Genomic DNA, 56,091 nt, shown 5'->3' with positions numbered 1-56,091 from the left:
GGCGACCAGGCCGAGGGCCAGGGTCAGGTCGAGGTGGATGAACGTCTCCAGCTTCGCGCCCGGCGGGACGTCCGGGTCCGCGGCGATCTCGTCGAGGACGGCCAGCGCGGCGGGGCTGTCGAGGTCGTCGCCGAGCGCCCGCTCCGCCTTGCGCGCGTAGTCGCGGTCCAACGGACGGCCCGGGCCGCGCGCCCAGCCCGCGACGAGGCTGCGCCATGCGTCCAGCCGGGCGGCGGCGGTCATGAACCGGGCCGCCGTCAGTTCGAGCGGGTCCCGGTAGGGCGTCTCCAGTATCGCCAGGCGCGCCGCGAGCGGGTCCATGCTCGCGTTCGCCATGACCGGGTACCAGTCGCCGCTCTCGTACGGGACGAGCATCCAGGGCGCGTCCACGTCGACGTTCGTCGTCGAGGCGACGTAGAGGTCGGCCGCGGGCGGCGGCGCGTCCCAGTCGAGGAGCTCGAACGGGGCGATGTTGTAGTCGGTCCAGTCGCGGTCGGGGACCGACAGGTCCGGCGAGGACGCCACCGGCACCTGGCGCCCGGCGCGCTCGCCGACCCGCCGCAGCAGGTCGGCGACCACGAGCGCGCGGAGCCCGGCCCCCTCGAGGAGTTGGACGCGCAGGACCCGCCCCGGCGGGACCTCTTCGGCCCGCCCGGTGCGATGGTCGTAGAGCCGCATACCCCCAACCCTAAGCAACCCGCGCGAACCGCCCGCCTTCCGGCCCCCGGTCGGCGGGCTCGCCCGTCAGTGCGGGGACGCGTCGGGCCCGGCCGCACCGGCCGGAGCGGGCGCCGGACCAGCCGCGGGAGCAGCCCCAGGCGCGGGAGCGGGAGCCGGCGGCGGCTCGGGCGCCGCGGCGGACGACGGGGCGGGCGGGGCCTCGGGCATCGGCGGCGCGTCCGGCTTGCGGACGGCCGCGAACCGCAGCCGCACGTAGTCGGCGACCCAGCCGGACTCGCGGCGCAGCGCCGGTGCGGCGAGGTCGTTCACCCGGCTGAGCAGCGGCTCGACCAGTTCCGGCGGGACGTCGGCGAGGGCGCGCGCGGCGTAGGCGCGGACCCAGTCGGCGGCGCCGTTCGGCCCCTCGGTCATCTGGCTCGGCCGCTCGGCGTGCTCCAGCAGCCGCAGCGAGAAGCCGGCCTCCTCCAGCTTGGTCGCGTACTCGGCGGGGCTCGGGAAGTACCAGGGCAGCTCGGGCTCGCCGAGGCCGAAGACCCGCCAGGCGGTCTGCATCGCGGCGACCAGCTCGGCGCAGTTGCCCTCGCCGCCGAGCTCGCCGACGAACCGGCCGCCGGGCCGCAGTGCCGCGTGCACCTGCGCGATCACCGCGTCCGGGTCGCGGGTCATCCAGTGCAGCGCTGCGTTGGAGGCGACGGCGTCGCACGGGTCGCTGATGCTGAAGGTGTGCGCGTCGCCCAGCATGAAGGAGACGCCCGGGTTCAGCGCGCTCGCCTGGGCGACCATGTCGGGGTTCCCGTCGATGCCCAGGACCTCGGCGCCGCGGGCGGCGATCTCCGCGCTGAACGCGCCGGTTCCGCAGCCGAGATCGATGATCCGTTCACCGGGCTGCGGGTCGAGCAGGTCGACCAGGGGCGCGCCGTGCGCGGAGACGTACCCGAAGGCGGAGTCGTACGTCACGGCCCAATTCACTGTCGTAATTTATCGGACATGGCTGCGGCGGGTGCGCGGTTCCCCCCGCTCAGGCCCGCCTCGTGACCTGCGTCACCGTGGCGCGTCCCGTATCGTCCGGGCCATGAAGAAGCCCGATGTCGTGCGGATCGTCGGCACCGAGCGGCCGGACGGCCTCGCCCTGCGCACCGCCGGGCTCAACGAGCACGGGCTGCCGGAGTTGAGCGCCGACGGGTTGCCGCCCTACCTCGGCCAGGGCTGGGCGCGCGTTCTCGGCGAGGCGGCGCGCGTGTTCGCCGCGACTCACGACTACCCGATGGAACTCACCCTCGTGCCGGACGTGACCGTCCGCCTGTGGCCGGACCAGAACGGCGGGATCATGCTGCTCCCGCCCGAGGACTACGTGGGCGGCCTGGACGCATGGCGCCGCCACGTCGTGCTGCGGCTGTTCCCCGAGGCCCGCGTCTGACCCGAGCGTTGCGTCTGACCTGAGCCTCGCTTCTGACCCGAGGCCCGGGTCGGGCGCGTCCCCGCCGGACTTCCTAGAATCGGATTCGGAAATCAGCCGGCGCGAGAAGGGGACGCACGTGGCCTACGCCGAGATCGAGTACGAGGTTCAGGACGGGATCGCCACGGTCACCCTGAACCGCCCCGACAAGATGAACGCCTACACGTTCACGATGCGCAACGAGATGCTCGACGTCTTCGACCGCATCGACGCCGACGACGACGTCCGGGCCGTCGTGGTGACCGGCGCGGGCCGGGCGTTCTGCGCGGGCGCCGACCTCAGCGGGGGCGGCGGCACCTTCGACAAGGAGAGGTCGAAGGACATGTTCGCCGGCGAGGACGACGTGCTGGAGGACGGCACCCCGCGCGACGGCGGCGGCACCGTCGCGCTGCGCATCGCGCGCTGCCTCAAGCCCGTCATCGGCGCGTTCAATGGCGCGGCGGTCGGGGTCGGCGTCACGATGACGCTGCCGATGGACGTCCGGCTGGCCAGTGAGAAGGCCAAGTTCGGGTTCGTGTTCGCGCGCCGCGGCATCGTCACCGAGGCCGCGTCGAGCTGGTTCCTGCCGCGCCTGGTCGGGATCGCGCAGGCGATGGAGTGGGCCGCGACCGGCCGCGTGTTCGACGCGCAGGAGGCCCTGGCCGGCGGCCTGGTCTCCCGCGTGTACGCGCCGGACGAGCTGCTCCCCGCCGCGTACGCGCTCGCCCGCGAGATCGCCGACAACACCTCGGCGGTGTCGGTCGCGACGATCCGCCGGCTGATGTGGTCGGGCCTGTCGAAGCCGTCCCCGTGGGACGCGCACGCCGCCGACTCGCGGCTGATGGCCGAGCTGGGCGGCGCCGCCGACGCCGTCGAGGGCGTCACGTCGTTCCTGGAGAAGCGCCCGGCCGCGTTCCCGATGCGCGTCAGCGAGGACCTGCCGGCGAACATCCCGGACTGGCCCGTCCGCTAGCCGCCGCAGCCGCCCGTACCGCGCGCCGCCCTCCCCCGGGGCGGCGCGCGAAGCATGCCGCCGAAGAGCAACATTTCCCTCACTACGGGTGGCGGCGGAGCCCGGTACGGGCTACATGATGGGGGATGCGTCCCCCCGGAGCGCCCCAAGGACGATCTCTACAATTCGGACCTTGGTGACGTGTGTTGCGAGTGAGGCGCAGGGTAAGAAGCGGCCCGAGGCAACACGTTACGGGGGTGCGTGGTGCGGATCAGGAATTTCGCGCGGACCAGGCAATTCATCGTCATCGCGGCCGGTCTCCTGCTCGTCTCGGGATGCGGCCACGCGGAGAAGAAGCAGGCCCGGACGGCCGGGCACCAGCTCGCGGCGGGCAAGAAGGCGCGCACGGCGCCGCGCCCGCAGCAGCCGCCGGCGCAGCGCAAGATCAACTGTGATCAGGTCAAGTGCGTCGCGCTGACCTTCGACGATGGCCCCGGCCCGTACACCGACGGGCTGCTCGACGTGCTGAAGAAGGAGGGCGTGCGCGCCACGTTCTTCCTCATCGGGCAGAACGTCCACGGCTTCCCGGCGGCGGTGCGCCGCGAGGTGATGGAGGGCCACGAGATCGGCGACCACAGCTGGAACCATCCGCAGCTCACCGCGATGTCGCTGCCCGCCGTCAAGGCGCAGATCCAGCGCACCCAGGACGCCATCGCCAAGGCGTCCGGCGGGATCAAGCCGACCATCATGCGGCCGCCGTACGGCGCGACGAACAAGCGCGTCGGGCAGACCATCGGGATGCCGCTGATCCTGTGGAGCGTCGACACCGAGGACTGGCGCTACCTGAACACCGCCCGCGACACCCGCGTCGGGATCAAGGAGCCGCAGGCCGGCGGCATCATCCTGTTCCACGACATCCACAAGCCGAGCGTGAAGGCGATCCCGGCGGTCATCGAGGGGCTGAAGAAGCGCGGCTTCACGTTCGTCACGGTGTCGGAGCTGTTCGAGAACCGGCAGCTGAAGCCGGGCCAGACCTACTCGGAACTGATGCCGCGGAAGACCGCGTCGCCGGCGCCCGTCACCGCGAGCCCGCCGCCCTCCGGCTCGCCCGCCGGTCCGGCGCCGAGCAGGTCGGGCGCCCGGCCGCAGCAGGCCGAAGGCCACTGACCAGGCTCGACGCGCAGCACGCGACCGCCGTCCCGGCGCCGTCAGACTCCGCGGCGCTTGGGCGGCGGCATGGGCGGGACGACCTTGCCGGCCACCACGATCTCCTCCGGGACCTCGACCAGTTCGCCGTTGCGGCGGCGCACCGAGAGGATCTTGCCGGACCAGGATTCGAGTACGCCCACCACGTCGCTGTACTCTCCCGTTGGCAGACGACGGCGCAGCGAGACCCGCTGACCCACGTCCGCGCTACTGATGGACACCACCAGGCGCGCGGCAAAGCGGCCAGACATGTGAGGACCCCCATGTCGAATCGACTGCGCGGTGGTGGCCATACTATTCACAGCGAGCTTGCGGTGAGCCGTGACGTGCGGCGGGGCCGGAAACCCGAGAGGAGTCACTGACGTGACCTACGTCATTGCGCAGCCCTGCGTGGACCTGCTCGACAAGGCATGCATCGAGGAGTGCCCGGTCGACTGCATCTACGAAGGGAAGCGTCAGCTCTACATCCACCCGGACGAGTGCGTCGACTGCGGTGCGTGCGAGCCGGTTTGCCCGGTTGAGGCCATCTACTACGAGGACGACGTCCCCGACCAGTGGAAGGACTTCTACAAGGTGAACGTGGAGTTCTTCGACGACCTGGGCTCGCCCGGCGGCGCCTCCAAGGTGGGCAAGATCGACAAGGACCACCCGATCGTCGCGGCGCTGCCCCCGCAGAGCCAGGAAGACTGAGAACGGGCTGAAACCGGCCGGCACGGCGGGTCGCGACCTTTCGGGAGCGTCCGGCCGGAAGGCCATCGCGGTTCAACGCGTCCGGGCCGTGGTCTACCGCGCACTCCGCGGGGGCCACGGCCTTGTTGATCTCCGGGACGTCGCTTCCGGGACGGTGATTCCGGGACGCCCGCGCGTCCCGTCGAGGAGGGCTGGGTCTTGTTCACGCTGCCGGACTTTCCGTGGGATCGGCTGGAGCCGTACAAGAAGCGCGCGGCCGAGCATCCGGACGGCATCGTCGACCTGTCGGTCGGCACGCCCGTGGACCCGACGCCCGACGCCGTCCGCAAGGCGCTCGCCGAGGCGTCCGACGCGCCCGGCTACCCCGCCACCTACGGCACGCCGGAACTGCGCGAGTCGGTCGCGGGCTGGCTGCGCCGCCGCGCCGGCGTGACGGGCGCCGACCCCGCCGCGGTGCTGCCGGTCATCGGCACGAAGGAGCTGGTGGCGTGGCTGCCGACGCTGCTCGGCGCCGGCCCCGGCGACAAGGTCGTCTTCCCCGAGCTGGCGTACCCGACCTACGACGTGGGCGCCCGGCTGGCGGGCGCGGAGCCCGTCGCGACCGACGGGCTGCTCAAGCTCGGCCCGGTCCGTCCGAAGATCGTCTGGGTGAACTCGCCGTCCAACCCGACCGGCAAGGTGCTGCCCGCCGAGCACCTGCGCAAGGTCGTCGCGTGGGCGCGCGGCCGCGGCGCGATCGTGGTCAGCGACGAGTGCTACCTGGAGTTCGGCTGGGACGAGGAGCGCCCGCCGGTGTCGATCCTGCATCCGGACGTGTGCGGCGGCTCGCACGAGGGGCTGCTCGCGGTGAACTCGCTGTCGAAGCGCTCGAACATGGCGGGCTACCGCGCCGGGTTCGTCACCGGTGACCTCGCGATCGTCAAGCGGCTGCTGGAGGTCCGCAAGCACGCCGGGATGATCGTCCCGGCGCCGGTGCAGGCGGCGATGGTCGCGGCGTTCGACGACGACGCGCACGCCGACGAGCAGCGCGCCCGGTACGCGCGGCGCCGCGCAGCCCTGCGCGCCGCGTTCGAGAGGCACGGCTTCCGCATCGACCACTCCGAGGCGTCGCTGTACCTGTGGGCGACGCGGGACGAGCCGTGCTGGGAGACCGTCGGGCATCTGGCGTCGCTCGGCCTCCTCGTCGGGCCCGGCGAGTTCTACGGGACGGCCGGCGCCCGGCACGTGCGGATCGCGTTCACCGCCACGGACGAGCGCGTCGCCGCGGCCGCCGACCGCCTCTGACCCCGTCTCTCCGAGCCTGCGCAGGCTCGGAGAACGCGTACTTCGGGAACCCGGATCCGCCGCAGCGGATCCGGGTTTTCCGCATGAAACCGGATCTTTCTCCTTTGCGTCTGATCGCGGTATGGGCGTGGACCGCCACAATCGGTAGGATCCGCTGGTCTCCGCCCTCTTTTCGGGCGCGTCGATGGAGGGATGTCCGTGAGTGGGATCACGTTGGTGCTGGCCCTAGCGCTGATCGTTGCCGCCGTGGCGGTGGTGGGCGCGGTGGTCGCGCTCATCGTGGTGCTGACCCGGCGCCGGCCGTCGCCGCCGCCCGCGCCCGCCGCGCCCCATGACCCGTTCGCCCCCGAGCAGAGCGTCGCCGGCGACCCCCGCGCGCTGAAGGCCGGCGACATGGTCGAGTACCTCGGCACCCGCTACTTCGTGCGCGGCTCGCTGCGGCTGCGCGAGGGCGGCTTCACCTGGTCCGAGCACCTCCTGGACGCCGACACCATCGAGGGCCAGAAGGTGTGGCTGTCGGTCGAGGAGGACCCCGACCTCGAGGTCGTCTACTGGACCGAGTACGAGATCGGCGACCTGCGCCCCGGTGACAGGACCGTCACCGTCGAGGGCGTCGAGTACCGCCGCGACGAGCACGGCACCGCCGACTACACCAGCGAGGGGACGACCGGCGTCGGCAACGTGGGCCGCGTCGAGTACGTCGACTACGAGGGCCCCGGCGGGCGCTACCTGTCGTTCGAGCAGTACGGCGGCGGCCAGTGGGAGGCCGGGCTCGGCGAGCGCGTGCCCGCCGGCACGATGACCATCTACCCGGGCAGCTGATGCGCGCCGTCCTCGACACCCCCTACCAGGACGCGCGCGCCGACGGGCTGTCGTTCGCGCTCGGCCTGCCGCCGCTGGACGCGCTCGCCGTCCTGCCGGTCGAGCGCGCCGGGCTGACCGTCGAGCTGCGGCTGCTGGGCGCGTCCCACCAGGTGATCGCCGGGCCGCTCAGCGAGACCGTGGCCTGCCTGCCCGGGGACGGCGCCGGGCCGCTGCCCGGCAGCGCCGCCACCACGCTGCCCGGCTGGTCCTACGACTTCACCGCGACGACGGCGGTGCACGCCGGCGACGCGGAGTTCGGCCGGGCCGTCGACGCCGTGTGCGCGCGGCTCGCGGACCGCGGCGACGCGCTGACCGGCGCGTTCCCCGGTTCGCGGCACGCCGTCACGGCGCTGGCGCTGGACGGCACGCAGACCGATGACGGGTGCGCCGGGCTCGGCTGGCGGACCTGGCACGCCTACCCCCAGACCCGGGAGATCGTGATGACGCGGAGCCGGTTGGTGAGACCTACATGAACAGTGCGCACCGGGCCGCGGCCGGCGGGGCCGCCGCCGCCCTGCTGGCCGTGACGCTCGCCGGCTGCGGCGAATCGCAGTCGTCGTGGTTGGGCAAGAAGTACCAGAAGGTCGGATACAACACCTTCCAGGCTTCCCAGCCCCCGCGGACGGTCGCGGCGGCGATCAACCGCAAGTTCAAGGCGATCGACCGGGTCGACGACCTCGCGACGTACGGCAACGGCGGCGGGGTGTTCCTGCGCTATCCGAAGCTCGTGCTCGGGGTGACGCCGTCCGGGACCGGCAGCCGCATCACCGTTGACAAGCCGTCCGGCGGCTACAACCGCTACTACTCCCATGTCGGGCACCGCTGGAGCGCGCCCGGCAGCGGCGGCTGGAACAAGCACGGCATCGCGTCCTTCCGCGGCGGCGGTCCAGGGTCGGGCAAATGAGGAGCAACGGATGAACGACATGGCGCATGACATCGGCGCGACCTTCGCCTACGGCGCGGTCGGCATCGCGCTGATGGCGATCGGGTACCTGGTCGTCGAGGTGACGACGCCGGGCCGCCTCGGCCACCAGATCTGGACCGAGGGCAACAAGGGCGCCGCGCTGCTGCTCGGCGAGAAGCTCCTCGGCATCGGCGCGATCGTCACCACTGCGATCGTGACCAGCGACAACGACCTCAGCAACGGCCTGGTCGACACCGCCGTGTACGGCGCGATCGGCATCGTGCTGATGGTGGTCGCCTTCTACTTCCTCGACGTCATCACGCCCGGCAAGCTGGGCGCGACGCTGGTCAACGGCGAGACGATCCACCCGGCGGGCTGGGTGGTCGCCGCCGCGGACATCGCCGTCGCCGCGATCGTGGCCGGGGCGGTCTCCTGACTCCCCGCGACCTCGACCAGGCGGCCCCGCCGCAGGACGCCCCCGCCCCCGAAGCACAGGACGCCCCGGAGCCGGACGCGTCCGCCTCCGACGCGGAAGGCGCCCCCGAAGTCGAAGCCCCGGAGGCGCCGGGGAGGCTCGGCGCGCCCGCGCGGATCGCGCGCGCCATGGTCCTCGCGGCCGTGTTCACCTGCGCGGCCTGCGGCCTGGTCTACGAGCTGGCGCTCGTCGCGCTCGGCAGCTACCTCGTCGGCGACTCGGTCACCCAGGCGTCGATCGTGCTGTCGGTCATGGTCTTCGCGATGGGCATCGGGTCGCTGCTGGCCAAGCCGCTGCAGAAGCACGCCGCCGCCGCGTTCGCCATCGTCGAGGGCGTGCTCGCGCTGGTCGGCGGCCTGTCTGTGCTCGCGCTGTACGCGGCGTTCTCCTGGCTCGACATCTACGTCCCGGCGCTGGTGGCGGTGGCGTTCGCGGTAGGCGCGCTGATCGGCGCGGAGATCCCGCTGCTGATGACGCTGCTGCAGCGGATCCGCAGGCAGGACGCGGGCAGCGCCGTCGCCGACCTGTTCGCCGCCGACTACGTGGGCGCGCTGATCGGCGGGCTCGCGTTCCCGTTCGTGCTGCTGCCGACGTTCGGGCACATCAAGGGCGCGCTGCTGGTCGGCGCCGTGAACGCGGTCGCCGGCGTCGCGGTGGTGCTGTGGCTGTTCCGCCGCCGGCTCGGGCGCCTCGCCCGGGTCGGGATCGGCCTCGGCATGGTCGCGGTCCTCGCCGTCCTCGGCACGACGTACGCGCTCGCCGACCGGATCGAGGTGACGGCGCGGCAGGCGCTGTTCGAGGACCCGATCGCGCTGTCGAAGGACACCCCGTACCAGGAGATCGTGATCACCCGGAAGGTCACGCTCGCGGGCACCACCGACATGCGGCTGTTCCTGAACGGCGACCTGCAGTTCTCCTCGGCGGACGAGTACCGGTACCACGAGTCGCTCGTCCACCCGCTGATGTCCGGCCCGCACGGGAACGTGCTGATCCTCGGGGGCGGCGACGGGCTGGCGCTGCGCGAGGTGCTGCGCTACCCGGACGTCCGCAGCGCGACCCTGATCGAGCTGGACCCGGAGATGCTGCACCTCGCCCGCACGTACAAGCCGCTGGTCGCGCTGAACCACCGCTCGTTCGAGGACCCGCGCGCCCACGCCGTCAACGCCGACGCGTTCACCTGGCTGCGCGGCCAGAGCCGCCGCTACGACGCGATCATCGTGGACATGCCCGACCCCGACGACGTCCCGACCGCGAAGCTGTACTCCGTCGAGTTCTACGGGCTGGTCAAGCGGGTCCTCGCGCCGGGCGGGCGGATGGTCGTCCAGTCGGGGTCGCCGTACTTCGCGCCGAAGTCGTTCTGGAGCATCGAGAAGTCGATCGCCGCCGCCGGCCTCGCCACGACCCCGTACCACGTGGACGTCCCGAGCTTCGGCGACTGGGGCTTCACGCTCGCCTCACCGGACGCGAAGCCGCCCGCGCTCGCGCTCTCCCCGGACGTCCCGCCGCTGCGCTTCCTGGACTCGTCCGTCCTGCAGGCCGCGTCCGTCTTCCCCAAGGACCGCCGATCCCGGGACGTCGGCGTCAACACTCTCGTGCATCCTCGTCTCGTCCAGTACGAGGGTCAGGAGTGGAAGGACTCCTGAGCCGGTCGGTGGAGTCGCGGATGGCCTTGTCGACGGCGTGCTGGAACGACGACACGAGTGACTGGATCATCAGCGGCTTGAGCTTGCCGGCCAGCTCCATCAGCCGGTCGCGCTCCTCGGGGGAGCGGCCGCTCTCCCGGTAGGGCCGGACGACGGTGTCCTGGAAGACCTGTTGAAGCTCCGCCGCCAGCGCGGTGGTGTGCCGTTCGACGGCCTCGTGCGAGGCGATCAGGGTGTCCAGCGGCATGGGAAGCGCCGCGAGTTCGGCGCCGATGCCGAGCAGCGCGGGCATGACGACCCGGACGGAGTCCGGCGCGACGTCCTCCACGACGCCGAGCGCTTCGAGCCGCTTGAGGGTGTCGTCGTCGAGGTGGCGTCCGGCGCGGCGGTCCAGCTCGTGCCGGTCGAGGTCCTCCGGACGTTCCGGCGCCCACGGCGACAGCAGCGCGCGCTGCAGCGCGAGGTCCTCGGCGGGCGCGTCCAGCGGGATCTTCCCCAGGTGCTTCTCGATCGCGGCGAGCGTCAGCCCGAGCGACGACAGCTCCTTGACCAGCTCCAGCCGCGCGAGGTGGTCGGCGCCGTACAGGCCCGTCCGGCCGCGCAGGCGGGGCGGGGGCAGCAGGCCGCGTCCGGCGTAGAAGCGCACGGTGCGGACGGTCACTCCCGCGCGTGCGGCCAGCTCGTCCACGGTGAGGTCCATGCCCGCTCCTTTGACGTGACAGTGTCGGTGTTACATTAGTCCTGTATCAGCACGCACTTACCGAGGGAGACCGCCGGATGGCACGGGAGATCTTCACCGCGGAGCACGAGGCGTTCCGCGACATGGTCCGCGCCTTCATCGAGAAGGAGATCGCGCCGTACCACGAGCAGTGGGAGAAGGACGGCATCGTCTCCCGGGACGTGTGGCTGGCCGCCGGGCGGCAGGGCCTGCTCGGCATCGACATGCCCGAGGAGTTCGGCGGCGGCGGCAACTCCGACTACCGCTACTACGTGATCCTCAACGAGGAGTTCGCGAAGGCCGGCGTGCACGGCCCCGGTTTCTCGGTGCACAACGACATCAACGGCGGCTACCTGCGCCAGCTCTGCAACGACGAGCAGAAGGCGCGCTGGTTCCCCGGCTACTGCTCCGGCGAGATCATCACCGGCATCGCGATGACCGAGCCCGCCGCCGGCTCCGACCTGCAGGGCATCAAGTCCACCGCGGTCAAGGACGGCGACGACTACGTCCTGAACGGCTCCAAGACGTTCATCTCCAACGGCATCCTGTCCGACCTGGTGATCGTCGTCGCGAAGACCGACCCGTCCGCCGGCGCCAAGGGCGTCAGCCTCCTGGTCGTCGAGCGCGGCATGAAGGGCTTCGAGCGCGGCCGCAACCTCGACAAGGTCGGCATGCACGCGCAGGACACCGCCGAGCTGTTCTTCGACAACGTCCGCGTGCCCAAGGAGAACCTCCTCGGCGAGGAGGGCATGGGCTTCATCTACCTGATGCAGAACCTGGCCCGCGAGCGGCTGTCGATCGGCGTCACCGCGATGGCCGCCGCCGAGTCGGCGTTCGAGCAGACCCTGGAGTACTGCAAGACCCGCGAGGCGTTCGGCCGCCCGATCGGCAAGTTCCAGCACAACCGGTTCACGCTCGCCGAGATGAAGACCGAGCTGACCGTCACCCGCTCCTTCACCGACGACTGCGTCGTCAAGGAGAGCAAGGGCGAGCTGAGCATCGACGAGGCCGCGATGCTCAAGTACTGGAACACCGAGCTGCTCAAGAAGGTCGTCGACCGCTGCCTCCAGCTGCACGGCGGCTACGGCTACATGATGGAGTACCCCATCGCCAAGGCCTACCAGGACGTCCGCATCCAGACGATCTTCGGCGGCACGACGGAGATCATGAAGGAGATCATCGGCCGCGGCCTGGGCGTCTAGCCCGGCCGCGAGCGGGCGGCGGCGGGCCCCGCGCCGCCGCCCGGTCCGTCAGCCGGGGATCTCGCCCGCGCGGGCCAGGCCGCCGAGCCATTCGGCGGACGGTTTCGGGGTGCGGGCGAACGTGGTGCGGTCGACGGCGATGAGCCCGAACGTCGGCTCGTAGGAGCCCCACTCGTAGTTGTCGAGAGCGCTCCAGTGCAGGTAGCCGCGCACGTCGACGCCGTCGCGCATCGCGGCGGCGAGCGCGGCGAGCGCGCCGGTGGTGTAGTCGATGCGGCGGGCGTCGTCGGCGGTGGCGATGCCGTTCTCCGTCACGACGATCGGGACGGACGGCCCGACGATCCCGGCGGTGTGCCGGACGGCCTCGCCGAGCGCCTCCGGGTAGTACTCCCAGCCCATGACCGTCTTCTCGGCGTCGTCGGGGACGGGCAGCGGGCCGTCGGCGGCGACCCGCGTGCGGCTGTAGGACTGGACGCCGATCCAGTCGTCGCCGCGCGCCGCCTCGATGAAGCGGTCCTCGCGCGGCCAGGCGTGGGCGCGGCAGGCGTCCTCGTCGCCGGGCCCCGCCGGCTGGTACACCTGGTTCGCGATCGTCCAGCCGGCCTGGACGCCGGGGAGCAGCCGGTGCAGGACGTCGCGGGCCGCGTGGTGCGCCGCGATCAGGCCCTCGGAGACGGCCTCGTCGGGGGCGATGCGGGTGTAGTCGGCGTCCGGGGCGCGGCGGATCGCCTGCATGAGCGCGAGCATGTTCGGCTCGTTGATGGTGACGGTGCGGCGGACGTGGCCGTCCAGGATCGGCGCGACCGTCTCCACATACCGGACGAAGGAGTCGACGGCGTCCGGCGCGGCGAAGCCGCCCGCCTTGGCGAACCAGAGCGGCGACGTGAAGTGGTGCAGCGTCACGACCGGTTCGAGGCCGCGCTCCCGCGCCCCCTCGATCATCCGGCGGTAGTGGGCGAGCGCGGCGTGGGAGATCTCGCCGCGCGCCGGCTCGATGCGGGCCCATTCGAGGCCGAACCGGTAGGCGTTGAAGCCGAGGCCGGCGAGCAGGTCCATGTCCTCGCGCCAGCGGTGGTAGCTGTCGGCGGCGTCGCCGCTGGGCTCGCGGACGCGCGTGCCGGACGCGTGCTCGAACGCCCACCAGTCGCTCGCGGTGTTGCCGCCCTCGATCTGGTGCGCCGCGGTCGAGGCGCCCATCAGGAAGCCGGCGGGGAGGGCGTATGCGTCTGCGGGCATGCTCGGCCTTTCGGTCGGGGGTGAACGCGAAAACCATACATCGATCGGATTTCATGGTAGCGTCCGACCCGCGCCACGAACCCGGCCGAGGAGGCAGCGTGATCCCAGCCCCCGTCCGCCAGCGGACGACGCACGGCATGTGCCGGACGGACCGCCCCTGGCACATCCGCACGGACGACCCGTCCCTCGACGGGACGGCCGCCGTCCTGGCCCCGCACCTGCGCACCGGCGACGACGCCGACGCCGGCGAGATCGTCCTCACCTTGGACGACGTGCCGCTCGAGCCCGCCGCCATCGGCGTCCAGCCGTCCGCCGACGCCGACGAGTGCTACCGCCTCACCGTCGAACCCGGCCGCATCACCTGCGCGGCCCGCACCCCGCAGGGCATCGCCCGCGCGGCCGCCGGCGTCCTGCAGATCCTCGCGGAGACACCGGAGACGCCGTGCCGCGTCATCGACGACGCGCCCCGGTACGCCTGGCGCGGCCTCATGGTCGACCCGGCCCGCCACTTCCTCACCCCGGACGAGCTGCGCCGCCTCATCGACCTCGCAGCGCTCTACAAGCTCAACGTGCTGCACCTGCACCTCACCGACAACGAGGGCTGGCGGCTGCACATCGCGACCCGTCCCGCCCTCACCGCCGGGACCCCGCACTACACCGCCGACGAGTACACCGGCCTGCAGGAATACGCCGCCGCACGGCACATCACCGTCGTCCCCGAGATCGACCTGCCCGGCCACAGCGCCGCCGCCCTGCGCGCCTACCCCGACCTCGGCACCCTCCCGCGCCCCTCCTGGTACCCCGCCGACGCGCCCTTCCCCGCACCGCTCGACCCGGCCGACCCGCACACTCGCGCGTTCATCGTCGACGTCCTCGCGGAGACGGCCCGGCTCACCGCCGGCGCGTTCGTCCACTTCGGCGGCGACGAGGCGCTCGGCGCCGACGAGACGTCGTTCGCCGGCGCGATCCGGCTGGCCCGCGAGGCCCTGCGCGTCGCGGGCAAGCGGCCCCTCGGCTGGCAGGAGTCGTCCCGCGCCGGCATCGCCCCCGGCGACATCGCCCAGTTCTGGGTGGACGTCCCGATGATGGACCTCCCGCAGACCCAGGACGAGCTGGACGCCCGCCCCGAACTCCTCGCCGCCGGCCACACCCTCGCCCACACCAAAGCCCTGACCAGGTTCTTCGCGCCGACCGACGGCGACCTCGACCGGATCGTCAGCGGCGGCGGCCGCGTCCTGCTGTCCCCGCAGTCGCACCTCTACCTCGACCGGCCCTACGACCCGGCGATCGTCCCCGCCGACCAGGCCGAGGCCGGCGAACGCCTCGGCTTCGCCTACCGGCCCCGCACCGTCCGGCACGCCGCGACCTGGGACCCGTCCTCCTACGGCGTCCCGCCCGAGCAGATCGCGGGCGTCGAGGCCACCCTGTTCGCCGAGCGGTTCGCGGGCTTCGACGACCACACGACCCTGCTCCTGCCGCGCCTGCCCGGCGTCGCCGAGGCCGCCTGGTCGCCGTCGCCGCCGTCCTGGGACGACTACCGGGAACGCCTCGCCCGCCAGACCGTCCTCTGGCGGGAGCGCGGCCTGACCGCCCTGCGCTCGACCGAGATCGACTGGCGCTGATCTCGGTAAGGTGAGGACCATGGCGAAACGCGGCCCCTACCGCAAGGGCGAGGCGAAGCGGGCCGAGATCCTCGAGGCCGCACTGGAGATCTTCGCCGACGAGGGCTACCGGGGCACGTCGCTGCGCAAGGTCGCCGCCCGCTGCGACCTCAGCCTGCCCGGCGTCATGCACTACTTCGAGTCCAAGGAGGACCTGCTCACCCAGGTCCTGCGCGTCCGCGACGAGACCGAACGCGCCCGCCACCCCGAGTTCGACCTCGTCGACGACACCCTCGACGTCATGCGCCAGGGCATGCGCACCCCCGGCCTCGTCGAGCTGTTCGTCTCCATGGCGGCGTCCGCCGGCGACCCCGACCATCCCGCCCACGACTTCTTCCCCCGCCGCTACGAGGTTCTGCGCAAGGCCGTCGTCGAGCACCTCCAGAAGGCGATGGACGAGGGGACGCTGCGCACCGACATCCCCGCCGAACGCCTCGCCGTCCTCCTGCTCGCCGTCGCGGACGGCATCCAGCTGCAGTGGCTCGCAGACCGCTCCATCGACATGCAGCAGCCCCTCGCCGACGTCCTCAGCCTCCTGCGCCCCACCCCCTGACCCGCGCGGCCGCCGCCGATGACCACCATCAGCCGTCGCGCGGAATCGCGATCACCTCGACCTCGATCCCGTGCCCGGCGAGGGTCTGCGCCAGGTGCGCGAGCGCGATCTGCGCGTTGGGGAAGAGCGTGGCCGCGGTCAGCGGCGCCTTCCGGTTGACCTTCATCGCGAGGACGACCTTCGCGGGCCGCCAGCCTTCCGGGAGTTCCCGCGCTCCGCGGCTCGTGTCGCGGACGAGCTTGGCGAAGGACGCCCGCGCGTCGCGACGGAGATACAGGGCCTCGGCGGACACCAGCGCCTGGCTGAACAGGTGGCTGAACGGCTCGGTGCCCCTGCCCGCCTTCACGTGGACGAGCTCGTTGCCCGGCCCGAGCAGGTCGCAGGGCTCGAAGCCGTTGGCGCCGTGGAACTCGGTGCGGGCACCGGTCCGGTCGAGGTTCAGGAAGCTGCTCTTGCCGAGCGTGTCCTGGACCCACTCGTTGTAGACGGCCTCGCCCCGCTTTCCAGAGCCGGGCAAGGGCCCGAGGTCGTCGGGCCATGCCGGGAGGGACAGGCTCGGGGCGGAACGGAACAGCCCGGCGATCTTGCGGCGGACGGATGCGAAGTACTCGCTCCCTCCCTCGTACCAGGTGCCTTCGACGAGGAAGTACTCGCGCTCCTTCACACGGACGGCCGCCGCGAGCCACTTGTCCGCGGACGCCTGGCCGATCACGCGCCGCCCCTCGTCGTCCTCGCACATCCGTACCTCGCCGCGGCGCAGTGCGCGGACGGGCGGGACCCGGTGCTGGAGCCGGCAGCGGCTGAGGACCACTTCCAGGTCCAGGTCACCGCGGCAGAGCAGCTCCGCCGAGCCGATCTTGATCAGGTGGCTGCGCGCCTGGTGCGCGAGGTCGGCGAGGTCCATCGGGACGGCCGCGGCGAGCCGGGTTCCCGTGTCGTCGCCGGCGCCGCCGGCCGCGTCGCGGAGCCGGTCGTCGAGCCGCCGGTCGAGGTCGCCGAGCCGCCAGTCGTCCCGGACGGGTGCGATCGCCTCGACGAACGCGAAGTCGTCGGGGACGGTCCGCGCGCAGATCTCGGAGATCCTGCGCAGCAGCGCGACGAGCCGGTCGCGGTCCAGCGGGATCCGCAGCCGGAGCCCGGCGGAGCCCTCGACCCGTACGGGCTTGCCGCGGTCGAGGCCGAGGTCGTCGGGGTCGACCATGCCGGCGAGCCGGCCGACGAGTTCGGTGTACTCGCTGACGCCGATGTGCCCGATCGGGATGCCGGACGGGACGTGCGTGGCGTCCTGCCGGCCGAGCCCCGTCATGGACCGCCGCACGACCGAGCGGACCCTGTCGGCGTCGACCGCGCGGATCGTGAACCGCAGTCCGAAGCCGTGGTCCTTGAACTGCTCGGGGACGGCGCGGAAGCCGCTGCCGAACCCGATCGCGTACCGGTCGCCGTCGACATCGAGCTGCAGCAGTGCTCCGCAGTCGAGCGTCTCGTAGTCGTGAGGCAGCGGCCCGATGAGGCGCGTCGCGGCCTTGACCCAGGGAGCGGGGGCGGGGGCGCGCCGCCAGTGGAACGCGACGGCCCCGGCGCCCGCGTACTCGGGGAAGGCGATGTCGTCGGAGGCTGATTCGTCGAGGTAGGTGCCCGGCAGCGTCTCGAGGAAGGCGTCGATGTCGGGCACGGCGGCGGACAGCCGGTAGATGGTCACCTCGTGGGTGGGATTGGGCATGGCGGACCCCCGGGGGAAGACGTCTCCCGGCCCGGGTGGCCGGGAGATCGGATGGGAGGCGCGCGGCGGTCTCGCGGAGCACCGCGCCTCATCACTCGTGCTGTCAACAGAGTCGCGTACGTTGTTAGCGCTGTCAACGCGTTTCAGTATTGAGGCGATGCTCACGCCCGTGTACGTTGGCGCTATGACGGACGATGAGGTGGCCCTGGTCCCGCCGGCGGAGATAGCGCGGATGGCCGGGGTGACCCGCGCGGCCGTGTCGAACTGGCGCCGCCGCCACCCCGACTTCCCGGAGGCCGTCGCCGGGACCGCGTCGGCGCCGCTCTTCGCACTGCCGGACGTACACCGCTGGCTGGACCGGCAGGGCAAGGGCCGGGACGTGGCCGACGAGGTCAGGCTGTGGCAGGCGCTGCGCGCCGAACGCGGCGCGGACATGGTCGGCGCCCTCGTCGCGGTGGCTGCGCGGCTGAAGGGCGATAAGGGCGGCGGTCCGCTGTCGCCGCCCACCGGGGAACTCGTCGACGACCTGGCGCGGGAACGGTCGCCCGGAGAACTCGTGGCCGACCTCGCCGAACGGTTCGTCGCGTCGGAGAACCGCAGCGGCGGCGAGCACGTGTCGACGCCCGCGCTGGTCCGCGTCGTCCGTCACTTCGCCGGCGAAACCGAAGGAGTGGTGTACGACCCGGCCTGCGGCATCGGGGACCTGCTGCTGTCGGTCGGTGGCGGCAAGGTGAAAGGGCGCGTCGGCCAGGACGCCGCGGACGGCCTACCGGAGTTCGTCCGGCTCCGCGCTGCGCTCGAGACGAGACCCGGCGACGTTGAGACCGCACACGGTGACGCACTGCGCGACGATCGGTTCCCCCGGCTCAAAGCGGACCTCGTCGTCTGCGACCCGCCGTCCGGCCAAGCCGACTGGGGACGCGAGGACCTGCTGCTCGACCCCCGCTGGGAGATCGCGCTGCCCCCGAAGGCGGAGGGCGACCTCGCCTGGCTCCAGCACTGCTACTTCCACACCGCGCCCGGCGGACGCGCGCTGCTCGTCCTGCCGGCGTCGGCGTCCTACCGCCGCTCGGGCCGCCGGATCCGCGCCGAACTGGTACGCAGTGGCATCCTCGACACCCTCGTCGCGCTCCCCGGCGGGCTCGCCGCCGGACACTCCGCGCCCGTCCACATCTGGGTCCTGCGCCGCCCGGCCCGCCCGGACGCCCGCGTCCGCATGGTCGATCTGACGGACGCCGACCTGTCCGGTCCGATCCGCCCGGACCCCGATCGCGTCGCGTCCGTCCCCGCGATCTCGCTGCTGGACGACGAGACGGACCTGACCCCGACCCGCCACGTCGCCGCCGGACAGCCGGGTGCCGCCGCCTACGAGGACGCCCGCGCCCGCTTCGAGGAACTCCTCGACGCCCTGCACGGCGCCCTGCCTCACCTGGCCGAAGGACGCGAGGACATCGCGGCCACCGTCAACGTGTCCGAGCTGATGCGCGGCGGCCTCGTTCAGGTCGAGGAAGGGCGCCCCGTCTCCACCACGGACCAGCTCGACACCGATTTCCTGGTCGGCTTCCTCAACAGCGCCGCCAACACCCGCCGCAACACGTCCGGGTCCGGCACGCACCGTGCCGATCCGCGAGGCGCCCGCGTCCCCCAGATGGACCCGGACCGCCAGCGGACATACGGGACCGCGTTCAGAGAACTGGAAACCTTCGTGCAGCAGCTCGAAGAGGCGGCCAAGATAGGACGCCGGGCCGTGCAGCTCGCCCACGACGGCCTGACGAGCGGCACACTTGACCCACCCCCCGCCGCCCGGAAGCCGGACGCGGGGACGAAGAAGAAGCGAACGAAGCGAGAGGGCGCCGAGTGAGCGTTGACCAGAACCTGTCCGCCTTCATCTGGTCGGTGGCGGACCTGCTCCGGGGTGACTATAAGCAGTCGGAGTACGGCAAGGTCATCCTTCCGTTCACGGTCTTGCGTCGCTTCGATTGCGTGTTGGCTCCGACCCGCCAGGACGTCTGGGACCGCGACGCCTCTTTTTCTGGCGATACCCCGCCCGCGCTCCTGAAGGCAGTGGCGAAGCTGCCGTTCTACAACACGTCCAAGCAGACCTTCGCAACGATCGGCGCCGACCCGGCGAACGTCCGCAAGAACCTCGCCGACTACGTGAACGGCTTCTCGGCGGAAGTCTCCGAGATCATCGAGCGGTACGCCTTCCATACGCAGATCGAGCGGCTGGACGCGGCGGGCCTGCTCTACCAGGTCGTACAGAAGTTCGCCGACCCCAAGCTCGACCTGAGCCTGTCCAAGGTCAGCAACCACGACATGGGGTACCTGTTCGAGGAGCTGATCAGGAAGTTCTCCGAGCTCTCGAACGAGACGGCTGGCGAGCACTTCACGCCGCGCGAGGTAATCGAGTTGATGGTCGAGCTTCTCATTGCCCCGGACGTGGACGCGCTGACCGGTGACGGCAGGGTCATCGACATCCTCGACCCGGCCTGCGGGACGGGCGGGATGCTGGCTGCGGCGGAGGAGCACATCCGGATGCTGAACCCGGACGCGCGCATCAACCTCGCCGGACAGGAGATCAACGCCGAGTCCTACGCGATCTGCCGCTCCGACATGCTCATCAAGGGCTACGACGAGAAGAGTTCGTCGATCGCGTTCGGCAACTCGTTCAGCCATGACGCCCACGAGGGCAAGGACTTCCGCTACATGCTCGCGAACCCGCCGTTCGGCGTGGAGTGGAAGAGGGTGGAGAAGGCCGTTAAGGATGAGCACAACGATCGCGGCCACGCCGGACGCTTCGGAGCCGGCCTCCCACGCATCAACGACGGCTCGTTCTTGTTCCTCCAACACATGATGTCGAAGATGCGGCCGGTCACAGCCGACGTGGACGACAAGCTGAAGGGCTCCCGCCTCGCCATCGTCTTCAACGGCTCCCCGTTGTTCACGGGCGGCGCAGGATCCGGCGAGTCGGAGATCCGCCGCTGGATCATCGAGAACGACCACCTTGAGGCCATCATCGCCCTGCCTGACCAGCTCTTCTACAACACCGGCATCTCCACGTACTTCTGGATCGTCACGAACAACAAGGCCTCCCGCAACAAGGGCAAGGTCGTCCTCTTGGACGCCCGCGACCAGTGGCAGAAGATCCGCAAGTCTCTCGGAGAGAAGCGCAAGGAGATCAGTAAGGATCAGCGGGACCACGTCTGTCGCATCTACCGGAACGCCCTTGACATCGCTGACGACCCGGATCACCCCGACCACGCCAAAGTCAAGGTATTTCGCAATGAGGACTTCGGTTACCAGCGCATCACCATCGACCGCCCCCTACGCCAGCGTTTCGAGATCAGCGAGGACACTCTCGCCGCACTCGCGGAGTCGTCGGCCTTCCAGAAGTACGACCTCCGCGACGAGCTGCTGACCGGTCTCAAGAACCTCATCGGCCTCTCGGAGAAGGAGAGGACGAAGTTCCGTGACAAGCTCTTTGCCGGCTACATCGAGAACTCCGTCACCGTCCCGCCGGACAAGGTCGAGAAGGCCGTCATGGCCGCGTTCTCGGTCACCGACCCCGAAGGCGAGATCCAGAAGGTGGCCAAGGGGAAGGTCGTGCATGATCCCGACCTTCGCGACTTCGAGAACGTCCCACTCACCGAGGACATAGACGAGTACTTCGAGAGGGAAGTGCGCCCCCACGTCCCTGACGCCTGGATGGCCGAGACCAAGGACCCGAAGACCAAGAAGACGATTCGAGTTAAGATCGGCTACGAGATCCCCTTCACCAGATACTTCTACATGTACACCCCGCCCCGGCCTCTCGAAGAGATCGACGCAGAACTCAAGGCCGTCGAAGCCCAGATTCAAATCCTCCTCGGCCAGGTGACCTCGTGATCATTGAAGGTATCGGCGAAGTTCCCGATTCTTGGAACTCTCGACGTGCTAAGCACATCCTGGTAAGGAAGCGGCGCCCAGCGAAAGCGACCGATGAAGTTGTTACTGCCTTTCGGGACGGACGAGTTACGCTACGCAAGAACCGTCGACTTGAAGGCTTTACAGAGGCTGTGAAGGAGATCGGCTATCAGGGTCTGAGGGTAGGGGATCTGGTCGTCCATGCTATGGACGGATTTGCCGGCGCGATCGGAGTTTCCGACTCGAATGGGAAGGCGTCGCCTGTAGTCCACGCATATACCTCGGAGAGTGCAGATCTCCGTTTCGTGGCTTATGTCTTGAGGGATATGGCAAGAAGTGGCTTCGTTGCGTCCCTGGCCAAGGGGATTCGCGAACGTTCGACGTCATTCGATCCGGCCACCTTGGCAGATCTAAACATTCCGATCCCGCCGCTTGACGAGCAACGGCGAATCGCGGACTTCCTTGACGCCGAGACCGCGCGTATCGATCAGTTGGTATCGCTGCGAAATTGGCAGTTTGAACTGGTGGCCGAACGTCAATTTGCGAGTGTCTCGGCTGCCTTTCCAGTCGATGGTTCGGTGGATATGGTCCGTTTGGGTTACCTGGCGTCAATTCAGTCAGGTGTGACTGTCGACAGTTCGCGTTCCACGGCGGGCCAGGTGGTAACGCGGCCATATCTCCGGGTTGCTAACGTTCAAGCGGGGCACCTGGAACTCGGATCCGTCACTGAAATTACGGTGCCCGTGAGTGTGGCTCGCTCGAGCACCCTGCAACCGGGCGACGTTCTTATGACGGAAGGTGGCGACCTTGACAAGCTTGGTCGGGGCACTGTCTGGAGTGGAGAGATACCTAATTGCTTGCATCAGAATCATGTCTTTGCCGTGCGTCCCGGTGATCGGCTTAATCCTAATTACCTCGCGCTATTGACCAGAACGGCATATGCCAGAAGTTATTTTGAAAGCACTGGGTCTAAGAGTACAAATCTGGCATCTACGAGCAGTGGAAAAATTCGTAATCTACGTGTTCCGATGGTTTCGTTGAGGCGCCAGGTTGAGATTGCCGAGCGCGTGAATCTTGACTTGAAGTCGGGTGAGTCCCTCATCAGCTTGCTCAAACGCCAGAAACGGTTGTTGGAGGAGCGGAGGCGGGCGGTTATTACAGCGGCGGTGACGGGGGAGTTGGACGTTACGACGGCGCGGGGCGTCTGACTCGTGTGATGCTTCAGTTCGAGGCTGGTGAGCGGGTACGGGAGGCTGGGGGCGGATATGAGCTCGGCGCAACGTAGTGGCGGTATTCCTACTCAGGTTCAGCATGTGCGGCAGGCGTTGCTCCGGGACTACGACGGCCTCATCTATTCCGACGACCTCAAAGGGTATCAGGAAAGCGCCAAAGAGCAGAGGTTCCTGTCTCGGGCATTAACGGCCTCGGCGGTGCGGCTCGTGACGGGGTGCGGTCATGAGGAGGCTGGCAGGGCCGTCATAGACGGCGAGGACGACCAAGGCATCGATGGCGTTGCTGTGGACGAGAGTTCCCGTGACGTCTGGCTCTTCCAAGCCAAGTGGAGTGATGCGGGCACGGGGAAGCTGGACCAGGGCGCAGCCCTCAAGTTGATCGAAGGGCTGCGACTCATAGAGCGGCGGGAAATCGAAGGCAACTTCAACTATCGGATCGACCAGTTCAAGGGGCAACTTGACGTTGCGATGGGTGATGCACGCCTGCGCATCACACTCGTCATAGCGTTGATGGGTCCGGCCAAGCTGTCGGATGCAGTGACGAGAGTTCTCGACCGGGCATGCAGGGATTTCAACAGCCAGGGGCCAATGCTCACCTACCGGGTGATCGGTGGTGTCGAGTTTCATCAGCAGTTGCGGCAGGATCTGGCGCCGGCGCCGATCGATGTCGAAGCGACGATGTCTGGGTGGTTCAAGAAGGAGACACCGTTCAGGGCATGGCAAGGGATGGTTGCGGTCCGCGATGTGGCCCAGTGGTACGCCGATCACGGGGATGGGCTGTACGAGCAGAACGTCCGGAACTCCCTGGGTCTGACTCCCACCAACTCGGGCATCGAAGAGACGCTGCTCAACGAGCCTGAGAATTTCTGCTACTTCAACAACGGCATCACAGTGCTGTGCGACAGTATCGAGCCGCAATGGCCGAGGGGACGCCAGGCGGGCGAGCCGGTCAGGCTGAGGTTGAACGGCGTGAGCGTGGCAAATGGTATCCAGACCATCTCAGCCATCCATAACGTTATGAAGAAGGACGCGAACGCGGCTGGCAAGGCGCTCGTGACCGTCCGCGCGCTTTCGCTCGGCAAGGATCGCTCTACTTTTGCGAAGCGGATCACGGAAACGATCAACACGCATAATGACGTCTCGCAGCGAGAGTTCGTCGCGCTCGACACCGCACAGGCAGAGATCCGCGAGGACTTCCTGCTGTCGCTTTGGAAGACCTACGTCTACAAAAAGGGTGAGCCGGACCCGTCGCCGGACGCTGGCTGCTCGGTCGAGCATGCGGCGCTTGCGTTGGCCTGTGCTCACCAGTCGCCCGAGTTGGTCGTGCGCGCCCGTCAGCGGACGGATTCTCTTTGGGAGCGCGGAACAACCGGGTCCTACCCTCGCCTGTTCGGTGAGGTGCCGTCGGCCTATCGGATCTGGCGGCTCGTCCTGGCCTGGCGCTCAGTCGGCACGGTCTTGGAGCAAAGGCGCAATGAGCTTCAAGGGCGCGCTGCCAGCATGGCTCGATGGGGCGACTTGTTCATCGCCCATCTTGTCTTCCAACTGCTTGATTTGGAAGGGATCGACAAGCACGGCTTCGACGAGGAGTCCCTCCTCTCGAGCATTCCAGATGCGGTGGACGAAGTCCTGTCGCGGCTCATTCACTACGTCGACAGCGAATATGGTCCGAATTCGTTCCTCTTGGCAATATTCACCGACGAAGTCAAATGCCGGAACATTGCAAATCTGGTGGTTAGGGATGCCCGGTGCGGCGAACCCGCTCCGGGCCTTGCAGATAAATATAGGCCAAAACGCAAAGCGCTTGCACAGTGGCGATCGAACAAAGTTCTCACTCCGGTCGCCGTAGATGCGATTGCCGATAGCCTTAAGTATTTCATTCGAATGGTAATTATTGCAGAACTGGTTCGGGGAAAGTAGCTGTTGTGTGGACGGGCGACTAAATTATGTGCCTTCCATGGGCTGTGGCGGAGGCGATCCTCTTGGCTGGCCTTGCCGTCAAGACCTGGAAACTCGCAGGCTGTGACCGTTCGCCCGTTTCCGCACAGGGCCCCAGGCGCTGGTGGTTGAACGAGCACAAGTCGCGTTGGGACCTGGCTGTTAAGGTGTGGGAGAAGGGCGAGGGCGACTGAGGCCGACCTGGGCTGTTGAACGCGCGCTGGGCGGCTGGGGCGTGGGTCGGACCGCGCGCTTCTGTAAGGGGCGCGGGGTTCGGTTCGGTAGGGCAGCGCTGATCGGTGAGGACGTTACCGAAAGCCGCATGACCTGTCGGGATCAGGCGGGTCAAGTTGGGATGACCGCCTGCGGAACGCGGCGAAACGACATCTGCGAGCGGATCTCCCGATATTCTGGCGCTCGATGACGGATCTTTCGCTGTCATCGGGGTCGATATTACAGATCGACTCGGCTTGAACCCGCTTAAAGATGCGCGTTGTGCGCCGAACGAGCGCAGAGTTTAAATCACGCGCGCTACCCTGACTGTCGCGAAGAAGGACATCCCGGACGCATGATGCATCGACCGCCCGCGTGGGCCCTGGACGGCGGCGAACGCGTTTCGCTGGAGGAATTCCAACGGACGTTCGGTGAGGCATGGCGACGGATCGGCCGGCGATTTCTCAAGGTCGAGTGCTGGCAGTCGTACCAGGAGGCCGATGGGGTGCGGTCGCAGGAGGCGTTCCAGAAGGGAGACGTCGACCTGGCCCGGCGTCTCCTGGAGGAAGAGGCGAAAGATGATCAGCCGCTCTACGACGAGGTGAAGGCGCGAGGGCTGGAGTTCACCCGTGTGCGGCTGGTGACTCCGCCGCTCACCGACTACCTCCGCTACGAGATGATCAACTACGAGATCCGCAGCCGTCTCGGGGAGAACGTCGAGTTCATCGTGCCGCCGTCCCCGGTGGAGGACTACTTCGACTTCCTGCTCTTTGACGCCGACATCGCTCTCATCCACGACTATGGAGACGGGCCCGTCGGCTACCAGGTCGGCGGCTGGATCACGCGCGTTCCAGCAACGCTGGGGGCGCTCGCGAACATCGTTGACGAACTGCGTGCCGAGGGTACGCCGGTGACGGAGGCCGAGTTCTCCCCGGATGCCTCCGGTCGTTAGGCGTTCGGGAGTTCCAATGGTCGAGCATGCCGATGCCTATGAACCAAGGCGATAGACATCTCCGAGTGGGCCTCGCCGTCGCGGCGGGGCTCGTCTTGGTGCTTGCGTGCGTTCTGGTCCCGCTCTTCCTGCTGCTGCGGCTCGATCACGACGAGCTGTCCCGGTGGTCGGACATCGGTCAAGCCCTCGGCCCGGTCGCGGTCTTCTTCTCGGGCGTCGCGTTCATCGGCATCACCGCGGCTCTCCTCATGCAGGGCCGTGAGCTGCGGAACCAGCGGGAGGAACTGACGATCGCCCGCGAGGAGCAGCAGCGCAGCAGCGAGCTGGCGATGCGCGAGCTTCACACCGATCTGATCAAGATGGCCATCGACGATCCCGAGCTTCGTTCCGTCTGGCCGGCGCCGGCCCCTGGTCATGAGACCTCTCGCAAGGATCATTACTGCAATCTGATTCTCAATCTGCAGAAGGTGGCCTACGAGACGCACACGATCGATCTGCCTGAGCTTCGCGGAGCCCTCCGCTTTCTCATGACGAGCCCGGACATGCGGGCCTTCTGGTCGCGGACTCGTTCAGCCCATGTGACCATCACGGAAAGCGATGGCCCGGAAGAGGTCTTCACGGCCGAGGTGGACGCTGCGTACGCGGCTACGATCGCTCCATGACCGGTGTCCGGCGATCGCGCCTCGGCGAAGTGCGCTCGGGTGCTCGTCCTCCGAGGGTGCGGTGATAGGAGCGGTGAGAGTCGGGCCGTCCCGATCGGTTCGGTTTGGGATCGGGCAGGCCGCGATGCTTGCCGACGTAGCCGTTGTCGGCGAAGGCCATGCTGACGAAGAGGACGAACATCCAGGCGGCGAACAGCGCGATGAGCGTGACGCCGGTGATCGCGAGCGCGAAGATCACAGGGAGTCCTCGATCTTGCGCTGTTCGGCGAGGGCCTCGCTGAGCAGGTCGTAGGTGTCCTCGACGAGGGTGGCGCACAGGCCGTAGTAGATCTCCTTCTCGGTGAGCGGGCGGCCAAGGCGGGTCGCCACGAGGCACGCCATTGCCGGGGGCCGGCGGATGTGCCACGCCGGGTACTGCTCCTGAAGGCGTGCTCGTTCTTGTTCGTTCATTGACGGCGCTTCCCTGTGCTTCGGTCGGTGTTCTGTCGGACGAGCGTGGCAGGGTGTGGTTACGCTCAGCCATGACTCGACTACTCCCCTTCGAGCACCCCGACCAGACGGCATGACCCCCCGAACCGGCGGGCCGACACCCGGGAGACACCCGATGGCACCCACGCGTGACTGCACCCCGTCCGTCCACCAGGAGACGTTCGTCAGCGAGATGCGTGCGAGGCGCGAGGCGGCCAAGCTCTCCCGCAACAAGCTCGCCGCGGCGCTCGGCTGCACCCCGCAGTGGCTCGCCAAGGTCGAGGCCTATGAGAAGCCGCCGTCCGAGGGGCTCGCCGACGACCTCGACACCTACTTCCAGGCGGGTGGCATGTTCCGCCGTACCTGGGAGAGACATGTGGTGGCCCGGAAGCGCGGCCTGATTCCGAGCGGCTTCCGCCCGCTCGCTGAGGCAGAGCCCGACGCGACGCACATCAGCATCTACGAGCCCCTGCTGGTCACTGGCCTGCTGCAGACTGAGGAATATGCGCGCTTCGTCCTTGGGGCAGGTATGCGCGCGGACAAGGTCGATGAGTTGGTTGCCATCCGCATGGAGCGGCAGGCGATTCTGCAGAGGCTCGAACCGCCTTGGTTGTTCGTGCTCATTCGGGAGGCGGTGATACGCGATATCAGGTCTGAGTTTCGGGTCGAGCAGTGCAAGCGCCTATTGGATGTGATGGAGCATCCGAAGCTTGCGATACAGATCATCCCGGCGGACGCGGCCGTCTTCCAGCCGTGTGGTTTCCAGGTGCTGGGGTTTAAACAGGCCCCAGACGTTGCGTACGTGGACGGAGTGGGTCGCCACGGTCAGATACTCACAGAACCGAGTGACGTTCAGGAACTTGGCATATTGTTCGATGTGATCAGGACTGCCGCACTGTCGGCGGCTGAGTCCCAGTGCATGGTTCGTACGATCATGGAGAACACGTGAGCACAGTCGATCTGTCGTCCGCGGACTGGCGGAAGAGTTCTCGCAGTGACAGCGAGGGCGGAGCGTGCGTCGAGGTGGCCGGGGTGGCGGTGGGGGTGGCGGTCCGGGATTCGAAGGATCCTGAGGGGCCGAAGCTGGCGTTCGGGGGCGGGGCGTTCGGGGCGCTGATGAGCGACATCCGCGCGGGCCGGTACGACAAGTAGGCGCGGACGGGCCGGGCGGCGTGGAGGCGCCCGGTCCGGAGATCGCCGAGTTCCTGGACAGCATGTCCGACAGATGCGGTCCATCACGCCTCTACAGAGCAGCACGCTCTCGACGTGGCCGAACGCCGCAAGCCTGGCGTCACGTTCTGGTCGGTGGTGGACGGCGGCGCCGTCGTGGGCTGCGGAGCCGTCAAGCGGCTGCACGCGTCGCACGCGGAGCTGAAGTCGATGCGGACGTCCACGGCGCGCAAGCGGAGCGGCATCGCGTCGCGGCTGCCCGGGCACATCATCGCCGCGGCCGAGCGTATGGGCTTCACGCGGCTGAGTTTGGAGACCGGTTCGGACGACTTCTTCCTTCCGGCAGGGAGGCTCTACGAGAAGTTCGGCTTCTCGACTACTGAGAACCTTTCGCCGCCTACGTCCCGGACCGGGACAGCGTCTTCATGACGAGGTCGCTGGGGCCGGGAGCCGGCGTATGAGTCCGCGCCGCGCCGCTCCGGAAGCACGTGGTGGCCGGCGGCCTCGCCTGCGGGGCCGCGAGGCCGCCTCTAACCTCTGTGATCGCTGAAGAACGCCGCGAGCTCGGGGAACGCGCGTTCCTTCCGGCCGGGATCGCCGGAGGGGCATAGCCACCACAGTGCGCCGTCTTCCAACGCCAGCCGGCGGGGATGTGAGTGCCCGGGGCACGGGGGCCGGGCCTCACTCCACGCGAAGGATGTCTCGGACATGAAATCCTGAAGCTCCTGGAACAGGTAGTCCACGATTTCTACGAGATCGGTCGAGCCGTCCCACAGCGAGATGTAGCGGAAACTCGCCTGGTCTTCGGTGAAGAAGATTTCGACGGTTACGCCGTCGCGGCCATCGGAGAGCCGGACTTCTCGTAGTTCGCTCTCCTTCACCAGAGCAGGAACCACTGCGGCCAACGCCGTCAGCACTCGAGATTTCAGCCCCGTGCCCATCGCACCTCCACTGTTAGGGAAGGGTCACCACATGTCCGCCGATGTTGATGTCGGCCTGGCCGACCTGCCCGGCCACGTACACGGTGAACTGGAACTCGTCGGCGTAGTCGAGGATGTCGTTGTCGTGCAGCGGCTTCATCGTGCCATGGAACCAGTACCACGGCACTTCGACATGGGGCGCGTTCTTCTGTACCGGTCCGTCGTTCACCTGGTAGGTCATGCCCCACTCGTCCACCTGGCTGACCGCGATGGCGAGCAGGTCCGTGCTGATCCTGTATCCCCAGTTCACCGTGCTGTAGGGGCGGTTGTACCTGATGTTGAACGTTCCGTTCGCGTCGGAGAACTCGTAGTCTCCCTGGGATCCGTGAATCGGCTGCGCCGGCGGATCGAGCTTGGGGGTCGCCACGCCTCCCGGGCTGGACGCGATCTTGGCGAGTAGCTTCTTGGCCTCCGCTTTCGTCTGGTCATTCGCGTGCGGGAACTTCAGGGTCAGCCTGCCGTACTTCGTCTTGATTCCGGTGCTGTAAGCATCCCCTGCGCGGCTCGTGCCGGCGTCGCCTTGCGCGGCGAGCGCATACCCCGGCGTGACGCAGATGGTGGCCACGACGACCGCCCCGCCGACCAGATGACTGAATTTCATTCGACGCTCCGTAGCTGGAAGCGATGATCTAGGACCGCTTGATCATCGAAGGCGTGGAGCCGGAAACGCAAGCACCCGGAGGCGTGCTGGCCGATATGGGTCAGGTAAGTCAAATTCTTTGTCAGAAATCAGATGAATGACGACTGCTCTGTCATGCACAAAGAACAAGGCAGAGAGTGTTAGCGTCGCAAACAGCTGTTAGCTGTCGACGGATAGCTCACGAGGACGCTAGGATGTCCGGCGTCGGGAGTCTCGGTGGTCGGCGAGTTGGAGCGGCGATGGCGAAGGTGTACGGGGAGAGGACGTTCGAGGACGCCGTCGAGAGTGCATTGATCGCCCATGGGTGGTCGGCAGGCGAACCGGGGAACTACGACCGGGGCCTGGCGCTCGACACTGCGGAACTCGCGGTGTTCATCGGGCGGACGCAGGCCCGGGAGTGGGAGCGGCTCCGGACCGCCTACGGGGAGGACCCGGCCGGGCCTTTCGCGCGGCTGGTGGCGAAGGAGATCGACGCGCGGGGCGCGCTCGACGTGCTGCGGCGCGGCGTCAAGGACAAGGGCGTCCGGTTCCGGCTCGCCTGCTTCCGGCCCGCGCACACGCTCGCCGCTGGCGCCCTCGACGAGTACCGCGCGAACCGGCTCACCGTGACGCGGCAACTGCACTTCTCGGCGGACGACCCGGCCCAGTCCGTCGACCTGGCGTTCTTCGTCAACGGGATCCCGGTGGCGTCGGCGGAACTGAAGAACGCGGCGACAGGGCAGACGGTCGCGGACGCCCGCGCCCAGTACCGTCGCCGCGACCCCAAGTGCCTGTTCTTCGCGCGGCGTACCCTCGTCCACTTCGCGGTCGACACCGACCTCGTGTTCCTCACGACAAGGCTCGCGGGCAACAGGACCCGGTTCCTGCCGTTCAACGAGGGGTCCAACGGGCCGGGCAGGGCCGGAACCGCGGGCAACCCGCCGGTGGGGGAGTCCGGTTACCAGACGTCCTACCTGTGGGAGCGGGTGCTCCAGCGTGACAATTTCCTAGAGTTGCTCCAGCAGTACCTGCACGTGGAGGACGCCGACGCGAAGGCGGGCAAGGCGCCGTCCTTCAAGCCGTACGCGGCGCACACCCAGCCGCTGATCTTCCCGAGGTACCACCAGTGGGACGCGGTGAAGTCGCTGGTCGCCGACGCGCGTGAGAAGGGCACCGGGGAGAACTACCTGATCGAGCACTCCGCCGGGTCCGGAAAGTCCAACACCATCGCCTGGCTGGCGCACCGGCTGTCCACGCTGCACGACGACGCGAACGAGCCCGTGTTCGACAAGGTCATCGTGCTGACCGACCGGCTCGTCCTGGACAAGCAGCTGCAGGACACCATCTACCAGTTCGAGCAGGTCCAGGGTGTGGTGGAGCGGATCGAGAGCGACTCCCGGCAGCTCGCGGACGCGCTCTCCGGCGCCCGTGCCCGGATCGTCATCACCACGCAGCAGAAGTTCCCGCACGTCCTGGACAAGGTGCGGGACCTGTCGAAGCGCAAGTACGCGATCATCATCGACGAAGCGCACTCCTCGCAGGGCGGCGAGGACAACGCCGCGCTGAAGAAGGCCCTCGGGTCCCGGACGGTGGACGAGTCCGGCGACCCGCTGACGTCGGCGGCGCTGGCGCGGGGGCGGCAGCCGAACCTGTCGGTGTTCGCGTTCACCGCGACGCCGAAGAAGAAGACCCTCGACCTGTTCGGCCGGTACGGCCCGGAGGAGAAGAAGAACAAGCCCGTCCACGTCTACTCGATGCGGCAGGCCATCGACGAGGGCTTCATCCTCGACGTCCTGCGCAACTACGTCACCTACGCGACCTACTTCAAGCTGTCGAAGGCGGCCGCGGACGCCGCCGAGCGGATGGTCGACCCGCGCAAGGCGAAGGCGCAGGTCGTCCGGCAGGCGCTGTGGTCGGAGGCGGCCACCGCGCTCCGCGCCAAGATCATCGTTGATCACTTCCGGTCGCACACCGCGCCCCGGCTCGGCGGCCGGGCGAAGGCGATGGTGGTGACGCCGCTGCGCGCCGACGCGCTCGAGCTCTACCAGGCGATCCGAACCTACGTGGACGAGCGCGGATTCACCGACTGCGGCGCCCTCGTCGCGTTCTCCGGGACACTGAGGCTGGAGGACGACGGCCCCGAGTACACCGAGCCGAAGCTCAACGGCTTCCCCGAGCGGGAGCTCCCGCAGCGGTTCGGCTACACGCGGGCCGACGACAAGCGCGCCAGGACGGTCCCGAAACCCGAGTACCGCATCCTCGTCGCCGCCGACAAGTACCAGACCGGGTTCGACCAGCCGCTGCTGACCACGATGTACGTCGCGAAGCCCCTCGCGGGCGTCGCCGCCGTCCAGACGCTGTCGCGCCTGAACCGCACCCACCCGGGCAAGACCCAGGAAGACCTCTTCGTGATGGACTTCGTCAACAAGGCGGACGACATCCTCGCGGCGTTCCAGCCGTTCTACGAGACGACGATCAGCGAGCCGACCGACCCCGACCTGCTGTACGCCAAGGAGCGGGAGGTCCACGCCTACCGGCTGCTCGTCGAGTCGGAGATGCGGTCGTTCTTCGAGGCGCTCGCCGTCGAACGCGCGAAGGCCGCCGACGAGCGAGAGCTGGTCAAGGCGCACGGGAAGCTGTACCGGTGGCTGCAGCCGGCCGTCGACCGGTTCACCGCGCTCGCCGCCGAGGAACCCGACAAGGCCGAGCTGTTCCGTGGCGCGCTGCGCGATTACGTGCGCGCCTACGGCTGGCTCTCCCAGGTCATCGGCTACAACGACGACGAGCTGCACCTGCTGTACGAGTACGGCCGGTTCCTGCTGAACAAGCTGCCGCCGCGGGGCCAGGACCCCGCCGTCGACGTCGGTGAGGTGGAGCCGAGCCACCTGCGGATGCAACAGTCCGGCGAGCCCGAGATGGAACTGAAGGCCGACGGCGACCAGGTGGTCTCCGGGCTGTTCCCGGGAGAGACCGGCCCGTCCGCCGACCCCGAGGAGCTGACCCTCGCCGAGCTGATCGACCAGGTCAACGACCAGTACGGCGCCGACCTGTCCACCGCCGACAAGATCATCGTCGGGCAGTTCGCGGTCGCCATCGCCGAGGACCCCCAACTCGCCGCGATCGCGCTGAACAACTCGCGGGAGGTGTTCGAGCGGGAGGTCGAGAAGGACGCCGACCGCATCATGATCGGCCAGGCCGCGTCCAACGACGAGCTGCTCGTCCGCTACTTCGACGACGAGAACGTCAACCGGCTGTTCAAGCAGGTCGCCAAGCAGCAGGCGTACGGCATGATCCGGCGGCCGGTGCGGCGGGAGGCCGAACGCCGCGCCGCCGCCGAACGGGCCGCCGAGATCCGCCGGACCCGCGGGGGCGCTTCGGGATAGTTTGAGGCTCCCCGCAGATCGGCCCGCACACCCGTCCGCGCACGGAAGGACATCCGCGATGGGAGACGCCGACGAGCCGGGCGGCCGGCTGGTCGCCGGACGCTACCGGCTCCGCCGCCCCCTCGGCTCCGGCGGTATGGGCGAGGTCTGGGAGGCCTACGACGAACCCCTCGGCGGCCGCCGCGTCGTGATCAAGATGATGCTCGACGAGCGCCCGACCTCGCACTGGCCGGCCGGCGAAGGCTTGGAGACGCGCCGCGAACGCTTCCTGCGCGAGGTCCGCACGACCGCCGCCATCGAGCACCTCGGCGTCCCCGCCGTCTTCGACGCCGGGGTCGACCCCGCCGAGGGACGACTGTTCATCGCCATGCAGTACCTGCACGGGCGGGAACTGCAGACCCTCGTCGACGAAACCGACCACGACGAGGACCCGCTCTCGGTCGCGCGCGCGGCCGCGATCGGTGCGCAGATCGCCTCCGTCCTCGACGAGGTGCATCGGCACGACGTCGTCCACCGTGACATCAAGCCCTCCAACCTGATGCTGACGCCCGGCGGCATCGTCAAGGTGCTGGACTTCGGGGTCGCGTCGCTGCTCGGCTCCGGCGACAACCCGCGCCTCACCCAAGTGGGGATGACCGTCGGCACACCGCCCTACATGTCGACCGAGCAGGTGCTCGGCAACGCGGTCGGGCCGACGTCCGACGTCTACGCGCTCGCCTGCGTGCTCTATGAGGTGCTGACGGGACGGCCGCCATTCGCCGAGTCGGCATCCCGGTCGCACCAGTGGCACCACGTCCGCTCCGATCCACCGCTGATCACGGCAATGAGGCCAGACGTCCCCTCAGACCTCAAGGACCTCCTTCTGGCGATGCTGGCGAAGGAACCTGAGGACCGTCCCGACGCGGCGAGCGTGTACGAGGCGCTGCTGCCCCACGCATTCGGGCCCGCGAAGGACGGGTTCCCCGCGGACATCACCGACCTGGACCCGTGCCTGCCGTTCCTCCGGCCGCTCGGCGGCGGCCTGCGCCGGCGGCGCGGCCCCGGTGGCGCGACGAGCGCGGCGACACCGAGTCCGTCCGCCCCGCAGCCCGGACCCGCGATCACCGAACGGGACGTGGAGGAGATCGCCGAACGCGTCGAGAACCTGCTGAAACGCGAACTGTTCGTCGAGGCGTTCGACCTGCTCGACGAGGCCAGGCAACGCGCCGCCGACCCCGACCTGGCCGGCGAACTGGAGTTCCGGCTCGCCACGGCCAAGTACATCGCGGGCAACTTCACCGAGGCCGCCGCGCTGTTCACGCAAGTGGGCGGCCGCATCGCCGCCCGGTACGGTTCCGACGACCCGGACGCGCAGGCCGCCCGCTACTACGTCGCGCAGTGCCGCAGCGAACTCGGCGATGTCAGCGGCGCCGTCGCCGCCTTCCTTGAGGTCGCGGACGCGCCGTTCGACCCGTCCGACGGGGAGGCCGTCGACCGGCACCTGGACTCGCTCGCCTCGCTCATGCGGTTGCACGCCGTCATGCGGGACCGCGAGCGGCTCGCGGACGCGGCGACGCGCATGCGGGGGGCGATTCTGGCTTACCGCCCGGACGAGTCGGCGGCGCTGCTGGCCGATCTGGACGCATTCATGCACCGCCTCGCCCAGTACCTGGATGGCGGGGACGCGGCGCAGCCGTAGGAGTGAAGCCGTGGACCGGCAGAGACCTGCGGACGTTTCACCCGGAGCGGGTCAGGCGAGGGTGTCGAGGAAGGGCTTGACGGCGGCGGCGAAGCCGTCGGGGTCGGTGGCGTGGACGAAGTGGTCCCCGTCGAGTTCGGTGAGCCTCGTGTCGGCGCGCCGGGCGACGATCTCCTTGCCGTCCTCAGGGGTGAGGACCTGGCTGTTGCGGGCGAGCACGAGCAGGGCGGGGCAGGTGGTGGCGGTCCAGTCGGCCCAGTGGTCGCCGTGCGTCCCCTGCTCTGAGGTGATGGTGTCCTGCGGGTGGAACGGCAGGCGCCAGCCGCCGTCCGGGACGGGGCGCAGCTTGTCGCCGATCATCGGGGCCAGCGGGCCGATGGCGTCCAGGAGCGCTCGGCGGTCGGGGGCGGTGTAGGGCATCGACAGCACGAACGACAGGGCGCTGGGGCCGTCATCGAGATCGCAGACCGGGCCTTCGACATTGACGATGGCCGGCACGCGCCTCGTAGAGGTGGCCGTGCAGGGCCGGCAGCGGCCGGCCGGGCCCGCCGAAGTCCAGGTAGGAGAGCCGGCGGCCATCGATGTGAAGCTCGCCGCGGATCTCGGTGACGCTGGTGCCGTTCATGCTCGAACCTCTTTCGGGTGTCCGTCCCGATGAACAGCACTCTGTTCGCACCTGCTGGCCACCGGCGCACCGGCCACTGAGCGTCCCCTCTTCGACTGGTGCGCGGGTTTCACCTGTGGCGTTCTCTGGGACCCTGCTCGTGGTGGTGGTGGTGGTGGCGGTGGCGGTGGCGGTGGTTAGGGTGGCGTATGTCCTGGTGCGGGCTGATCGGTGGGGTGCGTGATGAGGATCGTTGTCGACGACCTGTCGGGTCCGGAGATCGCGGAGTTCCTGGAGGAGCACGTCCGGCAGATGCGGTCCATCACGCCGCTGGAGAGCAAGCACGCCCTCGACCTCGATGCGCTTCGCCGGCCGGACGTCACGTTCTGGTCGGTGATGGACGGCGGTGACGTCGTGGGTTGCGGGGCCATCAAGCGGCTGGACGCGTCGCACGCGGAACTGAAGTCGATGCGCACGTCGACGGTGCGCAAGCGGAGCGGCATCGCGTCGCGGCTGCTCGGGCACATCATCGCCGAGGCCGAGCGCATGGGCTTCACCCGGCTGAGCCTGGAGACCGGCTCGGACGACTTCTTCCTCCCGGCCAGGAGGCTCTACGAGAAGTACGGCTTCGAGTACTGCGAGCCCTTCGAGGAGTACCGCCCGGACCGGAACAGCGTCTTCATGACAAGAGCGCTGGGGCCGGCAACCGGCGCCTGAGGCCGTTTCAGTAGGGCGAATACGGGACCGGGCGACGGTGGTCCCGGGGATCACGGACGCAGTCCGACCCCGCGGTTATGACGATGCGGTTCATGTCATGCAGGGCCTCTGCCGTGAAACCGTAGCCGTACCCGTAGCGGTAACCGGCGGCGTGGCCCGCGAGTTCCGTGGACGTGCGGCCCCCGGTCGCGGGCCGGAAGGCGGAGATCACCCATCCGGAGCGCTCCGCGTAGGCCTTCAAACGCATGATCGCCGGTACCGCCTTGCCCGGTGGCATGCCGTCGACGGCGGAGAAGTCCGCGATGTTGTACGGGCTGGACTCGCCATCCTTGAAGTCCATGAGGTCGAACTGGTCGCAGGGGGCCGGCCCTCCACCGGGCGCCGTGGCGGGCTTTCCGGCGTGCATGACCTGGATGATCTTGTAAAAGAAGTCGTCGAGTCCATCCGACAGCTTCTTTTCATCGGCGACCTGCAAATGCTCTCCCTTAATGCGAGGGGTGCATCCGGATATGGTCGTGCATGCCAACATGAGGACAAATAAGGGTGTCCATCGGACGATTCGGCGGCGCATTGCTCGACGGCTGAATGCCGGTGGTCCCGCGGCTGTCTCCCAGTCGTGGCCGAGCGCGGCCGCAGCCGCGGCCCGGTCGATTGACCCCGCCCCCGTCATCGGTCCCCTTCTCGGCTCACGGCATTCATGAATCGACAGAGATCGTGTCTTGGTGGCATTAAGGCGGTCAAGGTCGCCGAGCGGTTGGCCTGAAGCGGCCAATGTGTCATTTCGGGTCGGTTGCTGGTTGGGGGAGTGCGGCCGGCGGCACTGCTGAATTCATTTCTCGGGGCTCTGGGGCGGCTCTCGCCGGGGGCGGTGGCCGGTCGGGGAGGGGTCGTTGCGGGTAGGGTCAACGGATCGGTGACCTTCGGGTCATGATCGGGGGGCGCGTGGAGCTTCGGGACATCGAGATCTTCCTGACGCTGGCCGAGGAGCTGCACTTCGGGCGCACCGCCGAGCGGCTGCACGTCACCGCGTCCAGGGTCAGCCACGCGATCAAGAAGCAGGAGCGGCGGATCGGCGCGCCGCTGTTCGAGCGCAACTCCCGCAACGTCCGGCTCACCCCCGCCGGACGGCGGCTCCACCAGGTGCTCGAACCCGCCTACCGGCAGATCATGAGCGGGATCGAGCAGGTGTCGGCCGGCGTCCGGAACCTCGCCGGGACGCTGACGCTCGGCACGATGGGGCCGCAGGGGTGGATGGTCGAGGAGATCGTCGGACGGTTCCGTGCCCGGCATCCCGGCATCGAGCTGGTGCACCGCGACCTGAACCCCGTCGATCCACTCACGCCCCTGCGGTCGGGGGAGATCGACGTGGCGCACCTGTGGCTGCCGGTGCGGGAGCCGGACCTGACGCTCTCCCCGGTCACCCATGCGTCGCCGCTCGTCCTCGCGCTGGCGGCCGGGCATCCGTACGCGGACCGCGAGTCGGTCTGCCTGGAGGACTTCGGCGACCTCACCTTCGTCGCGCACCGCTCGCCCATCCCGGCGTCCATGGAAGAGGCGATCCAGCCGTTCCGCACCCCGGCCGGACGGCCCGTCCCGCGCGGCCAGGTGGTCGCCACCTGGGACGACGAGCTCAAGGCCGTCGTCTCCGGGGAGGCCGTCGTCGCGTGCCCGGCCGAGACGGCGCGCTTCTACCCGTGGCCCAGCCTGGTCTACCTGCCCGTCCGCGACGCCGCGCCCCTCCAGTGGGCGTTCGCGTGGCGGTCCGCCCACGAGACCCCGGTGGTCCGGGCCCTCGCCGAGGCCGTGGCGGACGCCGGGGAGGGGTAAGTCAGCCGTTCCGGACGGCCGCGCTCACCTGCGCGGGCGAGGTCTGCCAGGGGGCGCCGTGGCCCGGCAGCACCCAGGACGCCGCCAGGCCGGCGATCCGGTCGAGGGAGGCGAGCGCCTCGTCCGGGTCGTCGGTGAACGGCGCGGGCTGCGGGCCGGTGCGCCCGGTGAGGACGTGCCGGGTGGTGAGGGCGTCGCCGACGAACACCGCGTCCGCGGCGGGGACGTGCACCGCGACGCTGCCGGGGGAGTGCCCCGGCATGCCCACGATCACCGGGCTGCCGGGCAGGTCGAGGACGTCGCCGTCGCCGACCTCGGTCACCTCGGCGACGTAGCGGGGGCGCAGCCCGTTCTTGCGGATCGAGTAGCCGAGGAACCCGAGCGTCGGCCCGACGCGCATGGAGCCGAACGGGGTCTTGGGCTTCTCGCCGGTCCGGGCGCGGTCGGCGTCGGCGGCGTGCACGTACACCGGTACGCCGTGCTCGCGGCGCAGGCGCTCGGCGAAGCCGATGTGGTCGGAGTCGCCGTGCGTCAGCACGATCCCGCGGACGTCGTCGGCGGTCTTGCCGAGGGCCTGGAGTTCGCGCTGCAGGTCGTGCCAGTGGCCCGGCAGGCCCGCGTCGATGAGGGTGATCCCGTCGGGGGTGTCGACGAGGTAGCAGGCGACGATGTCGTTGCCTAGGCGGTGCAGGTTGGACGCGAGGCGCATGGCCCCCTCCTGGGAACTCGTGCTCGATGGCAAGAGCTAAGCTAAGTTCCCCAACGGCTAATGTCAATAGCTTGACGCCTGCCGCGCCGAATGCGTGGTGCAACGCTCCGGGTTCTGCGGATCGTAGCGGACGGCGACCGTGTCACCGCCGAGGCCCTCAGATGTAGGCGTGCTGGGTGCGGATGTGCTCGCGGAGGGCGTTGAGCTCCAGCAGGGCCTCCGCGCAGTGGTCGCAGACCCACACCCCGCTCGGGATGGTGATCTTCCGCTTGGCCGCGTCGTCCCGCGCGCAGGCCAGCTGGTAGGTCTGGACGGCCCGTCGCCACGTCCTCCGAAACGCCGATCGCATCCCGCTCCCTCCAAGCGCCGATGGAATGACGCCCAGGATAGGCGAGCGGAAACGTAAAACCTCCGTGAGCTGGGTAAAGTCTCGCCCCATGCCCGTGCCCCGCCCCTGGGTACGGGGACGGGGCGCGGCACGGAGTGCCGGGATCACTGTCCGATCTTGACCCCCGGCTCGCCGTAGCGGTACTCCAGCGAACGCCTGGCGCGGCGTCCCGGCATGTTCTGGCCTCCCCGGAACGCGAAGAGCGGCAGGATCGTCCGTCCGTAGCTGTTCTCGAGCATCAGCGCGGCCGCCGTGTAAACGGCGATCGCCGCGGAGATGACGAACAGCCAGCCGCCGACCCGGATGGGCCAGGTCGAGCCCGCCCAGAATCCGGCGGCGGTGAAGCCCGCGCCCGCGGCAAGGGGCCACAGGACCGCCGACATCGCCAGGTTCTTGCCCATCGCGGCCAGCGCGCCGAACCCGGTGATCACGCACAGTGCGATGAACCAGAACGCGAAGCCCTGGTTGACCACCCCGATCCGCGGTGCGAGTGCCAGCGGGTAGGCGCCGATCGCGACGAGCATGAACAGCAGGCCCCAGCCGATCCAGAACGCGCCCCACATGCCGTGCATGGCGGTGGCGAGGCCGTCCCGGGCCCGGTAGGACCACATGCCGGCGAGGAACTGCGCCAGTCCCCCGAACGTCAGCGCGAACGGGAACAGCACGAGCGGCGTGAGCGCCGTGCCGTACCAGTTCGCCTGCCACGCGCCGACCATCATGGTGGCGCCGGCGAACCCGAACAGGCCGAGGATCGACGGCGCGGCGATCGGCGTCAGGGAGATCCGCGTACGGTCCTCCCAAAGAGCGAACTGCTCGCCTTCCATCGCGCCCTCGCGGGGTGCGGCGGAGGCGGCCGGCGTGCCCCGGCCGGCGGGCATGTCGTGCGCGGGCATGTCATGCGCGGGGACGTCGTGCCCCGGGCCCGTCATCGGCGTGCCCTCGCCGGGAGCCGGCGAGTCCCTTCCTGTGGACCTTCTGCGATCCCTCATGACATCTCCTCCCCCATAGGAGAATCTCCCTCACAACCTTGTAACCGGGAATCAGGGGGCGAAACGCACAAAACGGGCAAAGGTGACGCGCGGTAGCGCCGTCCACATACCTGCCGCCCGCAGGGGCAGAAGGATCCGTGTGACACAAGAGCCGGCGGACGCGGCCATCATGCCGGAATCCCGTGATCGCGCAGCGGGCCCACGGTGAGCCCCGCGCTCCGGCACGCCTCCACGACGTTCGGCAGCGCGCCCAGCGACGACTTCCACGCCCCCGGCGCGGACGTGACGTCGCTGTCGTGCAGCAGCAGCGTCGCCCCGCCCTCGATGCCCGGCGACAGCTCCGCCAGCACCGACTCCGGCGTCGCCGACGCCGTCCAGTCCCGCCCCCACGCCGACCACAGGATCGGCCGCAGCCCGTTGCGGCGCGCCGCCAGCAGCGCCTCGGCGCTCAGCGCCCCGTACGGCGGCCGGTACCAGCGCGGCCGCGCCCCGCACACCTCCTCGACGAGCCGGACCGTCCGGGCGATCTCCGCCGAGACCCGCCCGGGCCGGGTGACCAGCGCGTTGTCGTGGTGCCAGCCGTGCACGCCGAGCTCGTGGCCGTCGGCGGCGATGCGCCGCCCGACGTCCGGGTGGCGCAGCAGCATCGAACCGAGGACGAAGAACGTCGCGCGGCAGCCGAGCCGGGACAGCTCGTCCAGGAACAGCGGCGTGGACGCGCCGTCCGGGCCGTCGTCCAGGGTCAGCGCGACGTGGTCGGAGAAGCCGCGGCCCGCGATCCGGGGCGTCCAGCGGCGGACCGGAGCGAGCCAGGTCGCCGCGGGCAGGGTGTGCGCCAGCGCCGCGCCCAGGCCGGCGGCGGTGCCGGCCACCGCGGCGGCGGGGACGTGGCGTGCCCGGATATGTGTGTGCACATGACCATCTTGCACAGGGGGGTCCCATCTAATGGGCAAGCGACTCTTAATTCTCACAGCGGGCATGGGGGCGGGGCACGACGCGGTCGCCGGAGAGCTGGAACGGAGGGTCGCCCCGTACGGCGTCGAGGTCTCCGTGGTGGACGTCCTCGACCTCGTGCCGCTGCGGCTCGGGCGCGCGCTGCGCCGCGCCTACGCGGGCACGATCCGGTCCGCGCCGTGGCTGTACGCGGCGGTCTACCGGGCGTTCTTCGTGTCCGGGCGGCCCGGGCCGCTGCGCCCGCCGCCGCCTTCGCCGCTGACCGCGCTGATCGCCGCGCGGCTTGAGCGGCGCGTCCGGGAGCTGCCGCCGGACGCGGTCGTGTCGACCTTCCACGTCGCCGCGCAGGCCGCGGGGCGGCTGCGCCGGTCCGGGGGGCTGGACGCGCCGTCCCTGGTCCTCGTCACCGACTTCGCCGTCCACCGGATGTGGCTGCACCCCGGCAACGACCGCTACCTGTGCCCCGACCAGGCGGCGGCGCGGGCCGTCACGGCCGCGACGGGACGTCCCGCGACCATGTGCGCCCCCCTGGTGTCGCCGGAGCTGCGCAGCCCGGACATAGAGGCCGGCCGCGAACGGCTGCGCAGGGCGGTCGGGGCGGGCTCGGACGAGCGGGTCGTGCTGATCTCGGCGGGCGCCTGGGGCGTCGGGCAGGTGGTGGAGGCGGCGGGCGTGCTGGCGGCGTCCGGACGGTACCGGCCCGCCGTGCTGTGCGGCCGCAACGGGCGCCTGCGCCGCCGGATCCTCGGCACCGGGCTCGCCCCCGCGCTCGGCTGGCGCGACGATGTCCCGCAGCTGATGGCGGGCGCGTACGCGCTGGTCGACAACGCCGCCGGGATGATGTGCCGGGAGGCGTTCGCGTGCGGGCTGCCGGTGATCTCCTACCGGCCGATCCCCGGGCACGGCCGCGACGGGGCGCGGGCCATGGCGCGCGGCGGCCTCAGCGTCCACGCGCACTCGCCCGCCGAGCTGGTGGAGGCGCTGGACCGGCTGGCGGACGGCGCGCTGCGCCACACCCGCGCCGCCCGCGTGGACGCGCTGTTCAGCGCCGAGCCCGCCGAGCGCGCGGTGTGCACGGCGCTCGGCTGACGGTGTGCTGCTCGTGCAGCACGGGGGAGCGGGCGATCCCGATGCTGCCGACCAGGATCAGCGCGATGCCGGCGAGCTCCAGCGCGACCCAGCCGCCGGCGCGGATGTGCTCGTCGAACAGGCCGATGCCGAGGCAGATGCTCGCGACGGGGTCGGTCACCGTCAGCGCGGGCTGCACCACGACGAGGGTGCCGCTGGCCAGCGCCATCTGTAGCAGCACCAGGCTGGCGATGCCCGTCGCGACCATCGCGTAGAGCTCCCAGGACGCGAACGCGGCGGCGACCCCGGAGTCGGTGATGATCTGCGTGGCCGTCTTCATGTAGGCGGCGGTCAGCGCGAACCCCAGCGACGTCGTCACGCCCAGCAGCACGGCGCGCAGCGGCCCGCTGACGATCCAGGCCGCCGCGATCAGCCCCGCCGCCAGGCCCGCCGTCACGCCGGTGGCGATCATCCAGCCGAGCGGTCCCGGACGTCCCGGTCCCTCCGACGGGGACGCGGCGGTGAGCAGCGCCGCCAGGCCGGCGGTCAGCGCGCCGACCGCCGCCCACGGCAGCTTGGCGAACGCGCCCGGCACCAGCCAGCCGAGCAGCAGCATCGTGAACGGCAGCTCCGCCGCCAGCAGCGGCTGGACCAGCGCCAGCCCCGCCCGGTCCAGCGCCGCGGCCTGGAGCAGGAACGCGGCGATGAGCGCGCCGATCCCGCCGAGCCAGGCGGGCTTGCGCAGCAGGTCGACGATCAGCGACGGGCGGAACGTGTGCTCGTCCGGCGCGCCCTTGGCGACCTGCCGCTGCAGCACCGACGCCAGCGCGTTGGCGGCGGCGGCGAGGACCGCGAACAGCACCGGCAGCATCAGCACCCCGCCCCGTCCTCGCGCGCGCTCTCCTCGCGGACCCCGTTCGCGGCGGCACCGGCGCGGTCACCCGGTTTGCCCAGATAGGGGGAGCGGCCCAGCACGACGATCCCGGCGACCATGGCGGCGAGGCCGATCGCCTCCAGCGCCAGGCTGCCCACCGACACCCGCAGCCGCTCGTCGAAGATCACGATGCTGAGCGCGATGCCGGTGAGCGGCTCGGCCGCCGTGGTCGCGGGCAGCGAGATCCGCAGCGGCGCCGCGTCGAACGCGCTCTGCGAGAACAGCAGTGCGGTCGCCCCGATCAGCACCAGGCTGTAGGGCTGCCAGTCCCGGGCCGCCTGCCAGATCCCGTGGTCGAACAGCAGCAGGACGCTGCGGGTCAGCGCGTCCTGCAGGCCGTACAGCAGGCCGGCGGCGCAGGCCAGGGTGATCGCGCGGACCCGCAGGTCGCGGTGCTGGCCCGCAATCGTCAGCAGCCCCACCAGGCCGAGCACCACCGCGCCGGCGATCCAGCGCGGCGACCAGGTGCTCGGCTCGCCCCCGCCGTGCGGCTCCCCGATCGTCAGGAACAGCGCGACGCCCGCGGTGAACAGCACCGCGCCCTGCCACTCCGCGCGGCCGAGCCGCTCCCGGTAGATCAGGTGCGCGGCGACCAGCGCGAAGATCAGGTTGCTCGCCAGCAGCGGCTCGACCTGCGCGATGTCGGCCATGTTCAGCGCCACCGCGAACAGCACCTGGCCGACGATCATCGTGCCGATGCCGGCCAGCCACAGCCGGCTGCGCAGCAGGTGCAGCAGCAGCCGCGGGTGCAGCATCTCCTCCAGCGGCTCCCGGTAGGCGGCATGCTGCTGGGCGACGAAGCCGAGTCCGGTGAACGCGGCCGCCACCACGGCGAAGATCATCCCGAGAAGGCTCATATGGATCGGGCGATCCGCGCCCGGCGCCTCCGGGCCGCGGGTGATCGCGATGACCCCCTACCCAGGCTGGCCTGCCCGAATCGGCGACCGGGAGCGGCCACGGCGAGGCGGCGGCACGGTGGGCCGGGAAGGGGCGGTCCGCCGCCGCGGCCCCCGGCGGCGGACCGCGTCTCTCAGCGGTGCTCGTCGATGTGAGCGAGCTTGTCCGGGTTCGTCACCGCATAGATCCCGCGGATCCGGTCGTCGCCCGGCGCCAGGTCCAGCACCATGACGCCGAACGGCGCGTCCCCGCTGTCGAACAGCACCGCGGACGGGTCGCCGTTGACGGTCCGGTACCGGATCTCCACCGGCCACCGCCCCCGCCCCGTCCCGCCGGTGATCGTCCGCGCGACCCGGTCGGCGCCCTGGATCGGGCGCAGCGCCGCCGGCCGCGCCTTCCCGCCGCCGTCGGTCCACAGCGTCACGTCCGGCGCCAGGATCCGCATCAGGTCCTCGATGTCGCCGCCCAGCGCCGCCTGCACGAACCGCTCGGTCACCTGCCGCTGCACCTTCGGGTCGGCCTGGTAGCGGGGACGCCGCGCGTGCACGTGCTCGCGGGCCCGGTGCGCCAGCTGCCGGACCGCCGACGGGCTGCGGTCCAGGATCGCCGCGATCTCGGTGTGCGCGTACCCGAACACCTCGTGCAGCACGAACACCGCCCGCTCCAGCGGCGTCAGCGTCTCCAGCACCACCAGCAGCGCCATCGACACCGCCTCGGTCCGCTCCGCCGCCTCGTCCGCCCCGGCGTCGCTCACCAGCGGTTCGGGCAGCCACGGCCCCACGTACGTCTCGCGCCGCCGGCTGATCGTCGCCTGCCTGGCCAGCGCCGTGTTCACCGCGATCCGCACCAGGTACGCCCGCGGGTTCCCGATCTCCTCCGCGCCGCCCGCGCCGTACCGGGCCGACCACGCCAGCCACGCGTCCTGCAGCACGTCCTCGGTGTCGGCGACGCTGCCGATCATGTTGTAGACGACCGAGAACAGCAGCTCCCGGTGATCGGCGAACACCCGCGTCGCGGTGTCCTCGGCGATGCCTTCGGGCATGGGTCGACCTCCTGTGCGCTCGACCCCATAGAGGGCCCGCGCCCCCGAAGTGTGACATCCCGCCCGTAACTGTGATGTGGCCCTCATCCCGGCCGCGCCGTGTCACAAACGCCGCCCGGCGTCCGCTCATTGGTGGCGAGCAACGGGGACAGACCCGGCACCGTACGAGGGGGCCATCACTCATGAGCCGCACCACGCAACCGGCCGCGCGGACGCGATCCGTCCCGCCCGACCCGATCGACGTCTCGTTCATGTACGCCGTCCACGACGCCTTCCAGCGCGACCTCGACCGGCTCGTCGCCATGGCCGAGGCCGGGGACGCCCCCGGCGCCGCGCTCCGCGCCGGCTGGGACCGCTTCACCACGTTCCTGCAGGTCCACCACACCGCCGAGGACACCCACCTGTGGCCCGTCCTGGCCGGCAGGGTCGCCGACGGCGCCGTCCTCGAGCAGATGGAGGACGAGCACAACGCCCTCGACAGGCTGCTGGACGGCGTCGACGCCGCCCTGTCCGGGCCCGCGCCCGCGCTCGCCGCCCGCGCCGCCGAACTCGCGCAGACCCTCACCGCCCACTGCGACCACGAGGAGGAACTCGCGCTGCCGCTCGTCCAGCAGCACCTCACCAAGGACGAATGGGACGCGTTCGGCGCCGAGCAGCGCAGCAAGCTCGGCATGAGCGGCGCCGCGACCTTCTTCCCCTGGCTGCTCGACGGCGCCGCCGACGAGACGCGCCGCAAGGTCCTCGGCATCGTCCCGCCGCCCGTCCGGCTGCTGTACCGCGCCGTCTGGCGGCCCCGCTACGAACGCGCGCCCCGCTGGCAGACGCCGGCGAGCGCCTGACACCCGGAGATGACCATGGCGACCACCGACGCCCGCCCGTCCTTCCTCGCGACCGGGCGCGGCAAGATCACCCTCACGCTGCTGTGCGCGATCGCGTTCCTGGACTTCATCGACGCCTCGATCGTCAACGTGGCGCTGCCCGCGATGCGAAAAGACCTCGGCTTCTCCGTCCAGGACCTCCAGTGGGTGCCGTCCGGCTACCTGCTCACCTACGGCGGGTTCATGCTGCTCGGCGGCCGGCTCGCCGACCTGCTCGGCCGCCGCCGCGTCGTCGTCGCCGGCACCGTCCTGTTCTCGCTGTCGTCGGTGACCGGCGGCCTCGCGCAGACGTCCGGGATGCTCATCGGCGCCCGGTTCGCCCAGGGCATCGGCGCCGCGCTGATGCTGCCCGGCACCCTGTCCATCCTCACCACGACGTTCAAGGAGGGCGGCGACCGCAACAAGGCGCTCGGCGTGTGGGGCGGCGTCGCCGGCGGCGCGTCCGCCGCCGGCGTGCTGCTCGGCGGGCTGCTCACCGACGGCCCCGGCTGGCGCTGGGTGATGCTGGTGAACGTGCCGGTCTGCGTCATCGTGATCGCGGGACTGTTCCTGCTGGTCGAGGGCGACCGGCGCAGCGCACGGCTCGCGAACTTCGACGCCCTCGGCGCCGTCCTCGTCACCGCCGGGATGCTGCTGCTCGTCTACACGATCGTCAAGGCGCCCGACGTCGGATGGGGCGCGGCCCGCACCGTCGGCGGCCTCATCGGGGCGGTGGCGATCCTGCTGGCGTTCCTGCTCAACGAGCAGCGCGGCCGCAACCCGCTGCTGCCGCTGTCGATCTTCCGGATCCGCGGGCTCGGCGCCGCCGACGTCGCGATGCTCGTCGCCGTCGCCGGGATCGGCTCGATGTTCTTCTTCCTCAGCCTCTACATGGAGAACGTCCTGAACTACTCGCCGATGAAGACCGGCTCCGCCTACCTGCCGCTCTGCTTCGGCGTCGGCATCGCCGCCGGGATCTCGTCTCAGCTGCTAACCCGGGTCGGCACCCGCCCGGTGATGGTCGCCGGGCTGCTGATCGCGGGCGGCGGCGTCTACTGGCTGTCGCGCATCCCGGTCGACGGCGCGTACCTCACCGACCTGCTGCCCGGCCTGATGATCGCCTCCATCGGCCTCGGCCTGGCGTTCGTGTCGATCACCACCGCCGCCAACGCCAACGTCGCGCCGGACCGGGCGGGCATCGCCGCCGCCCTGCTCAACGCCTCGCAGCAGCTCGGCGGCGCCCTCGGCCTGGCGATCTTCTCCGCGCTCGCCACCGCCCGCACGCACGACCTGGTCGCCGACCGCAAGCCCATGCCGGACGCGCTGACCGGCGGGTTCTCCCGCGCCCTGCTCGCCTGCAGCATCTTTCTCGCCGCCGCCGCGATCGTCGCGCTGCGCGCCGCCAACACCCGCGGCGAGGCCGAACAGCCGCAGGACGAACCACTGACCGAGCCCGTCCCGGTCAAGTAGGCGCGGCCTCCTCAGGGGACCGGATCAGGAACGTCCCGGCCAGCACCACCAGCCCCGACAACATCAGCACGAACTGGGCCGGGACCATGCCGAGCGGCCGCACGCCGGCCTCCTTCAGGAGGTCGGCGGCGCCGCCCGCGACCAGCGCCGCCAGCGCCAGCCCGAACCGCAGCACCGAATGGAACGCGGTGAGCGCCAGGTTCCGGTCCACCCCGCCGAGGCTCTCCTGCAGATAGGTGATCCCGCCCACCAGCGCGCTCGTCGCCGCCGCGCCGAACAGCACCGCCCCGACGAACGACCACGGCTCGGACGCCAGCCCGCCCATCGACGCGATCACCACCCCCTGCGCCGCCGTCGCCGCCCGGACCTGCGTCAGCAGGCTCCCCGTCTTGCGGTGCAGCAGCAGCAGACCCACGATCGCGCCGATCCCGAAGCACACCACCAGCACCCCGAACCCGACCTGCCCCGCGTTGATCACCCCCTTCACGAACACCACCCCCAGCGAGAACAGCGCGCCCAGCCCCAGCGCCACCACCGCGATCCCCGGCAGCACGCTCCGCACCACCCGCAGCTTCAGCGCGTTGACGAACCCGTGCTCCTCGCGCGCCTCCCGCTCGTCGCGCTCCATCGCCGCCTTCTCGCCCGGCCCCGGCCCGAGGTCCGGGATCGCCCGCACCGCCAGCCACGACGCCAGATACGTCAGCGCGTCCAGCCAGAACACCAGCACGTACCGCCAGTGCCCGCCCCACCCCGCCCGCTCCGACACCCACAGGATCAGCCCGAACATCCCCGCGCCGAACGGGATCATCCCGTACGACGTCGCCATCGTGATCCCGTTCGCCAGCTCCAGCGTCCCGGTGTCGTGGTCGTTCTTCCCCTCCTCCCGGCCCTCCCCGATCAGGAACGGGATCGCCGCGTCCCGGGCCGGCAGGAACATCAGCCCCACGACCTCGATCATGAACGCCCAGAAGTACACCCACCACAGCCAGGGCACGATCGGCAGCGCCACCGCCATCCCCACCCTGACCAGGTCGGACGTCAGCATCACGCTCCGCCGCCGCCACCGCGTCACCACCCGCGCCGCGACCGGCGCGCCCAGCGCCGACGGCAGCAGCCGCAGCACCAGCACCCCGCCCACCGCCGTCGTCGAGCCGCTCAGCGCCAGCACGAAGTACATCAGCGCGAGCGTCCCCATCCAGTCGCCGAGCGAGGACACCGTCTGCCCGACGATCAGCCGCCGAAACTCCGGCCGATTCAGCCGCTCCTTAAGCGCCATCCGGCTTCCATCCACGGGGCCCAGGCGCACACGCCGGAGCCGTCGCCGAGCGTGAAATCGTCGACCGGCGGCCATTCAGCCGCGCCCCACCAGCGCCCCAGCCCCACCGCCGCCACGCCCACGCCCGCCCGAACCTCCACACCCCGCCCGACCCAGGGGGGAAGTGCCCGCCGAGCACCAGAGTCCGCGGAACCTCCATGCGACCACGAGTTCCCGCCCAGCCGCCCCCCAACCGAAGCCCACCCCACAAACCCCCCCCGCGCCCGGCACCCCCGCCGCCGACGCCCCCAGCACCGACCCCCGAGCCCCTCCCTCTGCAAGCCGCACCGCCCGTCCCGGCACGACACCGTGAACACGTCCGCGACGCCGCAGCAACACGGCAGATCCGCCGACGCGACGATGCTGCCCGCCGTCGCATCGGCCCGTCCCTGACGATCACCACCCGCCCGTCCGGCCGCCGGCACACCACCGTCCCGCCACGGCCGTGGCAGCACGTCATGCCCTTTCCAGCGCACCCGCCGCGCCACGGGCTGGTCGCCCACCCCGTGCCACCCACCAGCCCCGCGACCCGCCCAGCCCTGGCCGGAAACGCCACGCGTCCACCGCACCCGACATCTGCACTGGCCGCGCCCGGTCGCCGACCGCCTCCGTCAGCCCCGGCAGCGTCCCCGGGCTGAGATGGGTGAGCACATCGAACGACCGCGCCGCCACCCGCTACACAGGGCGCGTCGGCGGCGCCCGAAACCACCCCAACTCCTGCCCGTGCGTCGACCCGACCAGCCGCCCTATCCCCGCCGTCCGCACGACCGGCTTGTACAACCCGAACGGCGCCCCGCCATGATCTACGCCACCTCCCCGGTACCGAGCGACGAGTTGCACACCCCCGTGACGAGCAGGTATCACTACCTCCGCACGCCGGGGAAGTCCAGCCCCGCGTCGAAGTCCGCAGCCCCCGGCTGCGCGGGCGCGCCGACCACCACCCGGTCGGCAGCCAGCCGCCGCACAAGCTCCCACGTGAACGTCTGCACTCCGCCCGATCCAGGGGAGTGCCCGCTGAGCGCCAGAGTCCGCGGAATCTCCATGCCCCCGATTTCCCGTCCAGCGCCCCCAACCGATCCCACCCACAAACCCGACCGCCGACGGCGGCGACCACACCGCCGCCCAACGCCTCACTACCGGGAAGCCGGTAAGCCCCGGCCTGCGCACTCACTCACCCACCCCGGCCAGTCGGAGGGATCGCCCTCGTCCAGCAGTCCCATCAACGAGACGAGCCGATGTATCTCAGCCCTCTCCCGCGACCGTCCCCGCCCGACGTCGGCCCAGCTCCGCAGTGGCGCACCGTGGCCAGCTCCCGCGAGCGAACACGTCTGCGTTGCTGCCTCGCCTACCGTGGTTACACTTACCGCCGAGCACACCTCCAGCCGAGCCAGAATCGCCGCAAAATCGACCGGTACCTTTTCCTGGCACCAGAAGTAGAGCAATAGGCGACATGATGTCTTTCCGCAGTCGCCCAACGGCGAGGAGGGCTCACTGTGGTCTTTTATGTTTTCTTGATCGCGTATGTGGCGAGAATGTACATGCCGGCGGCGGCGGGCAGCAAGAGAAATACCAGCCCCGAGTCAGGACTTCCAAGTCCCATTATTGCCAGAACGGCGGCGCCGATAAAACCGGGTGCGGCGGCGATCCGGAGCACTATTTGCGAAACGCGTCCCGCGAGGAGTGCGATGATGAGCGTGATCACGCAAATGAGCAAGCATGATGTCAGTACCGTGAAAGAGGCGTGAGGGCCAAAGCAAGCACTCTGCCTTGCCGTTCGGCTTATTGACAAAGTCGTGAGTACTCCGCCTGAATAAATTGCTGACATGACGCCCCACAGCAGGGCGACTGCACGAGTGGGTGCAGCTTCTTTTCTTTTCACAGGGCACAGGATGGTAGAGCCATCTGAAATCCGGATGCCGTACCTGTCTCCAAGTCGAAAGGTGAGTGAGTGGTCAACTGACCACCCGTGAGGTGATCTCTAGCCAGAAGTAAGCCGCCTTCATTAACCATCGCCCTTTCCTGGTGTCCTTGTGGAAATCTAAGAGAGAAACTCCATGTCAGCAATCACCTGCACTCCTTCGAGGACTTTGTACGCCTTTAGTGTCGCCGCGCTTTTCTCAGATTATTCACTACTTCTTTGGCGAGAAGAGTGGCACTTGCCATCACATCTGAACCGATAGTGGGACCCGTGGTGTCTACACCGGGCATGAAGGAGACTGTGAACTCAATGTTCTCGTCTCTAGTGTAAACGTCGATGGAACCGTTAGCAGCCGATGGGCGGGCGGAGAGGAGGTCCTCGCCTCGGACAAATGCTTCGCTTCCAATTCCGTGTATTTCTCGGCACGTCGCTCCATGGCAGGCCGAACGACCGAACTTAAAATTCTTAGCCGCAGCAGATGAGCCGCCGTACTTTTTAGCATGGAACACTTCCGCCAACCTTAATGAAGGCCCAGTCGGTGTGCTGTTCCAAGTGCATACCGACTGCTTGGTGCGTGAGCGTGCGGTCGGAACTCGCGACGGCTCGGGCGATGCACCACTACCCACGTATTTCTGGATAGACGAAGCGCCGATCAACATACAGGTGTCGACCACGTCGGAATAAGCCTGGTCATGGCCATCGGATACTGACGAGCAGCCTGCGGTGAGCAGCATGCTCAAAGCCATCGCGGCTCGGTAAGATCTCACAGCGGTGTCCATGCATGTAGGTCGAGCACGCCATCCGTAGGAAGCGGCAGCGGTCGAACACTATTGATATTCTTCAATGCCGCGCTTAGGGCGTTGGTGTAGTTCTTGCTTTCATCGATGGCAGCATTAACCAAGTTTGTGATGTTATCGGCAAACTCGGATAGTAATGAAGTGAAATGACTCAAGACCAGGGCAAGTGAAGCGCCATCGGTTGGACCGGCTGCCGCAACCGCCAGTACGGCCTTCCAGTCACTGAAGAGACCACCGCCGAAGTCCAGCAAGCTCTGGGCACATTTTGAGATGAACGTTATTCCTTCTTTGTATGCTTCGATCACTGCTGAATACATTTGACTGGTAGCGTCTAGGACGCCCTGAAGTGCGGTTACATTGCCAGTAATTGTCGTTTTTACGTCGAGCGCGTAGTAATTGAATCCATTTGCGGCGCCACCCGTCCATCTTGCATGCACCTGACTGTGTGCCCGTGAGACTCCCTCGAATGATTCGCTCATGGAACGGATGGCTTTCTCCCATTCTGTTACAGCGCGTTGGATGTTGTTCGGATGCCCGATCATGTCGCGCACCATGTCCAGTGCACCAAGAGCCTTGTGGTGGTTGGTTATCTCCGCAGCCTTCCTTACCGTGCTGGCATCGTGGTGAGGAAACGGGGCCGGCTCATCTAGCGTCGTCATTTCGGCATGTCTCGCAGGATGTCTCGAAGCGTGTCGATGCTTTTGTGTTCCGCATGGCCATAGTTTGCGGCTACGAGATTCAAAGCATAGATCATTAGATCGAGATTTGCCACCCCTTCGTCAATCTGCTGCCAGGCGTGATCGACTCCGGTATTGTACTTTGAAACGACATTTGTTTTCTTGCCGATGATCCCGAGATCGTCCGGGCCTATTTTGGCGTTTGCCAGTGTATTCGCGATGTCGATCCAGTTCTTGTTGGCTGAACTCAGATATGTGGCGACCTCTCGTAGGGATTGCCGTTGCACGCTGTACTTATCTGCCATGGAGGGAGTCCTTTTTCGTATGACTCGAAGAGCTGGCTGCCGGCGAGCTGTGACGAGTCTTGCCGAGTGAGTCGTGAGCCATTTGCTCGGCCGCGTTGATCGCCGCTACCAGCTCCCTGGAGAAGAAGTCTGCAGTGCACCTTCTTATCTGCCTTGAATCCAAGTGTATTGCTTTGAGCCGCGCCAGTCTATCTACCTCGACGACTCCTATGCCGCCTTTGATTTCAACCTCAATGCTCAGTGAAGAATCTTTTTGAGCGGCGGCCATGACTTTGCGTGTTTCGGTCTGGAGCGAGTCGACCAGATGGCCTAGTGCTCGAATTCGTTCCGCGATCTCATCGCTAGAGGACGCCATGCTAGTCAGCTTCGATTCCCAGCGATAGGGCCGCCATCCAGTCGCTGGCTGCCTTCGAGCGTGCATGAGCGATCGCTGACATCAGGAGGGCAGAGATCGTTCTCGATTGTTCCGTCTTCAGCAGGCGATGTGACACATGGAGATCAAGTATTCGACCGTTGCCGTCGACTTTGACATACACCTCCTCGCCCCCACTGCCTCCAAGATACTGTCGCCTTGAGGCTTCCTCGACGGCGAGAGTCAGTTCTTTTTGGCGGGCATCGGAAAATTCTTGGATTTCGTTGGTGAGTGAACTGTGGTCATCGGTCCTCGAAGTTTCCGGCGAAGGTGGGGCCAGTCCGCCATGGGGCGAGTGAGTGTGGTTGCGCCGCGGTACCGGCGGCATGGGAGGCAGCGTCTCCCCTTCTGGTTCAGTGAGTGCGGAATCCGTTGCCCGGCGAGGCCTGCTGTCATCTTGGCTGCCTTGAGGAGAGACGGCTGCCTGCTTACGTTCGATGACCTCCTGGTCTGTGCGCGGCGCAACCGGGACACTGAAGTTCAGTTGGTCTCTTAATTTGTTGTCTTCCCTACCCATGAAGTATCATCCTTAAAGTTTAGTGTCCTGTTTGGTAGACGTGTTGTTATTAGGATTTCTTGATTGTCGACGTCGATGGACGATCAATGATATGAATGTTGCGACGCCTATCAGAGTGGCAGTCGCGGCGAGAATTGCATAGGTGGATGTGTGTTGGCCCCCTTTTTCTTTGATTGCGCTGTGTCGGAGGGCGGTGGGTTGGGGGGAAGCTTCATTCCTGGCGACCTGGCCTGTGAGCGAGGCGTACACGGGGTTGGGGGCGTTCTTGGGGACGTTGGCGGTTAGGGCCTTGTAGGGGATCAGGGCGCCGTAGCCGGTTTTCTTGTCCCAGCCCTTGGGGCCTACATCCCTCGCGGTGGCCAGCATACGTTGCACGATCTCGCGGCCCGACATGTGAGGAAAACGAGACCTCATAAGCGCGACGACGCCTGAGGTGAGTGCCGCTGCCTGGCTTGTTCCATTGAGCCCTAAGAGGAAGGCTCCCGTCTTGCCTATTGACCCTACGGAGACGGCGGGGCCGGCAAGGTTGACGTTGCCTCCGGGGGTCGATTTTTCCCATGGGACGAGGTTCGCATCAACCCCGCCGACGGTCAGGACGCCACGACAATTTGCGGGGGCGTAGTTCGAGTCGTAAAGGGGGTCGTTGCCCGCGCCCGCGACCAGAACCACATCGTGCTGGACCGCATAACTCACTGCGGACTGTATCCCGATCGGGCATCTGTCGGCAGGGATGCCCTCGGACATGTTGATGACATCCGCTCCCCGATCGACAGCGTAGCGAATGTCTTTCGCGATGCCGAAGGTCGAGCTGACGACCGGAAGGATTCGGCTTTTGGGCGCGATGCCGACCATCCCGCTGCCAGAACCTTGACCGGTGATGAGCGCAGCCATCCCGGTTCCGTGCCCCCCGTTTTTTGCATCTGAGTCCACCCGGCCGTCGCCGCCATGTGGGCTTCCGCTTCCGCCCCCCGGAACCACGACACCTTTCAACTCTGGGAGTCGTGCCTCTACGCCGGTGTCGATCACGCCGACGGTAACGCCCTCTCCCTGAGCCAGCGGCCATACCTTGTCCGCTATCTGCCATGCTGTGAACCACCACTCTTCCGAGCGTGGCGTCGGCGCAGCGTGTGCCGGCGGGCAGGTGAGCGAGAGTAGGGCTGTGGCCGTTGCCAGAACCGCGAGTCTCCTCACCTGCGGAGTCTTGCGCTTCGGGAGATCAGCTGCCATGTTCTGGGTTTCTCCGGACCTGATCTGGCTTGCCGAGCACTTGTGGTGAGACTTCCGTTTCGTCGTGCCAGAGCGTGTCGTCCTCGGCTACGTAAACGTCCCTTGACCTCTCGCTGCTTTGGCCACCGCCTCCAGCGACTCCCGTCATGGGGAGCCCGGCACCTACAGGTCCTTGGCGTCCCTCTGCCATCGACGCGGCGGCGCCCTCGCTGCCGGGGCGGAGCGCTCCGCTGCGGAGGACCCCATCTGCGGACGGCTGCCTCACTCCACCTGGAGCACCGTAGGGGACGGACGGTTCCTGACCGATGCCTCCCATCCCCTTGAAGCCGTTATCGCCTATGACTCCGCGGGGCGACACGCGGGTGGGATCGCCAAGTCCCGGGCTGCCTCCGTGCGGCGCGGGCGACTCCGGAAAATGTGGGAGGCGTGGCCTTTTGCCGACCACTGGCGCCACTGAGGGCGGACCGTTTGGGCCGGTCGACACCCATGGGGGCGAGCCTCCGAGCGCAGGTGGGACCCGGCCCGGAGCGGGGGTGGTGGGACGGCCGTGAATCGGCGTCGTCGCATCTGGCGAGTCGGATGCAAGTCCCGGGTTCTGTCCCAGACCCGGACCTGTGCCTGCCAGATCCGTTGGACTCCCGCCTTGTGATGGGGCTGGCAGGAACGTCCCAGGCTCTCCGGAAGGCCGTCCACCCACTTGTGGAGCCGAGCCGTGAACGGGGGGCGGCAATCGATGACGTTGGTGCGATTCGACCGCCTCCAGCGCCGGACAGGGGAACGCCGTGGCCCGGGATGCCTGCAGCCGTCCCGGGCGCGTCGGCACCGGATGCTCCACCAGGTGTTCCGGATCCGGCGCCGGCGTACGGGGTCTCCCAGAAGGATTTCGGGAGGCCGAGAGCCAGCCCGGCTGGGATCTGGTCGAAGGCGGAGGCGAGGGATGTGTTGGTCTTGGCCAGAGCTTCCTGGGCGGCCTTGGTGTCGGCCGGGGATGCGGCGGCCTCGCCGAGAAGTCCCGGCACCACGGCCGCCGGGCCGGTTGGCGCCGGGATCGGGGACGGGTTCCGGAGAGCGGCGGCTCCACTCGACATGGCCGTTCCGAATTGGCCACTTGCCTTGGCGATTGCGGCCGTGTTGTCGGTGAGCTGCTTGATCTCGGTCGTGCCGGACTGCTGTGCGTCCCCGTCCCAGATCTGGTTCAGGCGTTTGGTGTGCTGGCCGAGGCGTTGTTCGAGGTCCTGGAGGGCGCTCTGCAGCTTGGTGTACGCCTGCTGGAGCCCTTCCAGGTCCGCGGGCTTGACGTTCGCGAGGAAGGACTTGATGGTTAGGTAGTCGTACTGGGCCGGGTCGCCGTGGCCGAGGGAGCCGGGACGGATGCCGCGCTCCTGAGGGTGCAGTGTCAAAGCCGGCTACCTCCGTCCGATCAGCTCTCGTCTGACTTCGTTCACCACGGGGTGACGTTCTTGGGTGTCGCCGTTCGGGCGGCCGTTTTCGCACCCTCTTCAGCCTTGCCGTAGGTCTTGGCGGCCGTCTCTACGCGGCCGGCTTGCGTGTAGCAGCTCTGTACGAACTGGTCGAGGATGTCGAGCATGTTGGTGTGCGCGGTGTTGACCTTGGAGGCGAGTTGCTGGGCAACATCCCAGTCGCCAACCTCGTGTACTTGGATCTTGAGGGCTTGGATTGCTTGTTCCAGGGCTTTGATGTCGGTGCGCATCTCGTCGGCGACTTTGAGGAGTTCGCGGCGGCGGACCTCGTACTTGCCTGCGCCTCTGGATGGGCGGACAGGGGGCGGTGACTGAGGTACGGGTTGCTGGGGTTTGGGAGCGGTTGGCGCTGCGGCGGGGGGAGTGCCGAGGGGGTAGAGGAGCTGGTTGAGGTGGTTGGTGGTGGGGTCTTGGGGAGGCATGGGTGGTGGTCGTCGGGTGTGGTTCAGGAGCCCCACATGGCGGTGTTCTGGCGTTCGGCGCCCAGGTGGATGTCGTGGGATTCGCCGATGACCTTGCTCATGCTGGACACGGCGGTGGCCATGCGCTGGGCGGCGAGTTTCC

At 68.9% G+C, this 56,091-nt stretch carries 57 protein-coding genes (1 of these 57 only partly in view); 29 read left to right on the top strand and 28 right to left on the bottom strand.

All coding sequences use genetic code 11. From position 1 onward, the window contains the following. Both J4709_RS13450 and J4709_RS13445 read right to left on the bottom strand, forming a co-directional pair. Window positions 1-678, bottom strand: the 5' portion of a protein-coding gene (locus tag J4709_RS13450; RefSeq protein ID WP_208240761.1) for a hypothetical protein. It extends 18 nt beyond the left edge of the window; only the first 678 of its 696 coding nucleotides appear in the window; its start codon is at window positions 676-678; its stop codon lies off the left edge, out of view. A gap of 66 nt (window positions 679-744) precedes the next feature. Continuing rightward, window positions 745-1,638: a class I SAM-dependent methyltransferase gene (locus J4709_RS13445; RefSeq protein WP_307801212.1), complete on the bottom strand. Its 894-nt coding sequence runs from the start codon at window positions 1,636-1,638 to the stop codon at window positions 745-747. A 115-nt stretch (window positions 1,639-1,753) separates the two neighbouring features. Here J4709_RS13445 and J4709_RS13440 point away from each other — a divergent pair, with 115 nt between their 5' ends. The 3 genes from J4709_RS13440 to J4709_RS13430 all read left to right on the top strand — a co-directional run bounded on the left by J4709_RS13440 (window position 1,754) and on the right by J4709_RS13430 (window position 4,235). Then, complete coding sequence (locus J4709_RS13440) at window positions 1,754-2,098, top strand: hypothetical protein (RefSeq protein ID WP_208240757.1); 345 nt, start codon at window positions 1,754-1,756, stop codon at window positions 2,096-2,098. A gap of 118 nt (window positions 2,099-2,216) precedes the next feature. After that, complete coding sequence (locus J4709_RS13435; protein WP_208240755.1) at window positions 2,217-3,089, top strand: crotonase/enoyl-CoA hydratase family protein; 873 nt, start codon at window positions 2,217-2,219, stop codon at window positions 3,087-3,089. A 243-nt stretch (window positions 3,090-3,332) separates the two neighbouring features. Next, window positions 3,333-4,235 (top strand): polysaccharide deacetylase family protein, encoded by a 903-nt coding sequence (locus J4709_RS13430; RefSeq protein WP_307801211.1) that lies wholly within the window; start codon window positions 3,333-3,335, stop codon window positions 4,233-4,235. Window positions 4,236-4,276: 41 nt separating this feature from the next. On the opposite strand, the gene J4709_RS56365 is transcribed toward J4709_RS13430, so the two are convergent. Beyond that, entirely contained in the window at window positions 4,277-4,525 is a 249-nt protein-coding gene (locus J4709_RS56365) for a putative acetyltransferase (protein ID WP_173095990.1), read from the bottom strand. A 112-nt stretch (window positions 4,526-4,637) separates the two neighbouring features. Here J4709_RS56365 and fdxA point away from each other — a divergent pair, with 112 nt between their 5' ends. From fdxA to J4709_RS13390, 7 genes are all read left to right on the top strand, one after another. Continuing rightward, window positions 4,638-4,964 (top strand): ferredoxin, encoded by a 327-nt coding sequence (gene fdxA / locus J4709_RS13420; RefSeq protein WP_151545573.1) that lies wholly within the window; start codon window positions 4,638-4,640, stop codon window positions 4,962-4,964. 198 nt (window positions 4,965-5,162) lie between these two features. Then, a complete protein-coding gene (gene dapC, locus J4709_RS13415) occupies window positions 5,163-6,248 on the top strand; it encodes a succinyldiaminopimelate transaminase (RefSeq protein ID WP_208240753.1) in 1,086 nt (361 codons plus the stop codon). Window positions 6,249-6,455: 207 nt separating this feature from the next. Continuing rightward, the gene (locus J4709_RS13410) at window positions 6,456-7,070 is read left to right on the top strand and encodes a DUF4178 domain-containing protein (protein ID WP_372442077.1); all 615 of its coding nucleotides are present in this window, start codon (window positions 6,456-6,458) and stop codon (window positions 7,068-7,070) included. Beyond that, window positions 7,070-7,585: a DUF2617 family protein gene (locus J4709_RS13405; RefSeq protein WP_208240751.1), complete on the top strand. Its 516-nt coding sequence runs from the start codon at window positions 7,070-7,072 to the stop codon at window positions 7,583-7,585. The genes J4709_RS13410 and J4709_RS13405 overlap by 1 nt, the downstream gene beginning before the upstream one ends. Then, window positions 7,582-8,016: a DUF4247 domain-containing protein gene (locus J4709_RS13400; RefSeq protein WP_208240750.1), complete on the top strand. Its 435-nt coding sequence runs from the start codon at window positions 7,582-7,584 to the stop codon at window positions 8,014-8,016. Before J4709_RS13405 ends, J4709_RS13400 begins: the two co-directional genes overlap by 4 nt. Before the next feature lie 10 nt (window positions 8,017-8,026). Then, window positions 8,027-8,452 (top strand): DUF350 domain-containing protein, encoded by a 426-nt coding sequence (locus J4709_RS13395; protein WP_208240749.1) that lies wholly within the window; start codon window positions 8,027-8,029, stop codon window positions 8,450-8,452. 167 nt (window positions 8,453-8,619) lie between these two features. Further along, the gene (locus J4709_RS13390; protein WP_208240748.1) at window positions 8,620-10,134 is read left to right on the top strand and encodes a polyamine aminopropyltransferase; all 1,515 of its coding nucleotides are present in this window, start codon (window positions 8,620-8,622) and stop codon (window positions 10,132-10,134) included. On the opposite strand, the gene J4709_RS13385 is transcribed toward J4709_RS13390, so the two are convergent. After that, window positions 10,073-10,834, bottom strand: a complete 762-nt coding sequence (locus J4709_RS13385) for a MerR family transcriptional regulator (protein ID WP_208240747.1) — start codon at window positions 10,832-10,834, stop codon at window positions 10,073-10,075. The two genes, J4709_RS13390 and J4709_RS13385, sit on opposite strands and share 62 nt — an antisense overlap. A 77-nt stretch (window positions 10,835-10,911) precedes the next feature. On the opposite strand from J4709_RS13385, the gene J4709_RS13380 reads away from it, so the two are divergent. After that, on the top strand, window positions 10,912-12,054 hold the full coding sequence (locus J4709_RS13380; RefSeq protein WP_208240746.1) for an acyl-CoA dehydrogenase family protein: 1,143 nt from the start codon (window positions 10,912-10,914) through the stop codon (window positions 12,052-12,054). Between the two features lie 48 nt (window positions 12,055-12,102). On the opposite strand, the gene J4709_RS13375 is transcribed toward J4709_RS13380, so the two are convergent. Further along, complete coding sequence (locus J4709_RS13375) at window positions 12,103-13,290, bottom strand: glycoside hydrolase family 1 protein (RefSeq protein ID WP_208240744.1); 1,188 nt, start codon at window positions 13,288-13,290, stop codon at window positions 12,103-12,105. Window positions 13,291-13,388: 98 nt separating this feature from the next. Here J4709_RS13375 and J4709_RS13370 point away from each other — a divergent pair, with 98 nt between their 5' ends. Beyond that, entirely contained in the window at window positions 13,389-14,912 is a 1,524-nt protein-coding gene (locus J4709_RS13370) for a family 20 glycosylhydrolase (RefSeq protein WP_208240743.1), read from the top strand. Window positions 14,913-14,931: 19 nt separating this feature from the next. Continuing rightward, window positions 14,932-15,504, top strand: a complete 573-nt coding sequence (locus J4709_RS13365; protein WP_208240741.1) for a TetR/AcrR family transcriptional regulator — start codon at window positions 14,932-14,934, stop codon at window positions 15,502-15,504. Between the two features lie 28 nt (window positions 15,505-15,532). Here the strand turns inward: J4709_RS13365 and J4709_RS13360 are convergent, their stop codons facing one another. Next, entirely contained in the window at window positions 15,533-17,224 is a 1,692-nt protein-coding gene (locus J4709_RS13360; RefSeq protein WP_208240739.1) for a DUF6119 family protein, read from the bottom strand. A 184-nt stretch (window positions 17,225-17,408) separates the two neighbouring features. Between J4709_RS13360 and J4709_RS13355 the strand changes: the two genes are divergently transcribed. From J4709_RS13355 to J4709_RS13330, 6 genes are all read left to right on the top strand, one after another. After that, complete coding sequence (locus tag J4709_RS13355; RefSeq protein WP_208240738.1) at window positions 17,409-19,085, top strand: N-6 DNA methylase; 1,677 nt, start codon at window positions 17,409-17,411, stop codon at window positions 19,083-19,085. Then, a complete protein-coding gene (locus tag J4709_RS13350) occupies window positions 19,082-21,109 on the top strand; it encodes a type I restriction-modification system subunit M (protein WP_307801208.1) in 2,028 nt (675 codons plus the stop codon). The genes J4709_RS13355 and J4709_RS13350 overlap by 4 nt, the downstream gene beginning before the upstream one ends. Further along, on the top strand, window positions 21,106-22,335 hold the full coding sequence (locus tag J4709_RS13345) for a restriction endonuclease subunit S (RefSeq protein WP_208240728.1): 1,230 nt from the start codon (window positions 21,106-21,108) through the stop codon (window positions 22,333-22,335). The genes J4709_RS13350 and J4709_RS13345 overlap by 4 nt, the downstream gene beginning before the upstream one ends. 57 nt (window positions 22,336-22,392) lie before the next feature. After that, entirely contained in the window at window positions 22,393-24,279 is a 1,887-nt protein-coding gene (locus J4709_RS13340) for an AIPR family protein (protein ID WP_208240726.1), read from the top strand. Window positions 24,280-24,865: 586 nt separating this feature from the next. Next, a complete protein-coding gene (locus J4709_RS13335; RefSeq protein ID WP_208240724.1) occupies window positions 24,866-25,462 on the top strand; it encodes a DUF6879 family protein in 597 nt (198 codons plus the stop codon). A 65-nt stretch (window positions 25,463-25,527) separates the two neighbouring features. Then, the gene (locus J4709_RS13330; protein WP_208240722.1) at window positions 25,528-26,124 is read left to right on the top strand and encodes a DUF6082 family protein; all 597 of its coding nucleotides are present in this window, start codon (window positions 25,528-25,530) and stop codon (window positions 26,122-26,124) included. On the opposite strand, the gene J4709_RS13325 is transcribed toward J4709_RS13330, so the two are convergent. Beyond that, window positions 26,108-26,362, bottom strand: a complete 255-nt coding sequence (locus tag J4709_RS13325) for a hypothetical protein (protein ID WP_208240720.1) — start codon at window positions 26,360-26,362, stop codon at window positions 26,108-26,110. The two genes, J4709_RS13330 and J4709_RS13325, sit on opposite strands and share 17 nt — an antisense overlap. Then, window positions 26,359-26,493, bottom strand: coding sequence for a hypothetical protein (locus J4709_RS54680; RefSeq protein WP_269757179.1), 135 nt, complete (start codon window positions 26,491-26,493; stop codon window positions 26,359-26,361). The genes J4709_RS13325 and J4709_RS54680 overlap by 4 nt, the downstream gene beginning before the upstream one ends. 235 nt (window positions 26,494-26,728) lie before the next feature. Here J4709_RS54680 and J4709_RS13320 point away from each other — a divergent pair, with 235 nt between their 5' ends. From J4709_RS13320 to J4709_RS13310, 3 genes are all read left to right on the top strand, one after another. Next, complete coding sequence (locus tag J4709_RS13320) at window positions 26,729-27,541, top strand: helix-turn-helix domain-containing protein (RefSeq protein WP_208240718.1); 813 nt, start codon at window positions 26,729-26,731, stop codon at window positions 27,539-27,541. Beyond that, window positions 27,538-27,744, top strand: a complete 207-nt coding sequence (locus tag J4709_RS13315) for a DUF397 domain-containing protein (RefSeq protein ID WP_208240716.1) — start codon at window positions 27,538-27,540, stop codon at window positions 27,742-27,744. Before J4709_RS13320 ends, J4709_RS13315 begins: the two co-directional genes overlap by 4 nt. Window positions 27,745-27,858: 114 nt before the next feature. Then, entirely contained in the window at window positions 27,859-28,191 is a 333-nt protein-coding gene (locus J4709_RS13310) for a GNAT family N-acetyltransferase (protein ID WP_208240713.1), read from the top strand. 101 nt (window positions 28,192-28,292) lie between these two features. Here J4709_RS13310 and J4709_RS13305 read toward each other — a convergent pair whose 3' ends face one another. Together J4709_RS13305 and J4709_RS13300 are read right to left on the bottom strand one after the other, a co-directional pair. Further along, complete coding sequence (locus tag J4709_RS13305) at window positions 28,293-28,703, bottom strand: hypothetical protein (RefSeq protein WP_208240711.1); 411 nt, start codon at window positions 28,701-28,703, stop codon at window positions 28,293-28,295. Between the two features lie 13 nt (window positions 28,704-28,716). Then, a complete protein-coding gene (locus tag J4709_RS13300; protein ID WP_208240709.1) occupies window positions 28,717-29,343 on the bottom strand; it encodes a hypothetical protein in 627 nt (208 codons plus the stop codon). A gap of 278 nt (window positions 29,344-29,621) precedes the next feature. Here J4709_RS13300 and J4709_RS13295 point away from each other — a divergent pair, with 278 nt between their 5' ends. Both J4709_RS13295 and J4709_RS13290 read left to right on the top strand, forming a co-directional pair. Next, window positions 29,622-32,744, top strand: a complete 3,123-nt coding sequence (locus J4709_RS13295) for a type I restriction endonuclease subunit R (protein WP_208240707.1) — start codon at window positions 29,622-29,624, stop codon at window positions 32,742-32,744. Between the two features lie 58 nt (window positions 32,745-32,802). Beyond that, window positions 32,803-34,422 (top strand): serine/threonine-protein kinase, encoded by a 1,620-nt coding sequence (locus J4709_RS13290; protein ID WP_208240703.1) that lies wholly within the window; start codon window positions 32,803-32,805, stop codon window positions 34,420-34,422. A gap of 51 nt (window positions 34,423-34,473) precedes the next feature. On the opposite strand, the gene J4709_RS13285 is transcribed toward J4709_RS13290, so the two are convergent. Next, window positions 34,474-34,920, bottom strand: a complete 447-nt coding sequence (locus J4709_RS13285) for an alpha/beta fold hydrolase (protein WP_208240701.1) — start codon at window positions 34,918-34,920, stop codon at window positions 34,474-34,476. Further along, the gene (locus J4709_RS13280; RefSeq protein ID WP_208240699.1) at window positions 34,874-35,047 is read right to left on the bottom strand and encodes a hypothetical protein; all 174 of its coding nucleotides are present in this window, start codon (window positions 35,045-35,047) and stop codon (window positions 34,874-34,876) included. The genes J4709_RS13285 and J4709_RS13280 overlap by 47 nt, the downstream gene beginning before the upstream one ends. A gap of 222 nt (window positions 35,048-35,269) precedes the next feature. Between J4709_RS13280 and J4709_RS13275 the strand changes: the two genes are divergently transcribed. Beyond that, entirely contained in the window at window positions 35,270-35,743 is a 474-nt protein-coding gene (locus J4709_RS13275) for a GNAT family N-acetyltransferase (protein WP_208240697.1), read from the top strand. A 7-nt stretch (window positions 35,744-35,750) separates the two neighbouring features. Here the strand turns inward: J4709_RS13275 and J4709_RS13270 are convergent, their stop codons facing one another. Next, window positions 35,751-36,218: a hypothetical protein gene (locus J4709_RS13270; protein WP_208240695.1), complete on the bottom strand. Its 468-nt coding sequence runs from the start codon at window positions 36,216-36,218 to the stop codon at window positions 35,751-35,753. A 452-nt stretch (window positions 36,219-36,670) separates the two neighbouring features. On the opposite strand from J4709_RS13270, the gene J4709_RS13265 reads away from it, so the two are divergent. Beyond that, window positions 36,671-37,570, top strand: coding sequence for a LysR family transcriptional regulator (locus J4709_RS13265; RefSeq protein WP_232383443.1), 900 nt, complete (start codon window positions 36,671-36,673; stop codon window positions 37,568-37,570). Window position 37,571: 1 nt separating this feature from the next. Here the strand turns inward: J4709_RS13265 and J4709_RS13260 are convergent, their stop codons facing one another. The 4 genes from J4709_RS13260 to J4709_RS13245 all read right to left on the bottom strand — a co-directional run bounded on the left by J4709_RS13260 (window position 37,572) and on the right by J4709_RS13245 (window position 40,570). Beyond that, the gene (locus J4709_RS13260) at window positions 37,572-38,279 is read right to left on the bottom strand and encodes an MBL fold metallo-hydrolase (protein WP_208240693.1); all 708 of its coding nucleotides are present in this window, start codon (window positions 38,277-38,279) and stop codon (window positions 37,572-37,574) included. 157 nt (window positions 38,280-38,436) lie between these two features. After that, window positions 38,437-38,628: a hypothetical protein gene (locus J4709_RS13255; protein ID WP_208240691.1), complete on the bottom strand. Its 192-nt coding sequence runs from the start codon at window positions 38,626-38,628 to the stop codon at window positions 38,437-38,439. A gap of 143 nt (window positions 38,629-38,771) precedes the next feature. Beyond that, a complete protein-coding gene (locus J4709_RS13250; protein ID WP_208240689.1) occupies window positions 38,772-39,656 on the bottom strand; it encodes an acetate uptake transporter family protein in 885 nt (294 codons plus the stop codon). Window positions 39,657-39,823: 167 nt separating this feature from the next. Further along, window positions 39,824-40,570, bottom strand: a complete 747-nt coding sequence (locus J4709_RS13245) for a polysaccharide deacetylase family protein (protein ID WP_307801205.1) — start codon at window positions 40,568-40,570, stop codon at window positions 39,824-39,826. A gap of 64 nt (window positions 40,571-40,634) precedes the next feature. Between J4709_RS13245 and J4709_RS13240 the strand changes: the two genes are divergently transcribed. Then, window positions 40,635-41,699, top strand: coding sequence for an MGDG synthase family glycosyltransferase (locus J4709_RS13240; protein WP_232383442.1), 1,065 nt, complete (start codon window positions 40,635-40,637; stop codon window positions 41,697-41,699). Here J4709_RS13240 and J4709_RS13235 read toward each other — a convergent pair. From J4709_RS13235 to sigJ, 3 genes are all read right to left on the bottom strand, one after another. Further along, window positions 41,653-42,549: a DMT family transporter gene (locus tag J4709_RS13235; RefSeq protein WP_232383459.1), complete on the bottom strand. Its 897-nt coding sequence runs from the start codon at window positions 42,547-42,549 to the stop codon at window positions 41,653-41,655. The genes J4709_RS13240 and J4709_RS13235 overlap by 47 nt on opposite strands. Beyond that, window positions 42,549-43,454: a DMT family transporter gene (locus J4709_RS13230; RefSeq protein ID WP_173095971.1), complete on the bottom strand. Its 906-nt coding sequence runs from the start codon at window positions 43,452-43,454 to the stop codon at window positions 42,549-42,551. Before J4709_RS13230 ends, J4709_RS13235 begins: the two co-directional genes overlap by 1 nt. A gap of 188 nt (window positions 43,455-43,642) precedes the next feature. After that, window positions 43,643-44,551, bottom strand: a complete 909-nt coding sequence (sigJ, locus tag J4709_RS13225) for an RNA polymerase sigma factor SigJ (protein WP_208240682.1) — start codon at window positions 44,549-44,551, stop codon at window positions 43,643-43,645. Window positions 44,552-44,733: 182 nt separating this feature from the next. Here sigJ and J4709_RS13220 point away from each other — a divergent pair, with 182 nt between their 5' ends. Further along, complete coding sequence (locus J4709_RS13220) at window positions 44,734-45,390, top strand: hemerythrin domain-containing protein (RefSeq protein WP_208240681.1); 657 nt, start codon at window positions 44,734-44,736, stop codon at window positions 45,388-45,390. A 15-nt stretch (window positions 45,391-45,405) separates the two neighbouring features. Beyond that, window positions 45,406-46,878 (top strand): MFS transporter, encoded by a 1,473-nt coding sequence (locus J4709_RS13215; RefSeq protein WP_208240680.1) that lies wholly within the window; start codon window positions 45,406-45,408, stop codon window positions 46,876-46,878. Here J4709_RS13215 and J4709_RS13210 read toward each other — a convergent pair. From J4709_RS13210 to J4709_RS56395, 8 genes are all read right to left on the bottom strand, one after another. Next, the gene (locus J4709_RS13210; RefSeq protein WP_208240679.1) at window positions 46,871-48,154 is read right to left on the bottom strand and encodes an MFS transporter; all 1,284 of its coding nucleotides are present in this window, start codon (window positions 48,152-48,154) and stop codon (window positions 46,871-46,873) included. The genes J4709_RS13215 and J4709_RS13210 overlap by 8 nt on opposite strands. A gap of 902 nt (window positions 48,155-49,056) precedes the next feature. Continuing rightward, window positions 49,057-49,236, bottom strand: coding sequence for a hypothetical protein (locus tag J4709_RS13205; RefSeq protein ID WP_208240678.1), 180 nt, complete (start codon window positions 49,234-49,236; stop codon window positions 49,057-49,059). 458 nt (window positions 49,237-49,694) lie between these two features. Next, window positions 49,695-49,895: a hypothetical protein gene (locus J4709_RS13200; RefSeq protein WP_208240677.1), complete on the bottom strand. Its 201-nt coding sequence runs from the start codon at window positions 49,893-49,895 to the stop codon at window positions 49,695-49,697. A gap of 979 nt (window positions 49,896-50,874) precedes the next feature. Then, complete coding sequence (locus J4709_RS13195) at window positions 50,875-51,567, bottom strand: hypothetical protein (RefSeq protein WP_208240676.1); 693 nt, start codon at window positions 51,565-51,567, stop codon at window positions 50,875-50,877. Beyond that, a complete protein-coding gene (locus J4709_RS13190; RefSeq protein WP_208240675.1) occupies window positions 51,564-51,890 on the bottom strand; it encodes a hypothetical protein in 327 nt (108 codons plus the stop codon). Before J4709_RS13190 ends, J4709_RS13195 begins: the two co-directional genes overlap by 4 nt. Window positions 51,891-52,246: 356 nt before the next feature. Next, entirely contained in the window at window positions 52,247-52,819 is a 573-nt protein-coding gene (locus J4709_RS13185) for a YbaB/EbfC family nucleoid-associated protein (RefSeq protein WP_208240673.1), read from the bottom strand. 12 nt (window positions 52,820-52,831) lie between these two features. Next, window positions 52,832-54,046, bottom strand: coding sequence for a S8 family serine peptidase (locus J4709_RS13180; RefSeq protein WP_208240671.1), 1,215 nt, complete (start codon window positions 54,044-54,046; stop codon window positions 52,832-52,834). 1,441 nt (window positions 54,047-55,487) lie between these two features. Beyond that, window positions 55,488-55,949 (bottom strand): DUF2563 family protein, encoded by a 462-nt coding sequence (locus J4709_RS56395; protein WP_504740137.1) that lies wholly within the window; start codon window positions 55,947-55,949, stop codon window positions 55,488-55,490. Window positions 55,950-56,091 lie beyond the last annotated feature (142 nt).

This window comes from Actinomadura violacea (genome assembly GCF_017573465.1).
Taxonomy (GTDB): Bacteria; Actinomycetota; Actinomycetes; order Streptosporangiales; family Streptosporangiaceae; genus Spirillospora; species Spirillospora violacea.
This window is presented reverse-complemented; position numbering and strand designations above follow the sequence as displayed.

Coding starts and splice junctions, on each gene's coding strand:
- J4709_RS13440 (WP_208240757.1), top strand. CDS start 1,754: ATGAAGAAGCCCGATGTCGTGCGGATCGTCGGCACCGAGCGGCCGGAC.
- J4709_RS56365 (WP_173095990.1), bottom strand. CDS start 4,525: ATGTCTGGCCGCTTTGCCGCGCGCCTGGTGGTGTCCATCAGTAGCGCG.
- J4709_RS13405 (WP_208240751.1), top strand. CDS start 7,070: ATGCGCGCCGTCCTCGACACCCCCTACCAGGACGCGCGCGCCGACGGG.
- J4709_RS13400 (WP_208240750.1), top strand. CDS start 7,582: ATGAACAGTGCGCACCGGGCCGCGGCCGGCGGGGCCGCCGCCGCCCTG.
- J4709_RS13395 (WP_208240749.1), top strand. CDS start 8,027: ATGAACGACATGGCGCATGACATCGGCGCGACCTTCGCCTACGGCGCG.
- J4709_RS13390 (WP_208240748.1), top strand. CDS start 8,620: ATGGTCCTCGCGGCCGTGTTCACCTGCGCGGCCTGCGGCCTGGTCTAC.
- J4709_RS13385 (WP_208240747.1), bottom strand. CDS start 10,834: ATGGACCTCACCGTGGACGAGCTGGCCGCACGCGCGGGAGTGACCGTC.
- J4709_RS13380 (WP_208240746.1), top strand. CDS start 10,912: ATGGCACGGGAGATCTTCACCGCGGAGCACGAGGCGTTCCGCGACATG.
- J4709_RS13375 (WP_208240744.1), bottom strand. CDS start 13,290: ATGCCCGCAGACGCATACGCCCTCCCCGCCGGCTTCCTGATGGGCGCC.
- J4709_RS13365 (WP_208240741.1), top strand. CDS start 14,932: ATGGCGAAACGCGGCCCCTACCGCAAGGGCGAGGCGAAGCGGGCCGAG.
- J4709_RS13360 (WP_208240739.1), bottom strand. CDS start 17,224: ATGCCCAATCCCACCCACGAGGTGACCATCTACCGGCTGTCCGCCGCC.
- J4709_RS13355 (WP_208240738.1), top strand. CDS start 17,409: ATGACGGACGATGAGGTGGCCCTGGTCCCGCCGGCGGAGATAGCGCGG.
- J4709_RS13340 (WP_208240726.1), top strand. CDS start 22,393: ATGAGCTCGGCGCAACGTAGTGGCGGTATTCCTACTCAGGTTCAGCAT.
- J4709_RS13335 (WP_208240724.1), top strand. CDS start 24,866: ATGATGCATCGACCGCCCGCGTGGGCCCTGGACGGCGGCGAACGCGTT.
- J4709_RS13320 (WP_208240718.1), top strand. CDS start 26,729: ATGGCACCCACGCGTGACTGCACCCCGTCCGTCCACCAGGAGACGTTC.
- J4709_RS13305 (WP_208240711.1), bottom strand. CDS start 28,703: ATGGGCACGGGGCTGAAATCTCGAGTGCTGACGGCGTTGGCCGCAGTG.
- J4709_RS13300 (WP_208240709.1), bottom strand. CDS start 29,343: ATGAAATTCAGTCATCTGGTCGGCGGGGCGGTCGTCGTGGCCACCATC.
- J4709_RS13295 (WP_208240707.1), top strand. CDS start 29,622: ATGGCGAAGGTGTACGGGGAGAGGACGTTCGAGGACGCCGTCGAGAGT.
- J4709_RS13290 (WP_208240703.1), top strand. CDS start 32,803: ATGGGAGACGCCGACGAGCCGGGCGGCCGGCTGGTCGCCGGACGCTAC.
- J4709_RS13280 (WP_208240699.1), bottom strand. CDS start 35,047: ATGAACGGCACCAGCGTCACCGAGATCCGCGGCGAGCTTCACATCGAT.
- J4709_RS13275 (WP_208240697.1), top strand. CDS start 35,270: ATGAGGATCGTTGTCGACGACCTGTCGGGTCCGGAGATCGCGGAGTTC.
- J4709_RS13265 (WP_232383443.1), top strand. CDS start 36,671: ATGATCGGGGGGCGCGTGGAGCTTCGGGACATCGAGATCTTCCTGACG.
- J4709_RS13260 (WP_208240693.1), bottom strand. CDS start 38,279: ATGCGCCTCGCGTCCAACCTGCACCGCCTAGGCAACGACATCGTCGCC.
- J4709_RS13255 (WP_208240691.1), bottom strand. CDS start 38,628: ATGCGATCGGCGTTTCGGAGGACGTGGCGACGGGCCGTCCAGACCTAC.
- J4709_RS13250 (WP_208240689.1), bottom strand. CDS start 39,656: ATGAGGGATCGCAGAAGGTCCACAGGAAGGGACTCGCCGGCTCCCGGC.
- J4709_RS13240 (WP_232383442.1), top strand. CDS start 40,635: ATGGGGGCGGGGCACGACGCGGTCGCCGGAGAGCTGGAACGGAGGGTC.
- J4709_RS13235 (WP_232383459.1), bottom strand. CDS start 42,549: ATGCTGCCGGTGCTGTTCGCGGTCCTCGCCGCCGCCGCCAACGCGCTG.
- J4709_RS13230 (WP_173095971.1), bottom strand. CDS start 43,454: ATGATCTTCGCCGTGGTGGCGGCCGCGTTCACCGGACTCGGCTTCGTC.
- sigJ (WP_208240682.1), bottom strand. CDS start 44,551: ATGCCCGAAGGCATCGCCGAGGACACCGCGACGCGGGTGTTCGCCGAT.
- J4709_RS13220 (WP_208240681.1), top strand. CDS start 44,734: ATGAGCCGCACCACGCAACCGGCCGCGCGGACGCGATCCGTCCCGCCC.
- J4709_RS13215 (WP_208240680.1), top strand. CDS start 45,406: ATGGCGACCACCGACGCCCGCCCGTCCTTCCTCGCGACCGGGCGCGGC.
- J4709_RS13210 (WP_208240679.1), bottom strand. CDS start 48,154: ATGGCGCTTAAGGAGCGGCTGAATCGGCCGGAGTTTCGGCGGCTGATC.
- J4709_RS13205 (WP_208240678.1), bottom strand. CDS start 49,236: ATGGAGATTCCGCGGACTCTGGCGCTCAGCGGGCACTCCCCTGGATCG.
- J4709_RS13195 (WP_208240676.1), bottom strand. CDS start 51,567: ATGACGACGCTAGATGAGCCGGCCCCGTTTCCTCACCACGATGCCAGC.
- J4709_RS13190 (WP_208240675.1), bottom strand. CDS start 51,890: ATGGCAGATAAGTACAGCGTGCAACGGCAATCCCTACGAGAGGTCGCC.
- J4709_RS13185 (WP_208240673.1), bottom strand. CDS start 52,819: ATGGGTAGGGAAGACAACAAATTAAGAGACCAACTGAACTTCAGTGTC.
- J4709_RS13180 (WP_208240671.1), bottom strand. CDS start 54,046: ATGGCAGCTGATCTCCCGAAGCGCAAGACTCCGCAGGTGAGGAGACTC.
- J4709_RS56395 (WP_504740137.1), bottom strand. CDS start 55,949: ATGCCTCCCCAAGACCCCACCACCAACCACCTCAACCAGCTCCTCTAC.